The 57,040-nt window shown below is 60.4% G+C and carries 54 protein-coding genes (2 of these 54 only partly in view); 30 read left to right on the forward strand and 24 right to left on the reverse strand.

The window, feature by feature from the left end:
- Nucleotides 1-358, forward strand: the 3' portion of a protein-coding gene (locus V7Q49_RS09865; protein WP_333850719.1) for a 1,2-dihydroxy-3-keto-5-methylthiopentene dioxygenase. It extends 185 nt beyond the left edge of the window; only the last 358 of its 543 coding nucleotides appear in the window; the start codon falls outside the window, past its left edge; the stop codon is at nt 356-358.
- A 149-nt stretch (nt 359-507) separates the two neighbouring features.
- Here the strand turns inward: V7Q49_RS09865 and mtnA are convergent, their stop codons facing one another.
- On the reverse strand, nt 508-1,536 hold the full coding sequence (gene mtnA, locus V7Q49_RS09870; RefSeq protein WP_333850721.1) for an S-methyl-5-thioribose-1-phosphate isomerase: 1,029 nt from the start codon (nt 1,534-1,536) through the stop codon (nt 508-510).
- 105 nt (nt 1,537-1,641) lie between these two features.
- On the opposite strand from mtnA, the gene mtnK reads away from it, so the two are divergent.
- Entirely contained in the window at nt 1,642-2,841 is a 1,200-nt protein-coding gene (mtnK, locus tag V7Q49_RS09875; RefSeq protein ID WP_333850722.1) for an S-methyl-5-thioribose kinase, read from the forward strand.
- Between the two features lie 58 nt (nt 2,842-2,899).
- Here the strand turns inward: mtnK and V7Q49_RS09880 are convergent, their stop codons facing one another.
- From V7Q49_RS09880 to V7Q49_RS09895, 4 genes are all read right to left on the reverse strand, one after another.
- Nucleotides 2,900-4,141: an LVIVD repeat-containing protein gene (locus V7Q49_RS09880; RefSeq protein ID WP_333850723.1), complete on the reverse strand. Its 1,242-nt coding sequence runs from the start codon at nt 4,139-4,141 to the stop codon at nt 2,900-2,902.
- An 85-nt stretch (nt 4,142-4,226) separates the two neighbouring features.
- On the reverse strand, nt 4,227-5,291 hold the full coding sequence (locus tag V7Q49_RS09885; protein WP_333850724.1) for a sugar ABC transporter substrate-binding protein: 1,065 nt from the start codon (nt 5,289-5,291) through the stop codon (nt 4,227-4,229).
- Between the two features lie 20 nt (nt 5,292-5,311).
- A complete protein-coding gene (locus V7Q49_RS09890; RefSeq protein WP_333850726.1) occupies nt 5,312-6,307 on the reverse strand; it encodes an ABC transporter permease in 996 nt (331 codons plus the stop codon).
- Nucleotides 6,304-7,806, reverse strand: coding sequence for a sugar ABC transporter ATP-binding protein (locus tag V7Q49_RS09895; protein WP_333850728.1), 1,503 nt, complete (start codon nt 7,804-7,806; stop codon nt 6,304-6,306). The genes V7Q49_RS09890 and V7Q49_RS09895 overlap by 4 nt, the downstream gene beginning before the upstream one ends.
- Before the next feature lie 161 nt (nt 7,807-7,967).
- Between V7Q49_RS09895 and V7Q49_RS09900 the strand changes: the two genes are divergently transcribed.
- The 4 genes from V7Q49_RS09900 (at nt 7,968) to V7Q49_RS09915 (ending at nt 10,742) form a co-directional block, all read left to right on the forward strand.
- The gene (locus V7Q49_RS09900) at nt 7,968-9,065 is read left to right on the forward strand and encodes an oxidoreductase (protein WP_333850730.1); all 1,098 of its coding nucleotides are present in this window, start codon (nt 7,968-7,970) and stop codon (nt 9,063-9,065) included.
- 61 nt (nt 9,066-9,126) lie between these two features.
- Nucleotides 9,127-9,870, forward strand: a complete 744-nt coding sequence (locus V7Q49_RS09905) for an SDR family NAD(P)-dependent oxidoreductase (protein ID WP_333850732.1) — start codon at nt 9,127-9,129, stop codon at nt 9,868-9,870.
- A 190-nt stretch (nt 9,871-10,060) separates the two neighbouring features.
- A complete protein-coding gene (locus V7Q49_RS09910) occupies nt 10,061-10,363 on the forward strand; it encodes a type II toxin-antitoxin system RelE family toxin (protein WP_333850734.1) in 303 nt (100 codons plus the stop codon).
- The gene (locus tag V7Q49_RS09915) at nt 10,338-10,742 is read left to right on the forward strand and encodes a helix-turn-helix domain-containing protein (RefSeq protein ID WP_333850737.1); all 405 of its coding nucleotides are present in this window, start codon (nt 10,338-10,340) and stop codon (nt 10,740-10,742) included. Before V7Q49_RS09910 ends, V7Q49_RS09915 begins: the two co-directional genes overlap by 26 nt.
- On the opposite strand, the gene V7Q49_RS09920 is transcribed toward V7Q49_RS09915, so the two are convergent.
- From V7Q49_RS09920 to entC, 9 genes are all read right to left on the reverse strand, one after another.
- Entirely contained in the window at nt 10,739-10,936 is a 198-nt protein-coding gene (locus V7Q49_RS09920) for a YbdD/YjiX family protein (RefSeq protein ID WP_014169079.1), read from the reverse strand. The genes V7Q49_RS09915 and V7Q49_RS09920 overlap by 4 nt on opposite strands.
- A gap of 110 nt (nt 10,937-11,046) precedes the next feature.
- Nucleotides 11,047-13,152, reverse strand: a complete 2,106-nt coding sequence (gene cstA / locus V7Q49_RS09925; protein ID WP_333850744.1) for a pyruvate/proton symporter CstA — start codon at nt 13,150-13,152, stop codon at nt 11,047-11,049.
- A 207-nt stretch (nt 13,153-13,359) separates the two neighbouring features.
- Nucleotides 13,360-13,740, reverse strand: a complete 381-nt coding sequence (gene bamE / locus V7Q49_RS09930; RefSeq protein WP_333850746.1) for an outer membrane protein assembly factor BamE domain-containing protein — start codon at nt 13,738-13,740, stop codon at nt 13,360-13,362.
- Nucleotides 13,718-14,272 (reverse strand): hypothetical protein, encoded by a 555-nt coding sequence (locus V7Q49_RS09935; RefSeq protein ID WP_333850748.1) that lies wholly within the window; start codon nt 14,270-14,272, stop codon nt 13,718-13,720. The genes bamE and V7Q49_RS09935 overlap by 23 nt, the downstream gene beginning before the upstream one ends.
- 117 nt (nt 14,273-14,389) lie before the next feature.
- Nucleotides 14,390-14,803 carry a proofreading thioesterase EntH gene (gene entH, locus V7Q49_RS09940; protein WP_333850750.1) on the reverse strand — a complete coding sequence of 138 codons (414 nt, stop codon included), beginning with the start codon at nt 14,801-14,803 and terminating at the stop codon, nt 14,390-14,392.
- Complete coding sequence (entA, locus tag V7Q49_RS09945) at nt 14,804-15,559, reverse strand: 2,3-dihydro-2,3-dihydroxybenzoate dehydrogenase EntA (RefSeq protein ID WP_333850752.1); 756 nt, start codon at nt 15,557-15,559, stop codon at nt 14,804-14,806. It lies immediately after the preceding gene.
- Nucleotides 15,559-16,413, reverse strand: coding sequence for an isochorismatase (locus tag V7Q49_RS09950; RefSeq protein WP_333850754.1), 855 nt, complete (start codon nt 16,411-16,413; stop codon nt 15,559-15,561). The genes entA and V7Q49_RS09950 overlap by 1 nt, the downstream gene beginning before the upstream one ends.
- A 10-nt stretch (nt 16,414-16,423) precedes the next feature.
- Entirely contained in the window at nt 16,424-18,022 is a 1,599-nt protein-coding gene (entE, locus tag V7Q49_RS09955; RefSeq protein WP_333850756.1) for a (2,3-dihydroxybenzoyl)adenylate synthase EntE, read from the reverse strand.
- 9 nt (nt 18,023-18,031) lie between these two features.
- Nucleotides 18,032-19,207 carry an isochorismate synthase EntC gene (entC, locus tag V7Q49_RS09960; protein ID WP_333850758.1) on the reverse strand — a complete coding sequence of 392 codons (1,176 nt, stop codon included), beginning with the start codon at nt 19,205-19,207 and terminating at the stop codon, nt 18,032-18,034.
- A gap of 187 nt (nt 19,208-19,394) precedes the next feature.
- On the opposite strand from entC, the gene fepB reads away from it, so the two are divergent.
- Entirely contained in the window at nt 19,395-20,354 is a 960-nt protein-coding gene (fepB, locus tag V7Q49_RS09965; RefSeq protein ID WP_333850760.1) for a Fe2+-enterobactin ABC transporter substrate-binding protein, read from the forward strand.
- Nucleotides 20,355-20,441: 87 nt separating this feature from the next.
- Here fepB and entS read toward each other — a convergent pair whose 3' ends face one another.
- Nucleotides 20,442-21,689: an enterobactin transporter EntS gene (entS, locus tag V7Q49_RS09970; RefSeq protein WP_333850762.1), complete on the reverse strand. Its 1,248-nt coding sequence runs from the start codon at nt 21,687-21,689 to the stop codon at nt 20,442-20,444.
- Between the two features lie 111 nt (nt 21,690-21,800).
- On the opposite strand from entS, the gene fepD reads away from it, so the two are divergent.
- The 5 genes from fepD (at nt 21,801) to V7Q49_RS09995 (ending at nt 26,154) form a co-directional block, all read left to right on the forward strand.
- Nucleotides 21,801-22,805, forward strand: coding sequence for a Fe(3+)-siderophore ABC transporter permease (gene fepD / locus V7Q49_RS09975; protein WP_333850764.1), 1,005 nt, complete (start codon nt 21,801-21,803; stop codon nt 22,803-22,805).
- Nucleotides 22,805-23,794, forward strand: coding sequence for an iron-enterobactin ABC transporter permease (gene fepG / locus V7Q49_RS09980; protein WP_333850766.1), 990 nt, complete (start codon nt 22,805-22,807; stop codon nt 23,792-23,794). Before fepD ends, fepG begins: the two co-directional genes overlap by 1 nt.
- Nucleotides 23,791-24,585, forward strand: coding sequence for an iron-enterobactin ABC transporter ATP-binding protein (fepC, locus tag V7Q49_RS09985; RefSeq protein WP_333850767.1), 795 nt, complete (start codon nt 23,791-23,793; stop codon nt 24,583-24,585). Before fepG ends, fepC begins: the two co-directional genes overlap by 4 nt.
- A 122-nt stretch (nt 24,586-24,707) precedes the next feature.
- Nucleotides 24,708-25,241, forward strand: coding sequence for a type IV toxin-antitoxin system AbiEi family antitoxin (gene abiEi / locus V7Q49_RS09990; RefSeq protein ID WP_333850768.1), 534 nt, complete (start codon nt 24,708-24,710; stop codon nt 25,239-25,241).
- Entirely contained in the window at nt 25,234-26,154 is a 921-nt protein-coding gene (locus V7Q49_RS09995; RefSeq protein WP_333850771.1) for a nucleotidyl transferase AbiEii/AbiGii toxin family protein, read from the forward strand. The genes abiEi and V7Q49_RS09995 overlap by 8 nt, the downstream gene beginning before the upstream one ends.
- A gap of 55 nt (nt 26,155-26,209) precedes the next feature.
- Here the strand turns inward: V7Q49_RS09995 and entF are convergent, their stop codons facing one another.
- From entF to fes, 3 genes are read right to left on the reverse strand one after another with little or no spacing between them, the layout of a single operon-like run.
- Nucleotides 26,210-30,076: an enterobactin non-ribosomal peptide synthetase EntF gene (gene entF, locus V7Q49_RS10000; protein ID WP_333850773.1), complete on the reverse strand. Its 3,867-nt coding sequence runs from the start codon at nt 30,074-30,076 to the stop codon at nt 26,210-26,212.
- A complete protein-coding gene (locus V7Q49_RS10005) occupies nt 30,073-30,285 on the reverse strand; it encodes an MbtH family protein (RefSeq protein WP_333850775.1) in 213 nt (70 codons plus the stop codon). The genes entF and V7Q49_RS10005 overlap by 4 nt, the downstream gene beginning before the upstream one ends.
- Before the next feature lie 14 nt (nt 30,286-30,299).
- Nucleotides 30,300-31,502: an enterochelin esterase gene (gene fes, locus V7Q49_RS10010; protein ID WP_333850778.1), complete on the reverse strand. Its 1,203-nt coding sequence runs from the start codon at nt 31,500-31,502 to the stop codon at nt 30,300-30,302.
- Nucleotides 31,503-31,755: 253 nt separating this feature from the next.
- Between fes and V7Q49_RS10015 the strand changes: the two genes are divergently transcribed.
- The 6 genes from V7Q49_RS10015 to V7Q49_RS10040 all read left to right on the forward strand — a co-directional run bounded on the left by V7Q49_RS10015 (nt 31,756) and on the right by V7Q49_RS10040 (nt 39,287).
- Nucleotides 31,756-33,996, forward strand: a complete 2,241-nt coding sequence (locus V7Q49_RS10015; protein WP_333850780.1) for a TonB-dependent siderophore receptor — start codon at nt 31,756-31,758, stop codon at nt 33,994-33,996.
- A 333-nt stretch (nt 33,997-34,329) separates the two neighbouring features.
- The gene (entD, locus tag V7Q49_RS10020; protein WP_333850782.1) at nt 34,330-34,974 is read left to right on the forward strand and encodes an enterobactin synthase subunit EntD; all 645 of its coding nucleotides are present in this window, start codon (nt 34,330-34,332) and stop codon (nt 34,972-34,974) included.
- Nucleotides 34,975-35,109: 135 nt separating this feature from the next.
- On the forward strand, nt 35,110-36,051 hold the full coding sequence (locus V7Q49_RS10025; RefSeq protein WP_142488581.1) for a D-ribose ABC transporter substrate-binding protein: 942 nt from the start codon (nt 35,110-35,112) through the stop codon (nt 36,049-36,051).
- Between the two features lie 11 nt (nt 36,052-36,062).
- Nucleotides 36,063-36,671, forward strand: coding sequence for a DUF2291 family protein (locus V7Q49_RS10030; protein WP_333850785.1), 609 nt, complete (start codon nt 36,063-36,065; stop codon nt 36,669-36,671).
- On the forward strand, nt 36,671-38,197 hold the full coding sequence (locus V7Q49_RS10035) for a sugar ABC transporter ATP-binding protein (RefSeq protein WP_333850788.1): 1,527 nt from the start codon (nt 36,671-36,673) through the stop codon (nt 38,195-38,197). The genes V7Q49_RS10030 and V7Q49_RS10035 overlap by 1 nt, the downstream gene beginning before the upstream one ends.
- Before the next feature lies 1 nt (nt 38,198).
- Complete coding sequence (locus V7Q49_RS10040; RefSeq protein ID WP_333850790.1) at nt 38,199-39,287, forward strand: ABC transporter permease; 1,089 nt, start codon at nt 38,199-38,201, stop codon at nt 39,285-39,287.
- A gap of 98 nt (nt 39,288-39,385) precedes the next feature.
- On the opposite strand, the gene V7Q49_RS10045 is transcribed toward V7Q49_RS10040, so the two are convergent.
- Nucleotides 39,386-40,339: a sugar-binding transcriptional regulator gene (locus tag V7Q49_RS10045; RefSeq protein WP_333850793.1), complete on the reverse strand. Its 954-nt coding sequence runs from the start codon at nt 40,337-40,339 to the stop codon at nt 39,386-39,388.
- Between the two features lie 295 nt (nt 40,340-40,634).
- Here V7Q49_RS10045 and V7Q49_RS10050 point away from each other — a divergent pair, with 295 nt between their 5' ends.
- From V7Q49_RS10050 to V7Q49_RS10065, 4 genes are read left to right on the forward strand one after another with little or no spacing between them, the layout of a single operon-like run.
- A complete protein-coding gene (locus V7Q49_RS10050) occupies nt 40,635-41,465 on the forward strand; it encodes a transketolase (protein ID WP_333850795.1) in 831 nt (276 codons plus the stop codon).
- A complete protein-coding gene (locus tag V7Q49_RS10055; protein ID WP_333850797.1) occupies nt 41,458-42,408 on the forward strand; it encodes a transketolase family protein in 951 nt (316 codons plus the stop codon). The genes V7Q49_RS10050 and V7Q49_RS10055 overlap by 8 nt, the downstream gene beginning before the upstream one ends.
- Nucleotides 42,409-42,441: 33 nt before the next feature.
- Nucleotides 42,442-43,860, forward strand: coding sequence for an L-fucose/L-arabinose isomerase family protein (locus V7Q49_RS10060; RefSeq protein WP_333850799.1), 1,419 nt, complete (start codon nt 42,442-42,444; stop codon nt 43,858-43,860).
- A 15-nt stretch (nt 43,861-43,875) separates the two neighbouring features.
- A complete protein-coding gene (locus V7Q49_RS10065; protein ID WP_333850801.1) occupies nt 43,876-45,375 on the forward strand; it encodes an FGGY family carbohydrate kinase in 1,500 nt (499 codons plus the stop codon).
- A gap of 96 nt (nt 45,376-45,471) precedes the next feature.
- Here V7Q49_RS10065 and V7Q49_RS10070 read toward each other — a convergent pair whose 3' ends face one another.
- Both V7Q49_RS10070 and V7Q49_RS10075 read right to left on the reverse strand, forming a co-directional pair.
- Nucleotides 45,472-45,624: a Hok/Gef family protein gene (locus V7Q49_RS10070; RefSeq protein WP_333850803.1), complete on the reverse strand. Its 153-nt coding sequence runs from the start codon at nt 45,622-45,624 to the stop codon at nt 45,472-45,474.
- A 241-nt stretch (nt 45,625-45,865) separates the two neighbouring features.
- Nucleotides 45,866-46,579 carry a GNAT family N-acetyltransferase gene (locus V7Q49_RS10075; RefSeq protein WP_333850804.1) on the reverse strand — a complete coding sequence of 238 codons (714 nt, stop codon included), beginning with the start codon at nt 46,577-46,579 and terminating at the stop codon, nt 45,866-45,868.
- Between the two features lie 209 nt (nt 46,580-46,788).
- Here V7Q49_RS10075 and V7Q49_RS10080 point away from each other — a divergent pair, with 209 nt between their 5' ends.
- The 5 genes from V7Q49_RS10080 to V7Q49_RS10100 all read left to right on the forward strand — a co-directional run bounded on the left by V7Q49_RS10080 (nt 46,789) and on the right by V7Q49_RS10100 (nt 51,855).
- Nucleotides 46,789-48,357 carry an ABC transporter substrate-binding protein gene (locus V7Q49_RS10080; protein ID WP_333850806.1) on the forward strand — a complete coding sequence of 523 codons (1,569 nt, stop codon included), beginning with the start codon at nt 46,789-46,791 and terminating at the stop codon, nt 48,355-48,357.
- 122 nt (nt 48,358-48,479) lie between these two features.
- The gene (locus V7Q49_RS10085; protein WP_333850808.1) at nt 48,480-49,502 is read left to right on the forward strand and encodes an ABC transporter permease; all 1,023 of its coding nucleotides are present in this window, start codon (nt 48,480-48,482) and stop codon (nt 49,500-49,502) included.
- Nucleotides 49,502-50,335, forward strand: coding sequence for an ABC transporter permease (locus tag V7Q49_RS10090; protein ID WP_333850810.1), 834 nt, complete (start codon nt 49,502-49,504; stop codon nt 50,333-50,335). The genes V7Q49_RS10085 and V7Q49_RS10090 overlap by 1 nt, the downstream gene beginning before the upstream one ends.
- A complete protein-coding gene (locus V7Q49_RS10095) occupies nt 50,328-51,164 on the forward strand; it encodes an ABC transporter ATP-binding protein (protein WP_333850811.1) in 837 nt (278 codons plus the stop codon). The genes V7Q49_RS10090 and V7Q49_RS10095 overlap by 8 nt, the downstream gene beginning before the upstream one ends.
- Entirely contained in the window at nt 51,151-51,855 is a 705-nt protein-coding gene (locus V7Q49_RS10100; RefSeq protein ID WP_333850812.1) for an ABC transporter ATP-binding protein, read from the forward strand. Before V7Q49_RS10095 ends, V7Q49_RS10100 begins: the two co-directional genes overlap by 14 nt.
- 107 nt (nt 51,856-51,962) lie before the next feature.
- Here the strand turns inward: V7Q49_RS10100 and V7Q49_RS10105 are convergent, their stop codons facing one another.
- Together V7Q49_RS10105 and V7Q49_RS10110 are read right to left on the reverse strand one after the other, a co-directional pair.
- Nucleotides 51,963-52,439: a cold-shock protein gene (locus tag V7Q49_RS10105; RefSeq protein WP_333850815.1), complete on the reverse strand. Its 477-nt coding sequence runs from the start codon at nt 52,437-52,439 to the stop codon at nt 51,963-51,965.
- A gap of 97 nt (nt 52,440-52,536) precedes the next feature.
- On the reverse strand, nt 52,537-52,782 hold the full coding sequence (locus V7Q49_RS10110; RefSeq protein WP_333850817.1) for a YmjA family protein: 246 nt from the start codon (nt 52,780-52,782) through the stop codon (nt 52,537-52,539).
- A gap of 354 nt (nt 52,783-53,136) precedes the next feature.
- On the opposite strand from V7Q49_RS10110, the gene V7Q49_RS10115 reads away from it, so the two are divergent.
- The 3 genes from V7Q49_RS10115 to V7Q49_RS10125 all read left to right on the forward strand — a co-directional run bounded on the left by V7Q49_RS10115 (nt 53,137) and on the right by V7Q49_RS10125 (nt 55,049).
- The gene (locus tag V7Q49_RS10115; protein ID WP_333850819.1) at nt 53,137-53,448 is read left to right on the forward strand and encodes a type II toxin-antitoxin system HigB family toxin; all 312 of its coding nucleotides are present in this window, start codon (nt 53,137-53,139) and stop codon (nt 53,446-53,448) included.
- Nucleotides 53,445-53,864: a helix-turn-helix domain-containing protein gene (locus V7Q49_RS10120; RefSeq protein WP_333850821.1), complete on the forward strand. Its 420-nt coding sequence runs from the start codon at nt 53,445-53,447 to the stop codon at nt 53,862-53,864. Before V7Q49_RS10115 ends, V7Q49_RS10120 begins: the two co-directional genes overlap by 4 nt.
- A gap of 63 nt (nt 53,865-53,927) precedes the next feature.
- The gene (locus tag V7Q49_RS10125) at nt 53,928-55,049 is read left to right on the forward strand and encodes a YbdK family carboxylate-amine ligase (protein ID WP_333850823.1); all 1,122 of its coding nucleotides are present in this window, start codon (nt 53,928-53,930) and stop codon (nt 55,047-55,049) included.
- Here the strand turns inward: V7Q49_RS10125 and V7Q49_RS10130 are convergent.
- Nucleotides 55,000-57,040, reverse strand: partial view of an efflux RND transporter permease subunit gene (locus V7Q49_RS10130; RefSeq protein WP_333850825.1) — the 3' portion only. Its footprint extends 1,094 nt past the window's final position; 2,041 of the gene's 3,135 nt are visible here — the last part of the coding sequence; its start codon lies beyond the right edge, outside the window — the gene reads right to left on this strand; the stop codon is at nt 55,000-55,002. The genes V7Q49_RS10125 and V7Q49_RS10130 overlap by 50 nt on opposite strands.

The following is a 57,040-nucleotide window of genomic DNA, read 5'->3' on the forward strand; positions in this document are numbered from 1 at the left end:
CGACAGGCTGGTGGCAGAGAAAGGTTATCAGAGCTGGGACGTGATCAGCCTGCGTGCAGATAACCCGCAAAAAGAGGCCCTGCGCGCGAAGTTTCTTAATGAGCACACCCATGGCGAAGACGAAGTGCGTTTCTTTGTCGAAGGTGCCGGACTGTTCTGCCTGCACATTGAGGACCAGGTCTATCAGGTACTGTGTGAAAAAAACGACCTGATTTCCGTGCCCGCCGGCACGCCGCACTGGTTTGATATGGGCTCCGAGCCGAACTTTACCGCGATCCGTATTTTCGATAACCCGGAGGGTTGGGTCGCGCAGTTCACCGGCGACGCGATTGCGGATGCGTATCCAAGATTGCCGTAGGTTTTTCCCCTCACCCCGGCCCTCTCCCCTAGGGGAAAGGGAGAAAAGACCGCACCGTGCCCCTATGAGATTAGGGTGAGGGCGAGGGAGAAAAGAGCGCACCGTACCGTCCCCTCTCCCCTATGGGGAGAGGGTTAGGGTGAGGGGCATCAGACCGCACTTCCCCCAAAAACGCCACGCGCCACATCGTCAGGCAGCACCACCCCGCTATCCAGCACCCATCCGCTAATCAGCGCCGCAGGCGTGACGTCGAACGCCGGGTTATAGACCTGTGCGTCAATCGGTGCCCACTGTACCGCCCCGAAGCTTCCCGCCACGCCGGTCACTTCCCGGGGATCGCGCTGCTCAATCGGGATGGCGTCACCGTTCGGGCATGCTGGATCGAGGGTGGTTTGCGGTGCCGCCACGTAAAACGGGATACCGTGGAACTTCGCCAGCACCGCCAGGGAGTAAGTACCGATTTTGTTCGCCACGTCGCCGTTGGCGGCAATCCTGTCTGCCCCGACCCACACCGCGTCCACCTGCCCTTTGGCCATCAGGCTGGCGGCCATCGAATCGGTGATAAGCTTGTACGGCACGCCCAGCTCGCCCAGCTCCCAGGCGGTTAATCTACCGCCCTGTAACAGCGGACGGGTCTCATCCACCCAGACGTTGCTGACGTTGCCCTGCTGATGCGCGAGGGCAATCACCCCCAGCGCGGTGCCGACCCCCGCCGTCGCCAGCCCGCCGGTATTACAGTGGGTCAGCAGGCGGCTGCCCGGTTTCACCAGCTGGCTTCCCGCCTGCGCGATGGCATCGCAGAGCCGCCTGTCTTCATCAATCAGGCGCAGCGCCTCGGCCACCAGCGCCGGGACAAACTCTTCCTGCCACAGCGCCTGTTTCATACGGTCGAGATTGTTCATCAGATTCACCGCCGTCGGACGCGAGGCGCGCAGGGTCTCCAGCGCTACCGCCAGCTGGTCCCGGCCGTGGCCGTTTTCTGCCAGCAGCGCCAGCAGCAGGCTGGCAGAGAGACCAATCAGCGGCGCGCCCCGCACGCGCAGGGCGTGAATATGCCCCACCAGGGCGTCAACCGTTGACGCATCCAGCCAGCGTTTCTCCTGCGGAAGCGCCTGTTGGTCGAGAATAAATAGCTGATTTTCCGTCACCCGCAGGCTGGTCGTCTGTAATCTCTGCATGTCGTTAATTCTCTGTTGCGTTGTTGTAGCACATTGTGTCAGGATAAAATTCAGATGTATAGACGTCTAAATGTCTTTATTACCGGAACAGATGAGGAACTGGCAATGTCGCAATACCGTACCTTTACCGCTCAGGACGCCGTGGCCTACGCCCAACAGTTTGGCGGCCTCGAAGACCCCTCGTCACTGGTGGAGGCGCAAGAGGTGGGCGACGGCAACCTCAATCTGGTGTTTAAAATTTTCGACAGCGCAGGCATCAGCCGCATCATCGTCAAGCAGGCCCTGCCCTACGTGCGCTGCGTGGGTGAATCATGGCCGCTGACGCTGGACCGCGCCCGTCTCGAAGCGCAAACCCTGGTCGAGCACTATCAGCACAGCCCGCAGCACACGGTGAAAATCCACCACTTCGACCCGGAACTGGCGGTGATGGTGATGGAGGATCTCTCCAGCCATAAGATCTGGCGCGGCGAGCTGATCAATAACGTTTACTACCCGCAGGCGGCACGCCAGCTGGGGGAATACCTGGCCCACGCCCTGTTCCACACCAGCGATTTTTATCTCCATCCGCACGCCAAAAAAGCGCAGGTGGCGCAGTTCATCAACCCGGAGATGTGCGAGATCACCGAAGACCTGTTCTTCAACGACCCGTACCAGATCCACGAGCGTAATAACTACCCCGCGGCGCTGGAAAACGACGTCGCCGCCCTGCGCAATGACGATCAGCTGAAGATTGCCGTTGCCGCCCTGAAACACCGCTTCTTCTCTCAAGCCGAAGCGCTGCTGCACGGCGATATCCACAGCGGATCGATTTTTGTCGCCGAGGGTAGCCTGAAGGCGATTGACGCAGAGTTCGGTTATTTCGGCCCGATTGGGTTTGATATTGGCACGGCGATCGGCAACCTGCTGCTTAACTTCTGCGGCCTGCCGGGGCATCTGGGCATCCGTGATGCCGCCGCCGCACGCGAGCAACGTCTGATCGATATCCAACAGCTGTGGACCACCTTCGCGGAACGTTTCCAGACCCTGGCCGCGGAAAAATCCCGCGATGCGGCGCTCAGCGTGCCGGGCTATGCCAGCGCGTTTCTGAAGAAGGTCTGGCAGGACGCGATTGGCTTCTGTGGCACCGAGCTGATCCGCCGCAGCGTGGGCCTGTCGCACGTGGCGGATATCGACACCATTCGCGATGATGAGATGCGCCACGAATGCCTGCGCCACGCCATCACCCTCGGTAGGGCGTTGATTGTGATTGCCGACCGAATCGACAGCGTGGATGAGCTGGTGGCAAGGGTGCGTCAGTACAGTTAAGAGCGGCCTGTTGCCCTCACCCCAACCCTCTCCCACAGGGAGAGGGAGAAAACCGCACTCACCCCAGATACTCAATCACCGATAACCCGCCGTTGTAATCCGTGCTGTAGATAATCCCCTGCGCATCCACAAACACATCGCAGGACTGGATCACCTGCGGGCGATTAGGCCGGGTATCCATCATGGTTGCCGGTGCCGCAGGCACCAGCGCCCCGGTCTCCACCGGACGATACGGATCCGAAATGTCGTACGCGCGCACACCCGCATTCTGATACGTGGCAAAAATCAGCGTTGAGCTGACAAAGCTCCCCGGGCGGTTCTCATGCAGGTTGTGCGGCCCAAAGTGCGCCCCTTTCGCCACGTAATCCCGCTCGTTCGGCTGCGGGAAAGTGGAGATACTCACCGGGTTCGACGGCTCGCGAATATCAAACAGCCAGATCAGCTTCTCGCCGTCCTCCTGGTTATCAAGCACCGCCTCGTCCAGCACCACCAGCAGATCGCGATCCGGCAGCGGCAGCGCGGTATGGGTACCGCCGCCAAACGGCGGGCTCCAGTTGCGATGGCTAATCAGTTTCGGCTGAGTTCTGTCTTTCACGTCCAACAGCGTCAGGCCGCCGTCACGCCAGCTGCCGTAGGCGGTATCTCCGGCGATGATCGCGTGATGCAGGGCGTAGCGTTTACCCTCAGGCCAATTCGGCTGTTCGCCTGCCGCCTGGTTCATCCCCGGCAGCCACCAGCGCCCCGCCACCTCCGGCTTACGCGGATCGGCCAGGTCGATGGTCAGGAAGATGTAGTCGGTAAAGCCGTCGATCAGCGCCGAGACATAGGCCCAGCGCCCGCCAACGTACCAGATACGGTGGATGCCGATACCACTCAGCGACAGGAAACCGATCTCCCGTGGCTTATCCGGGGTAGAGATATCAAAAACGCGCAGCCCGGCGCTCCAGCCTCTGTCCTGCACGTCGCTGACCGTCTCTCCCACCTGGCGGGTGTAGTAGACCTTTTCGTCAGCAAAGCGGGCATCGGCAAACAGATCCCGGGCGTTGATCACCAGCAGCAGGTCGTCGTGCGCCTGAAGGTGTACGTTCCAGGTGCCCGGCGGCGCAGGCACATAGCCTGCGGCCTTCGGGTTCTTCGGATCGCGCACGTCGACGATCGAGAAGCCCTGCGACACCATATGGCCGATGTAGGCAAAGCCGCGATGCACCATCAGTTGCACGCCGTCCGGGCGTCCGCCCTGGTCGCTGTGGCCGATTAAGCGCATATTGCGGCTGTATTCGGGGGTGGGTAATGCAGTCACGTTAGCTCCTGTTGCCCGGTGGCGCTGCGCTTACCGGGCCTACGGACTGTAGGCCGGGTAAGGCGCAGCCGCCACCCGGCAAATGTTACTTATTCTTAGCTTCCAGCGTTGCGAACCACGGGGCGATAAAGTCTTCGGTCTGGCCCCAGCCCGGGATGATTTTCCCTAATGATGCGACGTTCACCGCGCCCGGCTGGGCCGACAGCAGCGCCTGCGGAATAGCCGCTGCTTTAAAGTCATAGGTCGCAGGCGTCGCTTCCCCGGCAATCTTGTTGGCAACCAGACGCACGTTGGTGGCGCCAATCAGCTTCGGATCCACCGCCACGCTCACCACCCACGGGCTGCCCGCTTCACGCATCAGCTGCAGATCCTGGTTGGAGATGTCGATACTGTAGAGTTTGATCTCGGTGCGGCCGTTCTCTTTCAGCGCTTTGTAAGCGCCCTGGCTGAAGGCATCCCAGGTGCCCCAGATCGCATCGATTTTGCCTTTCGGGTATTTCGCCAGCACCGCCCCCACTTTGTTGGCGGTATCGCCCTGCACGTCGGAGGAGACCGCGCCGATGGACTCCAGCTCTTTGATGCCCGGGTTCTGCTTCAGCAGTTCCTGATAGGCGGTCTGACGACGCTCCATCGGCGGGAAGCCAGCGACCCACAGTTTGATGATATTGGCCTTACCGTTGAAATCTTTCACCAGCTGGCCGAAGGAGAGGTTGGTCAGGGAGGCATCATCCTGCTGGGTCACGGTCACGCCCGGGATCTCCCCGTTCACCGCGGTATCGAACACCGCCACTTTGATCCCGGCATCGACGGCTTTTTTCACCAGCGCGGTGGAGTACGGATCGCGCCCCTGGGAGAGGATAATGCCGTCATATTTCTGGGTGATCGCCTGGTTAACGAAGTCCTGGAATTTGGCGTCGTCGCCGTTGCTTAAAAAGGTGCTGACCTTAAAGCCGAGCTTCTTCCCTTCCTGGATCGCCCCGGCGACAAACTGGGTGGTGTTGTCGTCAGATCCAAGGTTACGGATCACCGCAATGCGGATCTGCCCGTCGTGGTTGGCAATGGCCGCCGGAACCGGCGCAGGCGTCGCCGCATAGCCCGGCAGTGAACTCAGTAATCCCAGCGTCAGCAAAGAGAGTGCAACTTTTTTCATTTTTTTATCCCGTCGTGTTGTTAGCGTTTTTGTACGTAGGTGATGGCCAGCGCAATCGCCAGCACCAGCCCTTTTATAATGTCCATGGCGTAATACGGCACCGAGAGCATTACCAGTCCGTTGGAGAGCACCCCGAGGATCACCGCCCCTACCAGAGTGCCCAGCGCATTGGGTTTGCCGGACCCGGCGAGCGAGAAGCCGATCCACGCCGCCGCCACCGCATCCATCAGATAACCGCCACCCGCATTCACCTGCGAGGAGCCAATGCGCGAGGCCAGCAGAATGCCGCCCAGACCCGCCAGCAGCGAGGCAATCACATACGCCGCCACCTTGTAGCGGGTGGTACGAATGCCGGATAAGCGCGCCGCTTCCGGGTTGCCGCCAATGGCGTACATGCGGCGTCCGTGGGTGGTCAGCGACAGCCCCAGCTGCGCCAGCAGGGTTACCGCCAGCATGATAATCACGATGGTCGGCACCTGCCCCAGCGCGCCAAACGCCGCCGGAATCGTTCCTTCCGCCATATCGCCGCTCGGCAGGACCATGTTTTCGGTAATCGATCCGCCGTAGCTGTAGGTCATCGCCACGCCCTGGATCACAAACAGGCTGGCAAGCGTCGCGAGCATGTCGGGAATGCGCAGAATGACGATCAGGAAGGCGTTAAACAGCCCCACCAGGGTGCAGAGCGCCAGGGTGATCAGAATGGATTCGGTGGTGCCGAAACCGTGCCAGACAAACAGCGAGATCACCAGCGCATTGGCCAGCGAGGCGGTGGATCCGACCGAGAGGTCAAACCCGCCTATGGTCAGCGAGATGGAGACCCCGATGGCAATCACCGTCACGATGGCGATAGAGCGCAGAATGTTGATGATGTTGTTCGGATCGAGGAAGTTCTCTGACGCCAGGCCGAAAATGGCCACCAGCGCGACCACCGTCAGCAACATGCCCCATTTGTAGAGAAAATCGAAAATTTGCTGACGGCCAGACGCTGCCGCCGTCACTGAAAGGGCCTTGCTCACGACGCCGTTCCTCCGGTTGAATAATAAAGTAATGTCTCTTCGCGGGCGGTTGCCCCCTCGAGTTCCGCCACGATGCGCCCGTCCCACAGCACGCAGATGCGGTCGCACAGGCCCACCAGCTCGGCAAATTCGCCCGAGGCATAAATCACCCCTTTGCCTTCCCGCGCCAGGCCGTCAATCAGCTGGAACAGATCGGTTTTGGCCTTCACGTCCACCCCTTTGGTGGGCTCGTCGAAGATCAGCACCTGGGCATTGCCGCGCAGCCATTTGCCAATCGCCACCTTTTGCTGGTTACCCCCCGACAGACGGCGCAGCACCTGCCCCGGCCCGCGGGCGCGCACGCCGACCCGGGCGATCACCTCTTCCGCCCAGCGCCAGGCCTGGCGATGACCAAACAGGCTCCAGCGCGAAAAGCTGTTATCCGCTGACACCGCCAGGTTCATGCTCACCGGCTCATCGATAAAGATGCCCTCTTTGCGCCGCTCTTCCGGCACCAGCGCCATCCCGCGCAGGACCGAGTCCGCCGGGTCGCGCGGCTTCCAGGGTTTTTGATTCAGTTCGCCCTGCGTTACCTGGCTTTTGCTGGCGCCAAACAGCGCCTTGCAGAGTTCGGTTTTCCCGGCGCCCGCCAGCCCGGCAATGCCGAGAATTTCGCCCTTGCGCAGGTGCAGTGAGATATTCTTCAGCAGCCCTTCATCATGTAACCCCTCCACGCGCAGCAGCGTTTCGGTGCTGTGTGGGGGACGTGCAGGCGGGTAGATATCGCTCAGTTCGTGACCGAGCATCTTCTCAACGATCGCTTCCCCGCTGAGATCGGCCATCGGGCCGGACTCAATCAGCTTGCCGTCGCGCAGCACCGTTAAGGTGTCGCAGATCGCCTTCAGCTCATGAATGCGGTGGGAGATAAACACCACGCCAATCCCCTGCTGCTGCAGGCGGCGCACCACGGCGAACAGCCGCTCGCTCTCGTGGGCGTCCAGCGGCGCAGTAGGTTCATCCAGAATTAAAAACCGGCAGTGATGGGACAGCGCCCGGGCCAGCAAAATCTGCTGCTTTTCCGCCAGGGTGCAGCCGTCGATGGAACGGCGCACGTCGAGGGTCACGTCCAGCTGGGCCAGCGCCTGCCGGGCCTGCTCGCGCAGTTTCCCCCAGTGGAAGCGGTGCCCAGGCTGCGCCAGATGATCGAGCATGATGTTTTCGGCGATGCTCAGGCCGGGGATCAGCGCCACGTCCACCTCCTGCTGCACCAGATGGATGCCCAGCTGCTTGGCATCCACCGGCTCGCGGATGGTGACGGGCTGGTTATTGATGCTGATTTCGCCTTCATAGCGCGCGTGCGTGCCGCACAGTACCGCCATCAGGGTGGATTTTCCGGCACCGTTCGCGCCCGTGAGCGCATGTACCGATCCGCCCGTCAGCGTGAAATCGACGCGCGACAGCGCCTGGAAGCCAGAAAAAGCCAGGCTAATGCCGCGCATCTCGAGGCGACTGGTTGACATTCGCTGCGATCCCTTACTATTAATCTTTTGATTTATGGAATTTTTCACAGCCGGGACTGGCTGGCAACGAAGGAAAAAGCATAAGATAAAGCAAAATAGTATTAGCCATCTGGATGTCTAGCCATAACATCGGGTTAGCGCTTCATAAAAAGGACAACATCATGAGCAACACCGATATCCGCGTCGTTCCTGGCCCGGCCAACTACTACTCCCACCGCGGAGCCCTTGCCCGCCTGGACGCCTTTTTCACCCCGGAACAGCTCTCCCGGGCGGTATGGATCTACGGCGAACGCGCTCTGGCCGGGGCTCAACCCTTTCTGCCGCAGAGCTTCCACACAGAGGGAGCCAAACATCTGCTGTTTAAAGGCCACTGCAGCGAGCACGATGTGAATCAGCTTGCGGAGGCCTCCGGGGCAGATCGCAGCGTGGTGATTGGCGTCGGCGGCGGCGCGCTGCTGGATACCGCCAAGGCGGTGGCGCGCCGTCTGGGCCTGCCGGTGGTGGCCATTCCGACCATCGCCGCCACCTGCGCCGCCTGGACTCCGCTGTCGGTGTGGTACAACGATGCCGGGCAGGCGCTGCACTTTGAGATTTTTGACGACGCCAACTACCTGGTGCTGGTCGAGCCGGAGATCCTGCTTAACGCCCCGGCGGAATACCTGCTGGCGGGCATCGGCGATACCCTGGCGAAATGGTATGAAGCGGTGGTGCTGGCACCTGAGCCTGAACAACTGCCGCTGACGGTAAGGCTCGGGATCAACGGAGCGCTGGCGATCCGCGACGTGCTGCTGGAGCACAGCGAGCAGGCGCTGTTGGATCAGACGCGCCGCGAGGTAACCCGCGAGTTTCATGACGTGGTGGACGCCATTATCGCCGGTGGCGGCATGGTCGGCGGGCTGGGAGAACGCTACACCCGCGTGGCGGCAGCGCATGCGGTGCATAACGGCCTGACGGTGCTGCCGCAGACCGCGCAGTTCCTCCACGGCACCAAGGTGGCCTACGGTATTCTGGTGCAGAGCGCCCTGCTCGGCCAGGACGCGGTGCTGCGCGAGCTGGTCGCGGCGTACCAGCGCTTTAACCTGCCCACCACCCTGCGCGCGCTGGAGGTGGACATCCACAACCGCGACGAGCTGGACCGGGTTATCGCCCATACCCTGCGCCCGGTGGAGTCGATCCACGCCCTGCCGATTGCCCTGACGCCAGAGATCCTGCGCGCCGCATTTGAGAAAGTAGAAAACCTCAGCCACCCGGCGCATTGACGCCGGACACGCGCCTTCTATACCTAATGAGGGTTCTCATCACTTTCGCGACGAGGTCATCATGCAGATCGATTTAACGGGTAAGAAGGCGTTGGTTACCGGTGCCAGCCGGGGTTTGGGGCGCGCCATTGCGCTGTCGCTGGCCCGGGCGGGTGCCGATGTGGTTATCACCTATGAGAAATCCGCCGATAAAGCCCAGGCCGTCGCGGATGAAATTGCGGCGCTGGGGCGGCTCAGCGAGGCGATTCAGGCCGACAGCGCCAGCGCAGAGGCCATCCAGGAGGCCGTCACCCATGCGGCACGCACCCTGGGCGGGCTGGATATTCTGGTCAACAACGCCGGGATTGCACGCGGCGGCCCGCTGGAGTCCATGACCCTGGCAGACATCGATGCCCTGATTAACGTCAATATTCGCGGGGTGGTGATTGCCACCCAGGCCGCGCTGGTGCATCTGTCCGACGGCGGACGGATCATCAACATCGGCAGCTGTCTGGCCAACCGCGTCGCCCAGCCGGGTATCGCGGTCTATTCGATGACCAAATCAGCGCTCAACTCGCTGACTCGCGGGCTGGCGCGCGACCTCGGGCCGCGCGGTATTACCGTCAATCTGGTCCACCCAGGCCCGACCAACAGTGATATGAACCCGGAGGATGGCGAGCAGGCCGCATCCCAGCGCCAGCTTATTGCCACCGGGCACTACGGCCAACCGGAAGATATTGCCGCCGCGGTGACGTTCCTCGCCAGCCCTGCCGCCGGACAGATCTCCGGCACCGGGCTGGACGTGGACGGCGGGCTGAACGCCTGACGTTCGCTCGCACATTTTATGTCTGCCTCTGCCGCCTGACAGAGGCGTGTTCGACCCGCCTCGATAATCCACTTTTTGCCGCTTTTTCCGCGCCCGTCGCCGTCCTACAGTACCCCATCAGCAATTCGGAATTTATCTAATAGTCTTATTATTTCCTTATATTTCGTGTGGGCGTACAGTGGAGGTACGGATGAAGATAGTGTGGTCAAATGCGGCAAAAAAAGCGCTTTCCAGAATTGATAGTCGTTATCAAAAACGCATTGAGGCGAAATTAGCTGAGCTGAACGATCGCTCCGCTCCACCGCCTGATATTAAAAAAATGACCTTTCCAGAAGATCACTATCGTTTGCGGGTGGGTGAATACCGAATCATTTTTACTGTCGGTGGGGAAACTCGAAATGACTGTTACGTTTTATCTGTGAAGCGCAGGACAACAACAACTTATCTACATGAGGAACATGTAAATTATGACAGTCCAGTTCATAAAGGATGATGAAGGAAAAACGCAGTTTGTCGTAATCCCCTACGATGAATACTTTCGTATGTGTTTGCAGTTATCGGAAATCGACGACGAAACGGATGACGATCTGGAAGATATCGAGATTGAGCATGATATCTACGATGACGTTAAATTACCCGGTGAGGTGTGCAGCATCATGACCTGGCAGGAGGTAAGCCTGCAGGCCGCCTGGCGCATTCATCGCGGATTATCGCAACAGGAGGTAGCCGACAAACTGGGCATCAGCCAGTCCGCCGTATCACAGCTTGAAGCCGTCGACTCCCGTCCGCAGAAACGCACCCGTGAAAAACTGGCGGCTCTCTACGGCTGTACGCAGGAGCAGATCAGCCTGTACCTGCCGAAAGAGGGTTAACAGCACTTCGCTCCGCCTTTGCCGCCGTAGCGGGCGTCCTGGCGATCGCGGAAGAATGCTTCGTAGGTCATCGGGGTCTGGTCAGGATGGTTGACGCGCATGTGCTCAACGTAGTTGTCGTAGTCCGGCACGCCGATCATCATTTTTGCGGCCTGACCTAAGTACTTACCTGCTTTGGATAGGGTGTCGAACATGATTTGGTTTCTCGTTGTTTCCCCTCACCCTAACCCTCTCCCCATAGGGGAGAGGGGACTCAGAACACCCTCTCCCCTATGGGGAGAGGGTTGGGGTGAGGGGTGTTTGGTTAATGAGCACTTTTCGCCTGGGTCACAATCTCTTCATAGTTCGCTGGCATCGGCTGATACGGCGTCTCTTTCGCCGTTGGCTTGTCCTGCTTCAGGGCAGCCAGCGCGGTCTTCAGAGAATACAGCGCCAGCACCACAACCACCACCATAAAGAAGATGGTCAGCCCGGCATCCAGACGGTTGTTAAACACCAGCTGTGACAGCTGCGACTCGGTGTATTGCGCCGGGATCTTGCCGCTGTCGATCATCGCCTGGAACTTGTTGGCGATAGCGAGGAAGCCCACTTTGTTATCCGGGCTGAAGGCTTTCTGCCATCCCGCGGTCAGAGTACAGATCAGCAGCCAGGCCGTTGGCACCAGGGCCACCCAGGCGTAGCGCTGACGTTTCATCTTGAACAGCACTACCGCACAGAGCATCAGCGCCATACCGGCCAGCATCTGGTTAGCGATACCGAACAGCGGCCACAGGGTGTTGATGCCGCCCAGCGGATCGACCACCCCCTGATGCAGGAAGTACCCCCACGCCAGCACGCAGAGCGCGGTTGCCAGCAGGTTAGCCGGCAGCGATTCGGTGCGTTTCAGCCCCGGGGAGATGACGCCCAGCAGATCCTGCAGCATAAAGCGCGCGGCACGGGTCCCCGCATCCACCGCCGTCAGGATAAACAGGGCTTCGAACAGGATCGCAAAGTGATACCAGAACGACACATCCATCAGGCCGCCCAGCGCCCCGTGCAGAATGTAGGCCATCCCCACCGCCAGGGTCGGTGCCCCGCCCGCACGGGAGATAATCGACTGCTCGCCCACCTCATTGGCAATCTGGGTCAGGGTATCCGGGGTAATGGCAAAGCCCCAGCCGCTAACCACCTGCGCCGCGGAGGCCACCACGTCCACCGTACCGGCTGGTGCCAGTACCGCAATCGGGCTGTTCATCGCAAAGTAGACGCCCGGATCGATAATACAGGCCGAAACCAGCGCCATAATGGCGACGAAGGACTCCATCAGCATGCCGCCATAGCCGATAAAGCAGGCCTGGTTTTCATTGGCCAGCATCTTCGGCGTGGTGCCGGAGGCGATCAGGGCATGGAAGCCAGACACCGCGCCACAGGCGATGGTGATAAACAGGAACGGGAACATGTTGCCGGACCAGACCGGGCCGGTGCCGTCGATAAACTTAGTTACCGCAGGCATGGTCAGGGTCGGGCGCATAATCAGAATGCCAATCGCCAGCCCGACGATGGTGCCGATTTTCAGGAAGGTGGAGAGGTAATCGCGCGGGGCCAGCAGCAGCCATACCGGCAGTACTGCGGCGACAAAGCCGTAACCCACCAGCATCCAGGTCAACTGCACGCCGGTATAGTCAAAGTACGGGGCCCAGGTTGGACTCTCGGCCACCCAGCCGCCGGAGATAATGGCAAACACCAGGAAGAACAGGCCAATCACCGACACCTCGCCAATGCGCCCCGGACGCAGATAGCGAATGTAGATCCCCATGAAGATCGCCAGCGGAATGGTAAAGGCGACGGTGTAAGTTCCCCACGGGCTGTGGGTCAGGGCTTTCACTACGATCATCGCCAGTACCGCGAGGATAATCACCATGATCATAAAGCAGGCCACCAGAGCAATTACCCCGGCAGTTGGGCCCATCTCCTCTTTCACCAGCTCGCCGAGCGAACGCCCGTCGCGGCGGGTGGAGACGAACAGCACCATAAAGTCCTGTACTGCCCCCGCCAGCACCACCCCGGCGAGGATCCAGATCATCCCCGGGAGATAGCCCATCTGCGCGGCAAGCACCGGCCCCACCAGCGGCCCGGCCCCGGCAATCGCCGCAAAGTGGTGACCAAACAGCACCTTTTTGTCGGTCGGCACGTAGTCCAGACCGTCGTTATGCCGCACCGCCGGCGTCATGCGCGTCGGGTCGACGGAGAGCACATTGCGGGCGATAAACAGGCCGTAAAAACGATAGGCAATCAGATAGACACAGACCGCGGCAACGACTATCCACAGCGCATTGATCTGTTCCCCGCGGTTGAGGGCGATATAGCCCAGCGCAAAAGCTCCCACTACGGAGAGCCCCGCCCATAAAAGGTATTTCCCTGAGTTGTTCATAGTGGTTGTCCGTCGTCGTGAAACAGTAGGATGTTACATTTTGTTTCTAGAACAACGCTTAAAGTTTAACAACTTTGAAACGCAATATTGCGTGGTCAAACCAGACATTTACACCACAGTGTTAAGCCGATCACGACCAGGTGCCCCTGGCCCTGACGAAAAATCCCCGCACAGAGGCGGGGATCCAGAGAAAGCAAAGCGGCTTAATTACACCTTTTTATATTCACGGTGAGTAAGTATTTTATTTTCATCAAAGGTCAGCACCAGCGTCACGGATTCATCGTAATTCACCGGAACGATCACATATAGCGCGCGTCCTTTGACATTCGAATTGTATAACCACGTATTCTGGTGGTTGTAATCCTGCGGAATATCTGGTCGCCCCAGCAGAATTAATACATCCTTTTTGGTTGTCTTACCCAGAACCAGTTTTTTATCCAGGTCGGTTTCCTGGAGTTTACTGACGGTTCCCTGCTGAGTACGATCAATATTCCCGATACAACCGCTGAGCATACTCATAGAAAACATCCCCGCCAAAATAAGGCCTGTTGTTTTCATGACGATACTATTTATTGGTGTAACCTTCATATTTTTCGACCTTGTCGTCCAGGTAGATCTGATTTTCACTGTCATACTTCAGATGGGTTGCATACAGCACGCAGTAGCCACTCTTATCTGAAACGGACAGGCGGAACTCATAGGTTTCCCCTTTTTGCGGCACAAAGGTATAGCTCACAAAGTTACAGCCATAGAGAAACTTGAACCCAACCCGGGTCGGCGTTCCGGCATAAACCTTCGCATCGTAATAGGTTTCTTTATAGCGTTCCGGATCGTTGCTGGCTTTCGGGAACCCCAGATCGTGGGTGGGGCGTAACACGACGACGCTGGTAAAATCAACCGCACCATCTTTATTACCGTTCTGACTAATGGTAAAGCCTGGCGGGTTGCCAATCAGGCGTACATTTGCCGTGTTTTGCTCAGAATCCGGCGGCGGCGTATAAGGCACTTTTCCCCAGTAGGTTGCGCATCCTGATAATAATAATGATGCAGCGAGCGCGCCCGTAATATATCCCATATTTTTCATTGTTAGTTCCAGTATATTCATCCCGCTGCGCAGCATAACGAAAATCCGTAACGGCGACCATCCTTGCGGAATTAAAAAAATCTTTAAGACAATACTATTACTGATTTCGTTAAGGTGAAAATAAGTGAGGGCGAGAATAACCTCGCCCCGATATTAACCCAACACCATGGTACTCAACCGGCAGGTACAACACCGCCGTCCCTGCTCGTCATACACCACGATCTCCCAGCTCTGGCTGGTGCGCCCAAGGTGCAGCGGCTGACACACCCCACGCACGTGGCCGTGAGCCACGGCGCGGTGATGGGTGGCATTCAGCTCCGTGCCCACCACGCTCTGTCCGTCGCGGGTCATCAGGAAACCGGCCATCGACCCCAGGGTCTCTGCCAGTGCCGCCGACGCGCCACCGTGCAACAGGCCAAACGGCTGATGAGTTCGCGCATCCACCGGCATCTCGGCTTCGAGGGTATCGTCACCGAGCCGGGTGTAAAGGATCCCCAGATGCGCCACCATCGTGTTCAGGCTGGAGCCGTTCAACTCCTCCAGCGATAAATGTCGTTTCCAGATCATCTAGGCCCCCAGCGTGGAGCCACCGTCCACCACGATATCCTGCAAGGTGATGTGGCTGGCGAGGTCGGAGGCAAGGAACAGCACGGTATGAGCAATCTCCTGCGGACGGGCAATTTTACCCAGTGGAATGCCGAGCTTGAACTGCTCGCCAAAGCCGCGAATACGCTGCTGTTCGGCGTCGTCACTCACCCACAGCGTGCGCTGCATGTCGGTATCGGTGGAACCCGGCGACACCAGATTACAGCGCACCCCGCTGCCCGCCAGCTCCAGCCCGACGGTCAGGGCCAGGTTTTTCAGCGCCGCTTTCGAGGCACCGTAGGCGCTCATGCCGATGCGCGGCGTATGGGCCGCGTCGGAGGCCACGGTGACAATCGCCCCGCCCTGCTGACGACGGAACTGGCCCATCGTCTGCTGGAACAGGTTGAACGCCCCGCCCACGTTGACCGCAAAGGTCTGCTGCCAGTCCTCCTGCGACAGCTGGTCAGTCGCCCCCATCCGCAGGATCCCGGCGGCATTGACCAGCACATCCAGACGATCCATCCCTGCCAGTAAACGCCCGCAGACCTCGCTTACCTGAACCGCGTCCGCCACGTTCAGCATCTCGGTGGCAAAGGGATAGCTCGCCTGCGGGAAGGCCACGTCAAAGCCCGTCACCTGCGCGCCCGCCTCAGCAAACGCCTGCGCGGTGGCGTAACCGATGCCTTTTCCGGCCCCGGTTACCCAGACGGTTTTCCCGGCGAAATCGAACGCAGCCATTATTTCACCTCGCGGGAGAGCAGCGCCCACCAGGCATCCAGGGTCGGGTTTTTCGCCAGCATCACGAAGTCGATATCGCCATGCACTTTGCGCCAGCGCGCCGCCAGGGCCATCATCCGCACCGAATCCAGACCGTAGTCGATCAGGTTTTCGTCATCCATCGGCTCGTCGGACTCATCCAGCAGCGGCAGGATGAGCTCCCGCAACGCCGCTTTCGAGGCAGGAATGGACGGCAGCAGTTCGTCGGTGGTCACCACGCGCCCGGAGCGACCGGCCACGTATTTAAGCGACATCAGGTGCTCATCGCGGGTGAAATCCGCCAGCGCATCGGCGACGAAGAACGGCTGGATGTCGCGCATAAAGGCGTCGGTGGCGGTGGTCATGCAGCCGATGTGGGCATATACGCCGGTGATGATCAGCTGGTCGCGACCGGTCTCTTTCAGCATCTCCTCCAGCGGCGAGCGGTGAAACGCGCTGTAGCGCCACTTCACCAGCACGGTGTCGGCGTCGTCCGGGGCCAGCTCCGCGACAATGCGCTGCTGCTCCGGGGAGCGGGTCAGGCCCGGCCCCCACATGTCGTTCAGCAGGGCGCGGTCTTCATCGCTCTGCTCTTTAGGTTGAGCGGTGTAGTAGACCGGAATATTGTGCTGTTTGCAGTAGTCGCGCAGGCGGGCGATGTTCGCCACCACCTGGGCCATCATCGGACAGTTATCGCCCCAGAAGTTGAGAAAATACTCCTGCATATCGTGGATCAGCAGCGCGGCGCGCGCGGGCTCCAGGGTCCAGCTCACTTTGTTGGTCGGCAGATCTGCCGCGCCTGGCAGCGCGTAACCGGTTAATTTTGGAATTGCCATCTTCTGCTCCTCAGCCCTGCGCCCGTTCGGCCAGCCACAGGCGTAATTGTTTTTTATCGACTTTGCCTACCGGCGTCAGCGGCAGTGCCTCCAGGCACTCCACGCGATCCGGCAGTTTGAATTCAGCGACCCCCTGCTCACGCAGGAAGCGGCGCACCTCGACCGCGCGCAGGGGCTGTTTCACCACCAGATACGCGCAGCTCTTCTCGCCCAGCAGGCTATCCTCCATGCTGACCAGCGCGGCGTGGATCACCGCCTCGTGGCGCAGGAGCAAGTTTTCTACCTCTTCGGCGGCAATTTTTTCCCCGCCGCGGTTGATCTGATCTTTCTCGCGTCCCTGCACGGTGATGTAGCCCTGCTCGTCGATGGCGATCAGATCCCCGGAGCAGTAAAAGCCGTCCGCATCAAAGGCGCTGGCGTTGTGTTCCGGGCTCTTGTAGTAGCCGCGGAAGGTATAAGGGCCGCGGGTCATCAGACGCCCCACTTCACCGCGCGGCAGCGGATTGCCCTGTTCATCGGCCACCCACACTTCGTCATCCGGGCACATCGGGCGGCCCTGGGTATTCATGATCCGCTCCGGGGCATCGTCCAGCGCGGTGTAGTTCACCAGCCCTTCGGCCATGCCAAACACCTGCTGGAGCTGACAGCCGATCTCCGCCGGAATACGGGCGGCCAGAGTGGCGGAGAGTCGCGCTCCGCCCACCTGCAACAGCTGCAGCGACGCCAGCTGGGCATTGCCTGCCCCTTCGGCGATGGCCTGCAGCCACAGGCTGACCGCAGGCGGTACCAGCGAGGTGACGGTGATCTGATGCTGTGCGATCAGCGGGAAGCAGAGCGTGGCGCTCGGATCGTTAGCCAGCACCACGCAGCCGCCGGCCATAAAGATCCCCAGCGAACCCGGAGAACTCATCGCGAAGTTGTGCGCCGCCGGGAGGGCGTTCAGGTAACGGGTATCGGCAGTAATGCCGCAGATCTCGTTGCTGCGACGAATGCTGTAGTCATAGTCGTTGTGGGTGCGCGGGATCAGCTTCGGCGTGCCGGTGCTGCCGCCGGAGAGCTGGAAGAACGCCACCTCATCGGCCGGGGTCGGGCTGGCGATAAAGTTATCCGCCGGACGGGCAATGGCCGTCTCCAGCCCTTCGCCCCGCAGCAACACCACGCGCAGGGAGCGGTGTTGATCCACAAAGGTGTTCAGGAAATCGTCACCGGCAAACAGCCCGTGGGCGCGGTCGGCAATCAGCAGCGCGGGCTCAATCTGGCTGGCGTAGGCGTTTAGCTCGCTGCGCTGGTGGCTGAAAAGGGCATTGACCGGGGCCACGCCCACCTGCAACAGCGCGAAAAAGGTGATGTAAAACTCCGCGACGTTGCCCAGCTGCACCAGGGCGGTTTCGCCCCGCTGGATCCCCTGGGCCTGTAGCGCGGAGGCAAGGTTATTAACGGCCTGATGGAACTGGCGATACGTGAAGCGGCGTTCGCCGTCGATAATCGCCAGCGCATCGCTGTCGGCGTGGCGGGTCAGGATCTCCGTCAGGGGCAGATCCTGCCAGTAACCTTTTTCACGATAGCGGCGGGCGAATGCGTCGGGCCAGCGGGTAAAGGGAAGAGTCATGTTTAATCCTTAATGCAGGCCAAAAACGTTCAGCATGGTGGTCAGTTTGACGCCGGTTTCGCGCCACTCGGCCACCGGGGAGGAGGCAGGCACAATCCCGGCACCGGCAAACAGGCGCACGCTGTTGGCCTGAAGGCGGGCGCAGCGGATGGTCACCACCCACTCGCCGTTGCCTTCGCTGTCGCACCAGCCGACGATGCCGCCGAACAGCTGGCGGTCGAACGGCTCCAGCTCGGCAATCAACTCTTTCGCCGCCAGGTGCGGGAAGCCGCTCAGGGCCGGGGTTGGATGCAGCAGGCAGGCCAGGGTCAGGGCGTTTTCATTTTCACGCGCTTCGCCTTCCACCGGGGTAGCGAGGTGCCACAGGGTCGGGGTGGTCACCAGCTGCGGTGAGTCGGGCATGGTCAGCTGATGGCTGCGCGGAGCCAGCACCGCCTTCATCGCCTGGGTGACCAGCTCGTGTTCGTGGCGATCTTTGGCCGAGGCCAGCAGCTTGTTGCCCGCCTCGCGATCGAGCATGTCGTCCGGCTGGCGACGGGCAGAGCCGGCCAGCGGCAGGGAGCTGAAGTGGGCTCCCTCTTTGCGCAGCAGCAGCTCCGGGCTGGCGCCGAGCAGTACCCCGCCATCCTCCAGCGGAACGTGGAAGTTAAAGCTGGCCGGGTTCTGGGCAATCAGTTTTTCCAGCAGCGCGCCGCTGTCGAGGTTCTCTGCGGTGGCAATGTCGATCAGGCGCGACAGCACCACTTTGTTAACCCGCGGGGTGGCGGTCAGCGCGGCGGCGCGAGCGACCATCTCTTCGAAGGCTAGCTGGGCCGGGATCTCGGTGCGGGAGGTGACCGTCAGCGGTGCGGTCCGGGTGGCATAGCGGGCAGACTGCTGGCGCGCCGGGCGGGCAAAACTCTTCCACTGTTGCGGAATGAACAGCGACGACGGCTGGCGGGTATCAAAAGGGATCGCCCCCACCATCACCGGGTTAGCGATCCCGGCGGCTTTTGCGTCGGTAAAGGCCTGGGCCAGCTGCTGCTGAAAGGCGCTGGCGGGATCGTCGCCGCCGACGGCTGGGGTGGAGAAACGGGCAAAGCAGCCGGTAGTGGTAAAGCTGCGATAAGGCGACATAAAAAAGAAGCTGTCTTTTTGCAGCCGGGTCGCGGTGTGCTGAACATCCTCAGCCAGTGACGTATCCATATCATCCTCCTGAAATGATAAAGGCAGTAAGAATTATTATCATTTATATTTTCGCTGGCTAACCTAATCCCAGAGCGCGACGGTGTCAACCGCCGAGCGCGCATCTTATGCGACTATCGCTTGCATCCCTGCGGCGCATTCATGAAAATGAGAAGCATTAACTTCAACAAAAACAGGATGCCCCTTAGTGAAATTGCCCGCTGTTCGTCGCAACACCCTGCTTTTAATAGGACTTTTACTTTCAGGATTAACCTCAGCCCTCGCCGCCGACTGGCCGCGTCAGGTCACGGACAGCCACGGAACCCACACGCTGGAGAGCAAACCGATGCGGATTGTCTCTACCAGCGTGACCCTCACCGGCTCGCTGCTGGCGATTGACGCCCCGGTGATCGCCAGCGGTGCTACCACCCCGAATAACCGGGTGGCGGACGATCAGGGCTTTTTGCGTCAGTGGGGCGAAATAGCTAAACAGCGTAAGCTCGCGCGGCTGTACATCGGCGAGCCGAGCGCCGAAGCCGTTGCCGCCCAGATGCCGGACCTGATCCTGGTCAGCGCCACCGGCGGGGATTCTGCCGTGGCGCTGTACGATCAGCTGTCGGCCATCGCCCCGACGCTGGTGATCAACTACGACGACAAAAGCTGGCAGGCGCTGCTGACCCAACTGGGCACCCTCACCGGCCAGGAGAAGCAGGCCGCCGCGCGGATTGCCGAATTTGATACCCAGCTCACCCGGGTGAAACAGCAGCTGAAGCTGCCGCCGCAGCCGGTGAATGCCCTCGTGTACACCGCCGCGGCCCACAGCGCCAACCTGTGGACCACCGAGTCAGCGCAGGGCAAGCTGCTGCAACAGCTGGGCTTCTCGCTCGCCACCCTGCCCGCCGGGCTTAACCCGTCGCAAAGCCAGGGCAAGCGCCATGACATTGTGCAGCTGGGGGGGGAAAACCTGGCGACCGGACTGAACGGCGAAGGTCTGTTCCTGTTTGCCGGGGATCGGAAGGATGTGGATGCGATCTACGCCAACCCGCTGCTGGCCCATCTCCCGGCGGTGCAAAACAAGCGCGTCTGGGCGCTGGGCACCGAGACCTTCCGTCTGGATTATTTCAGCGCGATGCGGGTGCTGGAGCGTTTAGAGGAATTATTTAAATAATTGTGCGGCCGGATGCCCGGTGGCGCTGCGCTTACCGGGCCTACGATTTTCTCCCTCTCCCTTCGGGAGAGGGCCGGGGTGAGGGGATCAGGCCGCACTGTCGTTTAAAACGATTTCCTGCCGGAACCGGCGCAACTCCGCCAGGGCCACCAGCAGTATTGCCCCCACCATCGCCAGCACAAAGCCGCTGCTGCTGGCTGAGGCCACCGGGGTCATTATCACTCCCAGCCCGCCGAGAAGGGCGGCCCCAATGGCATCACCCGTCACGTTCTGCGCCGTCCACAGGCCATTGATGCGCCCGAGCATCGCTTCCGGGGTCTGGGTCTGGATCAGGGTGTATTGCAGCAGGGAACTGACCGCGCTCAGCCAGCCGAACAGCGCCAGGCAAATCACGCCCAGCGCCCAGACCGGCATCAGGCTGAAGAAACCAATCGCAATAAACGAGGCCAGGGTCGCCAGCAGCATAATCAGCCCCGGGCGGGCGCTCTGCGCCAGATTGCCGCTGGTGAGTGCGCCAAAAGCCGCACCCAGCGGGATGGCGGCATATAGCAGGCCAATCTGCGACACGCTCATCTGCCACTCCATCGCCAGCGCCGGATAGAGCACCCGCACCGCGCTGGCCATCGTTAGTAAACCACCCAGCAGGGCGATACCGCCTATCAGCGGGTTGCTGAACAGAAAGCGGATCGCCGCCATCAGGGATCTCAGCGGATGTTCACGCGGCTGCGGCGGAGGCGGCAACAGCGGCAGACGCAGCAGGGTTAAGGTGGTAATAAAGGTGCCCGCCGCCGCCAGGCCGTAGTTCCAGGCGACATTCCCGGTGCCGAGCAGCAGGCCGCCGACCATCGGCGAGATCACCGACCCCAGACGCACGGTCAGCATGGTGATCGCCCCCGCCTGCATCAGATTTTCGCGCCCCACCAGCGCTGGCGTGGCGGCCAGCAGCGCCGTCACCCCGAGCGAGGCAAAAAATCCGTCCCACAGGCCGAGGGCATAGATGGCGATTAACGACGGCTCCGGCAGCAGCGCATTCAGGCATAACCCGACAAAGCCCACCCCGCAGGTACCGCGCGCCAGCAAAATCAGCTTTTTACGCTCGTAGCGATCCGCCAGTACCCCGCCGACCATCAGGCCGATAAACATCGCCCCGCCGGTCAGGGTGACGGAGAGCCCTACCAGCCAGCTGGAGTGGGTCATCGCCTGGATTTGGACCGGTACGGCCACGCCGAGCAGGCCAAGGGATAAAATGGAGATAAAACGGGCAATAAAAACAGCACGAAACGCAGGATGCGTCTTCAGCAGGCTCAGATTGAGCAGCCAGGATTGTCGGGTCATTACAAAGCCTTAATGGTTTCTTTTGTACCAATTCCATGGCCGCACATGCTAACATAGCTAAATAAGATAGATAACGATAATTACTATCATTATCAAGTAATGGACGTTGCTATGTCGTACTCCTCTTCCGCGTCACGCGCCCTTGCCGTGCCCGGTTTACTGTTACTGCTCACGTTTGCTATCGCCCTCAGCCTGTCGGTGGGTGCGAAGCCGCTGCCGTTTTCCGTGGTGGTCGATGCCCTCACCGCCACCTGTCAAAGCGCCGACTGCACCATCGTGCGGGATGCCCGCCTTCCGCGCACCCTCGCCGGACTGCTGGCCGGTGCCGCCCTCGGCCTTGCCGGGGCGCTGATGCAAACCCTGACCCGCAATCCGCTGGCCGACCCGGGCATCCTTGGCGTAAACGCCGGGGCCAGCTTCGCCATCGTGCTGGGCGCGGCGCTGTTTGGCTTCTCCTCCCCCGGCGAACAGCTGGTGATGGCCCTGTGCGGCGCTTTCGCCGCCTCGCTGCTGGTGGCTTTTACCGGCAGCCAGGGCGGGGGCCAGCTCAGCCCGGTGCGCCTGACGCTTGCGGGCGTGGCGCTGGGCGCGGTGCTGGATGGCCTCTCCAACGGCATCGCCCTGCTCAACCCGGACGTTTACGACCAGCTGCGCTTCTGGCAGGCGGGCTCGCTGGATATCCGCACCCTGCAAACCTTGCAGGTGGTGAGCGTGCCGGTGCTGATCGCCGCTGCCGTGGCGCTGCTGTTAAGCCGGGCGCTCAACAGCCTGAGCCTCGGCAGCGACACCGCTACCGCCCTCGGTAGCCGGGTGGCGCGCACCCAACTGACCGGATTACTGACCATCACCGTCCTGTGCGGCAGCGCCACGGCGGTGGTGGGCCCCATCGCCTTTATCGGCCTGATGATGCCGCACATGGCGCGCTGGCTGGTGGGGGCCGATCACCGCTGGTCCCTGCCGGTGACGCTGCTTGCCACCCCTGCCCTGCTGCTGTTTGCCGATATCCTCGGGCGTCTGCTGGTGCCCGGCGAGCTGCGGGTGTCGGTGGTCAGCGCCTTTATTGGCGCGCCGGTGCTGATTTTCCTGGTGCGCCGCAGACGCGGAGGTGCCCTGTGATGGCTCCCTCCCGTCGTTTAATTATCAGCTGCCTGGTGCTGATGCTGGTCAGCCTCGGCGTGGCCCTGTTTAGCCTGCGCAGCGGAGCGGTGACGCTGGATTTTGCTCAGGTCTTTAATGCCCTGACCGGCAGCGCGCCGCGCAATATCACCCTGGTGGTCACCGAATGGCGTTTACCGCGCGTGATGATGGCCCTGCTGGTTGGCGCGGCGCTCGGGATCAGCGGCGCGATTTTCCAGTCGCTGATGCGCAACCCCCTCGGCAGCCCGGACGTAATGGGCTTTAACACCGGGGCCTGGAGTGGCGTGCTGGTGGCGATGGTGCTGTTTGGTCAGCACCTGACGGCTATTACCCTGGCGGCCATGGCGGGCGGGATCCTCACCTCGCTGATCGTCTGGGCGCTGGCCTGGCGTGACGGCATTGAAACTTTCCGCCTGATCATCATTGGCATCGGCATGCGCGCCATGCTGATGGCCTTTAATACCTGGCTGCTGCTGCAGGCCTCGCTGGAGACCTCGCTCTCTGCCGGGCTGTGGTTCGCCGGGTCGCTCAACGGCCTGACGTGGGCCAAAACCCTGCCCGCCGCCCCGCTGATCCTGCTGATGTTTGTCTGCGCGTTGCTGCTGGTAAAACGGATGCGTCTGCTGGAGATGGGTGACGACAGCGCCTGCGCGCTGGGCGTCAGCGTCGAGCGTTCACGGCTGATGCTGATGCTGGTGGCGGTGGTGTTAACCGCCGCGGCGACCGCCATTGCCGGGCCGATCTCCTTTATTGCGCTGGTGGCGCCGCACATCGCCCGCCGTCTGAGCGGCACCGCCCGCTGGGGGTTAACCCAGTCGGCGCTGTGCGGATCGCTGCTGCTGCTGGCCGCGGATCTCTGCGCCCAGCAGCTGTTTATGCCATATCAACTTCCGGTGGGCGTCGTGACCGTCAGTCTTGGCGGTATCTACCTCATCGTCTTGCTTGTTCAGGAGTCCCGCAAGAAATGAGTGCCAATCTAACCCGCTTGCGCGGCGAAAATCTGACCCTCGGCTACGGCAAAAAAACCGTGGCCGAGGATCTGCATGTGGCGATCCCCGACGGCCACTTCACCGCCATTATCGGCCCTAACGGCTGCGGGAAATCGACCCTGCTGCGCACCCTGAGCCGCCTGATGACGCCGCTGCACGGCAACGTTTTCCTCGACGGCGAGCAGATCCAGCGCTATGCCAGTAAAGAGGTGGCGCGCCGGATTGGACTGCTGGCGCAAAACGCCACTACGCCGGGGGATATCACGGTGCAGGAGCTGGTGGCGCGCGGGCGCTATCCGCACCAGCCGCTGTTTACCCGCTGGCGTAAAGAGGATGAAGTGGCGGTCACCAAAGCGATGCAAGCTACCGGTATTACCGACCTGGCGGCGCAGAGCGTGGATACCCTCTCCGGCGGGCAGCGCCAGCGGGCATGGATTGCGATGGTGCTGGCCCAGGAGACGTCGATCATGCTGCTGGACGAGCCGACCACCTGGCTGGATATCAGCCATCAGATCGACCTGCTGGAGCTGTTAAGCGATCTGAACCGCACCCAGGGCTTTACCCTGGCGGCGGTGCTGCACGACCTCAATCAGGCCTGCCGCTATGCCACCCATTTGATTGCCCTGCGCGACGGTAAGATTGTGGCCGAGGGTGCGCCGAAGGAGATTGTCACCCCGGAGCTGATCGAACGGATCTACGGGATGCGCTGCATGATTATTGACGATCCGGTGGCGGGTACCCCGCTGGTGGTGCCGCTGGGACGACGATAAGACAAACTTTATCTCTACAGAAAAGACACTTGACGGTGTCTTTTCTGTCTATATAGCTATGCTAAACTCGTTATCTGTACACGATAAACACGTTAAGATAGCTTTTTTGTAGAGACAGGACTGTGGATAAACTGACTGCCATTAATACCCTGGATCGCTTCAGCCAGCACGGACGATATGTTTTTCATTTAAACGATCTGAAATACCTGTTTTCTGAGGAGTCAGAGCGCACCCTGAAAGCCTCCCTTAAACGTCTTGTCTCAGCAAACATCCTGACCCGCGCGGCCCAGGGGATCTATGTTTACAACCGTGCGTCAAAGGACAGTTTTATCCTGGAACATATCACCCGAACCTTGCGCCGGGGCGAATACAACTATGTCAGCCTGGAATCGGCACTCTCGCAGTATGGCGTAATTTCTCAAATCCCGATGGACAGGCTGACGGTAATGACTACTGGAAGAGCGGGAGAATTTAAAACGCCCTGGGGCGTTATCGAGTTAACGCACACTAACCGCTCGATCAGCGATATTCTGAACAGTACGGTAGAGACGACAGCCCCGCTTAAATTCGCCAAAAAAGAGACTGCGTTGCGCGATCTGCGTCGGGTTGGACGCAATACACATTTAATTGATACACAGGAGGTGGATCATGTCTAAACGGGTAGAGTTTAAGGTACTGGTTGAGGAGGCCCTTCGACAGACAGAGCTGGCAAATTTACGACCGGTTGTCGAAAAGGAGCTGCTGCATTATGACGTGCTTTTTTGTCTTTCCGAGGCAGGTCTACTCAAATCATTAACCTTTCAGGGCGGTACATCTTTACGCCTCTGCTATGACGCTAACCGGTTCAGTGAAGATCTCGATTTTGCGGGTGGCGCTGATTTTTGCGCCACTGATCTAGCTCAAATGAAAAACTGCATTGAAAAGTATCTTGGGGAACGATACGGGCTGGAAGTTAGCGTCAAAGAACCCGATGAATTGCGTGCCGAACCGGAATACGCAGAAATTAAAGTCGATAAATGGCAAATTTCAGTGACAACCGCGCCGGAGCGCAAAGACCTTCCCAGACAGCGTATTAAAATTGAAATCGCGAATATCCCTGCTTATACCCATTCTTACCGACAGCTCGTGCGCAATTATACCGTGTTACCAGACGGCTATAGCGATACCCTGATCAGAGTTCAGTCACTCGACGAGATCATGGCGGATAAACTGGTCTCGCTACCTGCAACCACCCGTCGGATCCGATATCGTGATATGTGGGATTTGCTCTGGTTAAAACAACAAGGTGCAAAAATGAACGTCGGACTGGTGAGTCAAAAACTCAAGGATTATAGGATCGAGAACTTTGCGCAATTGATTCAGGCCAGAATTGAATCACTGCCTGCGATCGTTGCCGAAGGCCAGTTTAATAATGAAATGAAGCGCTTTATTCCATCGGCTGTTTATGAAACCAGTCTGGGGAGAGAAGGCTTTTCATTGTTTTTACTGGATAGCCTTAGCGATTTATTAAATCAGCTTCGGACAGAACTCTATACAAAGAAAGATAACGCAGCGTTATTCAAATTATAAACAGACCCGCGTAATCCCGTAGGCCCGGCAAGCGTAGCGCCGCCGGGCGTTTTTACTACCCCAATATCCCCTTCAACATCGGTCCTATCGTCTCAAACGTCTGCGGGGAGATGATGTCCACGTGGGCGCAGTCCTGCGAATAGACCTCCAGCTCCCCTACCCAGCTTGCCCAGGCCTGGTGCGGATCCATCGTTCGCGTGCGCTCGGCGACAAAAAGCGTTGCTTTGCCATCAAATTTCGCACTGTGCGCGGTGGTCAGCAGACGCACCGCATCGGCGTAGTTGCCCTCGATGGCGCTGAACAGCTCCCCGGATGCCTGCCCCTGCTGAGCGGCGAGGAACGCCTGACGCTCGCGCGCGATCTCGGCTAACACCTCAGGGTCGAGGCCGTTAGCCTCTTTTTCACGCCAGTTTTGCGTCTCCGGCGGCCAGGTATCCAGCAGGCCGAGGAAGGCGACCTCTTCGCCCTGCGCCCGCAGGCGGGCGGCGATGCCCTGCGCCAGCGTGCCGCCCAGCGAATAGCCGAACAGATGATAAGGCCCGTGCGGTTGCTGAGCTAAGAGCGTCGCCAGATGCTGGTCGATGACCTCATCCAGGGTTGCACAGTGCTGCATCGGCCCCGGTCGCGGCGACTGGATGCCCACGATTGACCAGTGCGGATTGAGGTAGCGCGCCAGCACGCTGAACTGCCAGGCAAAACCGGAGGCCGGATGGAAGCAGAACAGCGTCGGGCCGTGGCTTTCGCGCAGGGGCAATATCGTCTCGTAGCCCAGACGCCGGGCCTGATCGTCGCTGATGTCGGATGCCAGCAGGGCGCTCAGCTTGCCCACCGTCGAGGCCACCATTACCTGGCCAGGCGTAACCTGGCGGGCAAAGTGGCGGCTCAGGCTGGCGGCAAGGCGCATCGCCAGCAGCGAGTGGCCGCCGAGGGCGAAGAAATCCGCCTCAATGTCGTTGATCTCGCAGCCCAGAAGCGCAGAAAACGCCGCGGCAATCGCCTGTTCTGCGTCGCTTTCCGGGGCGCGGCCCTGGGTTTTGACCGTTAATTCTGGCAGCGGCAGCGCCTTACGATCCAGCTTGCCGTTGGCGCTGAGCGGCAGGGCGCTGAGTTGCAGTAACACCACCGGCACCATATGCGGCGGCAGCTGGGTTTTCAGGGCATTTAAAAGCGCATCGCGATCCAGCGGCAGGCCGGACTCCGATACCACGTAGCCCACCAGCTGACGGGCATCGCCGCCGGTGTCTGCCGCCTGGTTGATAACGCAGGCATGGGTCACCGCCTGAGCCACGTCCGGCAGGGCCAGCATCGCCCGGTCGATCTCCCCCAGCTCAATGCGTTGACCGCGAATTTTCAGCTGATCGTCGCTGCGGCCTAAATACTCCACCGCGCCGTTATCCAGCCAGCGGGCCACGTCTCCGGTGCGGTACATGCGTTCGCCCGGCGCGAACGGGTCGGCGATAAAGCGGCTGGCGGTCAGGTCCGGGCGGCCCAGGTAGCCCTGTGCCAGCTGAATGCCGGTAAGATAGAGATCCCCCGCCACGCCGAACGGCACCGGGCGCATCATCGCATCCAGAATGCGCAGGCCGGTATTCCACACCGGGAAGCCGATCGGCACGCTGTTGCCTGTAACCAACGCCAGCTCCGGGCCATACGCCGGATACCAGCTGACGTCCACTGCCGCTTCGGTCGGGCCATACAGGTTATGCAGGGGCGCATGGGTGAGCTGCTCCCACTCCCGGCACAGGGCGGTCGGCAGGGCTTCGCCGCTGCAGAACACCTGTTTCAGGCTGGCGCAGCAGGTAGCGTTTTCCGGGGTCAGCGAGGCGACAAAGGCCGCCAGCATCGACGGCACAAAGTGGGTGGTAGTAACGCCGTACTGCGCAAAGAAATCCTGCATCGCCAGCGGGTCGCGGTGCGCCTCCGGCTCGGCCATCACCAGCTTTGCCCCGGCGATAAACGGCCACCAGAACTCCCATACCGAGACGTCAAAGCTGCACGGCGTTTTTTGCGCGACCACGTCCGCAGCGGTAAGCGGATAGTGGTCTTGCATCCACAGCAGACGGTTGACGATGGCGGTCTGGCCGACCATCACCCCTTTTGGCCGTCCTGTCGAGCCGGAGGTAAAGATGATATAGGCGGTCTGTTGCGGGGCACTCAGGTTGAGCGGTTCACCGCCCTCGGCGCACAATAGTGTGTTGTAACTAAACATCGCCACCGGCAGGTGGCTGAAGCGCGGGCGCTGTTCGTCGGTGGTAATGAGCAGCGACGGCCTGGCGTCCTCAATCATCATCTGCAGGCGATCGTCGGGATAGCCGGTGTCCAGCGGCAGCCACGCGGCACCCGCTTCGACAATGGCATGTAGGGCCAGCGTCAGGAATACCGAACGCGGTAGCGCCACCGCCACGCTGTCGCCGGGCTTCACGCCCCGGGCGCGAAGCTGGTTCGCCAGGGCCACTACCTGCTCGCGCATCTGGCGGTAGGTCAGATCGTATTGCGCATCGGCCAGCGCCGGGGCATCCGGGGTTTTCGCCGCCTGCTCCGCCACCAGCGCGCTCAGGGTGGTGAGCGGCAGAGGAACCGCTGTCTGGTTAATCTTTTCCAGCTGCTGATATTCAGCGTCAGATACCGTTTCGGCCTCGCCGCAGCGCAGGTCGATATTGGCGGCAAACTGCGCCAGCAGCGCATGCAGGCGCTCGACGTGGCGCAGCAACGTGGCTTCGTCATAACGCTGCTTGTTGGCGAGGATCTCAATGCTCAGGCCGCCCTGCTCGTCGGGGAACAGCGCCATCTCGAGATCGTTGACCGGGCCGGTCGCCAGGGTATGAGTCACGGCCTGAACGCCTTCGATATCCAGCTGGTAATCAAAGACCTTAACGTTAAACACCGGGCCAAACAGCGCTTCGTCGCTGGCGGCGCGCCCGCTGTCGCGGACGATCTGCTCGGCGTCGTAGCGCTGATGGCGGCGCATCTTCTTCATCTGTCCGGCCAGGCGCTGGGCCAGCTCCGGCAGCGTCTCCTGCGCCTTAATGTTCACCGCCAGCGGCAGCACGTTGAGCACCGGGCCGGTGGCGGTCAGCGCCGCGGAGCCCATCCGACGCATAAAGATAAACCCGGCGGCATAGCTCATGCGTCCGGTCAGGCGGGCGAGCCACAGGGCCACCAGCGCCAGCGCGAGGTCGGTACGCTGGCTCTGGCTGGCCGTGGTTAAACGGCTAAACGCCTGACGATCGGCCGTCAGCTTCAGGCGCAAAATGTCGGTGGTCGCGGCGCGACCCGGCAGCGGCGCGCTGGAGAGCGATACCGGCGGCGGGAGCTGCTTGCGCTGTTCGGCCCAGAAAGCGCCGTCACGGGTCCAGGCCTCGCTGTCGCGGTAGCGCTGATACTCCTCCACCACCTCGGCAAAGGGGGTAAATGGCGATTCCGGCACGGCATCGCCGTTGGACCAGGCGCGATAGATGGCGGCGATCTGGCGGGTAATGGCCGGGAAGCTGAAGCCATCCACCACTAAATGGTGATAGCGCTGATACCAGTACCAGCGGTTGTCCGCCACCTGGAGCAGCAGGTGGAAGGCCAGCGGCTGACCGCTGTCGACGCGCAGGTTCTGGTTAAGATCGGTCTGCATCTGCGCTAGCGCAGCAGCATGCGGATCCGCGTGGGCGCGCAGGTCCAGGATCTGCGGCTCCGGCAGCGTCATGGCGTCATCCACCCACTGCAAGATCTCGCCGTTGTCCTCGGTAAACCGGGTGCGCAGGGTGTCGGCCTGCATCATGCCCGCCACCACCGCTTTCGCCAGAAGCGGGGCATCAACCGGGCCGGTCAGCTCGACGTAATGGGCCACGCTCCAGGCATTGGGCAAGTCGGAAAGCTGTTCCGCCATCCAGATCCCCGGCTGGGCGGCCACGAGAGGACGTTGTGCGCTCATGGGTTCACCTGTGCAAAATGGGCCGGGATCAGGGTTTGCCAGCGGTTGCTAAGCCACTGCTGACAGGCTTCCTGCGACTGCGGCTCGCACACCACGCGCCAGCCGTCGGGCAAGGCGCACTGCTGCGGCCACAGGCTGTACTGCTGTTGCGCGTTTTGCACAATGGCGAACAGACCCTGCGGATCGTCGAAAGGGTTACTGAATTCCATACCAGACTCCATTATCAAATAAGCGGCTGCCAGAGAGTCATCAGCCCCTGCGTCAGCCCTCCCCGCCAGCAAAGTGCATCATGTCCGCCGTCAACCGGACGCCAGATAACCGGCTGCTGCGTGTGCTGTAGCTCGGCGTACAGCGCCTGACAGGCGCGGTAAATCAGCGGTTCCCGTCGCCCCGCCTCAAGGACAATGCGCAGTCCCTGGGCCGACAGCTGTTGGTTTTTAAGTTGTTCGATAATCACGCCGTCCTGCTTGCCGCCGCGATGCGGCCACCAGAAGGATCCCGACTGGCTGAGCACGCAGCCAAAACGCTGCGGCCAGTGCAGCCCGGCATACAGGGCAGAGAGCCCGCCAAAGCTCTGCCCGGCGACCACCGTGCGATCGGCGCGGTCGCTGAACGGGGCCAGCGCATGCACCTGCGGCAGAAGCTCCTCCTGCACCGCCAGCCAGAAGTCGGGGTTGCAGGGCAGCTCGCGGCTGCGGTGGGCGGTATCAATCACGTCGATCAGCACATAGACAGCGGGCGGCAGCTGGCGCTGATCGGTAAGCGCGGTCAGCGCGGGCCAGACCGGCATGCTCTCGGCCCAGAACTGGCCGTCGAGCAGCACCGCCAGCGGGCGTTCGTGAGGCGTTTCCTCACCGGTAGTGAAGATCCAGACCCGGCGGGTGTTGCCGAGCCTGGCGCTCTGCCAAGAAATAAACTGCGGGGAAACATAAAGGGTGTTGGGGTGATCCCAGCCCGGCTGAACCGGGGCCTCGGGCATCTCCAGCGCTGAGACCGGATGGCCGCGCCCGCCGCGCCAGTGCTGCGGGTTAAGCGGATCGGCGATCGCCCGCGGCAGCAGCGTGCGCCAGCCTTCTCGCAGGGCCATGCGGTCTGGCGGATCGGTGGCAAACACCGCCTCGCTGAAATCGTCTTCTTGAGCAGAGGGGATAAAACAGTAGCTGCCGCGCCAGTTTGGGCTGAACTCGCCCTGCCACTGCCAGACGTCGGTTCCGGCAATGCGCTCCAGCGTCTGCGGGCGGGCATTGTGGTGATGATCGGTCACGCCGGTGATATAAAGCCACACCCGTTTCAGCGGCGAGGTGCGCTCTGTTCCATCCGGATCGCGCCACCAGAAGGTGACCCGATAGTGGTCCCCTTCCCGCACCCATTCGGGCCCCTGTTTCGACTGCCACCAGCCGTCACTTCCCGTTTCCCGCGTCGTCACCACTCTAACCCCATGACCTGTTCGGTTTTTTTGATAAAAGATAAACAATATCGATAATATTATTGATAACTATTTGCATTTGCAATAGCGTATGGGCGCGCTGTGGGAAGCGCGCACATTAAACAACCATGCCATGCGCTGCGTACTGACTCAGGACTGAGGGGTTTTCGCAGACTGCGGGCGATATCTTTGGCCGCCTCACCCGTTCGGGATGGAGCCATGAGGCAGGCGACATCGAAAAGCAGGACAGACAATGAATAACAAGCTTCACTCACTGGCCTTACTGGTCAATCTGGGGATTTACGGTGTGGCACTGCCTGCGATGGCAGCGGATACCGCGGGCCACGAAGACACCATGGTGATCACCGCCGCCGAGCAGAACCTGCAGGCACCGGGCGTCTCTACCATCACCGCGGATGAGATCCGTAAAAACCCGGCGGCACGCGATGTGTCAGAGATCATCCGCACCATGCCGGGCGTCAACCTCACCGGTAACTCCACCAGCGGCCAGCGCGGCAACAACCGCCAGATCGATATCCGCGGCATGGGCCCGGAAAACACCCTGATCCTGATCGACGGTAAGCCGGTGACCAGCCGTAACTCTATCCGTCTGGGCTGGCGCGGCGAGCGTGACACCCGCGGAGATACCGGCTGGGTGCCGCCAGAGATGATCGAGCGCATCGAGGTGATCCGTGGCCCGGCAGCGGCGCGTTACGGTAACGGCGCGGCGGGCGGCGTGGTGAACATCATCACCAAAAAAGTCAGCAACGAGTGGCATGGCTCCTGGAACACCTATCTGAATGCCCCTGAGCACAACGAAGAAGGTTCCACCAAACGCACCAACTTTAGCCTTAATGGCCCGCTGGGCGGGGATTTCAGCTTCCGCCTGTACGGCAACCTGGACAAAACTCAGGCCGATGCCTGGGACATCAACCAGGGTCATCAGTCTGAACGTACCGGCGCCTACGCCGATACCCTGCCGGCCGGGCGCGAAGGGGTCGAGAATAAAGACGTTAACGGCGTGCTGCGCTGGGACTTCGCGCCGATGCAGGCCCTGCAGTTCGAAGCCGGGTATAGCCGCCAGAACAACCTCTACGCGGGTGACACCCAGAACACAAACAACGACAACAGCAGCAACGGGCTGGTGAAGAAGAACTACGGCAAAGAGACCAACCGTCTCTATCGCCAGAACTTCGCCCTGACCTGGACCGGCGGCTGGGATAACGGCATCACCACCAACAACTGGGCGCAGTACGAGCACACCCGTAACTCCCGTCTGGGCGAAGGGCTGGCGGGCGGCCTTGAAGGGCTGTTCAACAGCAATAAGTTCACCGACACCGACCTGTCCGACGTGATGCTGCACAGCGAAATCAGCCTGCCGATCGACTTTATCGTCAACCAGAACCTGACCCTGGGCACCGAGTGGGATCAGCAGCGGATGAAGGATATGTCCTCCAACGGACAGGCCCTGCAGGGCGGCACCATTCCGGGCGTGAGCGACAGCCGCAGCCCGTACTCCGATGCCGAAATCTTCTCCCTGTTCGCGGAGAACAACATGGAGCTGACCGACAGCACCATGCTGACCCCGGCGCTGCGTTTCGATCATCACTCCATCGTGGGCAACAACTGGAGCCCGTCCCTGAACCTGTCCCAGGGTCTGGGGGATGACTTCACCCTGAAGATGGGGATTGCCCGGGCCTATAAAGCCCCGAGTCTGTACCAGACCAACCCGAACTACCTGCTCTACAGCAAGGGCCAGGGTTGCTACGCGAGTGCGGACGGCGTCGGCTGCTATATGCTGGGTAACGAGGATCTGAAAGCGGAAACCAGCATCAACAAAGAGATCGGCCTGGAGTGGAAACGCGACGGCTGGCTGGCGGGTGTGACCTGGTTCCGCAACGATTATCGCGACAAGATTGAAGCGGGCTATGCCCCGGTGGGTCAGACCTCACTCGGCAAGACCAAAACCGATATCTACCAGTGGGAAAACGTGCCGAAAGCGGTAGTGGAAGGGCTGGAAGGCACCCTGAACGTGCCGGTCAGCGATACCATCAACTGGACCAACAACATCACCTACATGCTGCAAAGTAAGAACAAGGAGACCGGCGACCGTCTGTCGATCATCCCGGAGTACACGCTGAACTCAACCCTGAGCTGGCAGGTACAGCAGGATGTCTCCCTGCAGTCGACCTTCACCTGGTACGGCAAGCAGCAGCCGAAGAAGTACAACTACAAAGGCCAGCCGGCGACCGGATCTGAGCTGGACGAAGTCAGCCCTTACAGCATCGTTGGTCTGAGCGCGACCTGGGACGTGACCAAATACGTCAGCCTGACCGGCGGCGTGGATAACGTCTTCGATAAACGCCAGTGGCGTGCGGGTAATGCCCAGACTACCGGGAATACCGCTACCGGGGCCTATATGTATGGCGCAGGGGCGTATACCTATAACGAACCGGGCCGCACCTGGTATATGAGTGTGAATACGCAGTTCTGATGTCTCCCCCTCACCCTAACCCTCTCCCTCAAGGGAGAGGGAACCGTCCGGTGCGTGTGCACCCATGGTCTGTTTTTTTCAGTCTGGTAGGCCGGGTAAGGCGTAGCCGCCACCCGGCAATGTTGCGCCAGTGCGGCCTGCCTCCCCTCACCCTAACCCTCTCCCTCAAGGGAGAGGGAACCGTCTGGTGCGGGTGCACCCATGGTTTGTCTTTTGTCAGTCTGGTAGGCCGGGTAAGGCGTAGCCGCCCCCCGGCAATGTTGCGCCAAGGGAGAGGGAACAGTCGGAACGCGTGTGCTACCATGGAGTCCCTTTTTTAGCGGTGAGAAACAGATGTACACCACTTACTCCACGTTTCTTCTGGCCGGGCATACCGTTCACCGCATCACCTTCGATCCCGCGACCTTTACCGATGCGGATCTCCTGTGGCTTCCACATCATCAGCAGTTAAGCCAGGCCGGGCGCAAGCGCAAAGCCGATCACCTCGCCGGACGTATCGCCGCGTTTCATGCCCTGAACCGCAAAACCATCCCCGGTATCGGCAGCAGCGGCGAACCACAGTGGCCGGCAGGCATTGCAGGTAGCATCTCCCACAGCGGCACGCAGGCGGTGGCGATATGCAGCAAAAATGGGATTGTGGGTATCGATTGTGAAGCGATTATCGATGAACATGAAGCCCGTGAAATTCAGGATGGCGTGATTGATATGCGCGAAGCTCAGCTACTGGCTGAGTGCGGCTTCCCTTTCGATCTCGCCTTCACCCTTGCCTTCAGCGCTAAAGAGAGCCTGTTCAAAGCCCTCTTTCCCCGGGTGCAGGCATGGATGGGCTTCGACAGCGCGCGCGTCACGTCGCTTGCGGCCCACACTCTGACCTTAACCCTCACCTGCCCTCTCCCGCCCTTCGCACAAAATCAGGCATTTACCCTTCACTGGTGCCATATCGACACCCAGGTCCTCACCCTGATCTGTGATGCCTGACGGCTCAGGATCGTGATCCTTTTCTCCTTTTAAACAAATTAGCTGCCTAAACCGTAGACAGTTTTATCAGGCAGACTTATCGTTACATTGAATAATAAATCATTATTGAATAAATATTCAATGTGGAGAAAAAGAATGAACACGACCTTTGTAAAATCCGCTTTACTGGCCTCAATGATCGCCGCTTCCGGCTCCCTGTTTGCCGCCGATAACGGACTCATTGCGATTATTACCCCCTCACACGACAACCCGTTCTTCAAGGCTGAAGCCGACGGCGCGGCGGCGAAGGCAAAAGAGCTGGGTTACACCACCCTTGTCGCCTCGCATGACGATGACGTGAACAAACAAAACCAGCTGATTGAGACCGCTATCGCCCGTAAAGCGAAAGCGATCATTCTGGATAACGCCGGGGCAGATGCCACCGTCGGTCCGCTGGAGAAGGCCAAAGCGGCAGGCGTCCCTGCTTTCCTGATCGATCGTGAAATCAACAAAACCGGCGTGGCGGTGGCGCAGATTGTCTCGAACAACTATCAGGGGGCGCAGCTCGGCGCGGAGAAGTTCGCGAAGCTGCTGGACGGCAAAGGCAAATACGTTGAGCTGCTGGGCCGTCCATCGGACACCAACGCCCACGTGCGTTCCCAGGGCTACCACGACGTGCTGGATGATTACCCGGACATGAAAATGGTGGCGCAGCAGACCGCCAACTGGAGCCAGACCGAAGCCTTCACCCGTATGGAAGCCATCCTGCAGACCAACCCGGATATCGTCGGCGTGATCTCCGGCAACGACACCATGGCGCTGGGTGCCGAAGCGGCGCTGAAGGCCGCCGGGAAAAACAACGTGATTGTGGTCGGCTTTGACGGCAGCGACTACACCCGCGACTCGATCCTGAAAAAGGGCAACATCAAAGCCACGGTCCTGCAGCCGGGCTGGGAGCAGGCGCAGATGGCCGTTGAGCAGGCGGATTACTACCTGAAAAACGGCAAAGCGCAAAAAGACGAGAAACAGCTGATGGACTGCGTGCTGATCGACGAGTCCAACGCCAGCAAGCTGAATGTGTTCAACCTCAGCAAATAAGCGGAGGCAGTATGCGGTTAAAACAATGGGGCGCCGCGCTGACAGGCGCTGCCGCCCTGTTGCTGACGGCCTGCACCGTGGTGGATCTGGATGAGAACGGCAAGCCCATCATGCCTGCCGATCCCAACGCCAAAGCGAGCTTTGACAACCAGACCCCACAGCAGATCGCGCAACAAACCTGGCAGCCACGGATCCTCGATGCCGCCAAAAGCCATGCGCTGGACGCCAGCGCGCTTTCCACCCAGCTGAAAACGCCCTCTGATAAAGCACAGAGCGTCTTCGTGCGCCTCAGCGGCAAAGTGGAGCGCGTGGAGGCCAGCAATGCCAACGAGCAGAAACTGGTGATGACGGTAAACGGCCAGCCGCTGGCGATCCAGACCGGGCCGGTGATGCGCGGCAACGCCATCCGCGACGCGGCGGGTTTCCGCTTCGATGAATTTACCAACCAGGTCCAGTATGCGCAGCTCTCCCGGGCGTTAAACCGCGAGGCGGTGAAGCATCTGCCGAAGGTCGATGACAGCTGGAGCGGCAAAAATGCCACCGTGCTGTTCGCCACCACCCTGACGGGCGGCAAAGCGAATGAGGCGGCAGCGCTGGAACTGAAACAGGAGACGCCGTGATGAGCGATAACCCGGTAGAGGACATAATCCTCAGCACCCACGGCATCTCGATGCTGTTCCCCGGTACCGTGGCGCTGGATAAAATCGATTACCGCGTCTGGCGCGGCAAAGTGAACGTCATTATCGGTGAGAACGGCGCCGGGAAGTCGACGCTGATGAAAATCCTTGCCGGGGTGCAGCAGCCCAGCCTCGGCGAGATGTGGCTCAACGGCAAGCAGGTGGCGTTCGCTAATACCCGCGATGCCGCCGCCCACGGCATCGGTATGGTGCACCAGGAGCTGAACCTGTTTGAAAACCTCAATGTGGCGGAGAACGTCTTTCTTGGCCGCGAGCTGCAAAAAGGGGTGACGCCGATTAACGAGGCGGAGCAGGAGTCGCGCACCGCGGCGCTGCTGAAACGCCTCGATCAGCCCATCTCCCCACGGGAGCTGGTCGGCAACCTGAAGGTCGGGCAGCAGCAGCTGATTGAGATCGCCAAGGCGCTGGCCGAGGACGCCGACATCCTGATCCTCGACGAGCCCACCTCGGCGCTGAGTAAAACCGAGGTGGAGATCCTGTTTCGGGTGATCCGCGACCTGACCCGTCAGGGAGTTACCATCATCTATATCTCCCACCGGCTGGAAGAGCTGATGGCGATAGGCGATGTGATCACCATCCTGCGCGACGGCAAATTCCAGGCCGAGGCGAAGGTGCAGGATATCGACGTGCCCTGGATCGTGCGCGAGATGCTCGGCAGCGATCCGGTGAGCAACTTCCTCGAGCCGGGCCGCACCTTCGGCGCGCCGGTGCTGGAGGCGGAACATATCACCTGCGTCAACAGTGCCGGGAATACGGTGGTTAACGACGTCAGCTTCCAGGTGAACGCCGGGGAGATCGTCGGCATCTACGGCCTGATGGGTGCCGGGCGCACCGAGCTGTTCGAGTGCATGCTCGGCACCGAGCGCAACTATCTGGGCAAGCTGTGGCTCGACAGCAAACCGGTGCCGCAGCGGCTCACCACCGCCGAGCGCATCCGCATGGGAATGAGCCTGGTCCCGGAAGACCGCAAACGCGCCGGGATTTTCCCCGGGTCGTCGGTGGCCAGCAACCTGACCATCGCCAGCCTGTGGCGCCGTTTGCAGCGCGGTTTCACCATCGCGCAGAAAGCGGAGCAGGCGGTGGTGGCCAGCACCATCGGCAATCTGTCGATCAAGGTCTCCACCCCGGAGGTGGAGATCCAGGCGCTCAGCGGCGGCAATCAGCAAAAGGTGGTGATTGGCCGCTCGCTGCTGACCAACCCGAAGGTGCTGTTCCTCGATGAGCCGACGCGCGGCATTGACGTGGGGGCCAAAGCGGACGTGTTCCGCATGATGGTGCAGCTGTCGCAGGAGGGCATCGCGGTGGTGTTTTCCACCTCGGATTTGAAAGAGATTATGGCGGTATCGGACCGCATTCTGGTGATGTCCGGCGGCAAACTGACCGCCGATATTGTTCGCGATCGGGCCGACGAATCGGCCCTGGTCACCGCAAGTGCTCAGGGGTTCTAAGATGAAAACGACACAGTCTGTCGCGCTGACGCCGCAAAAAGGGGCCGCGCCTTCCCGGGAAAAATTACTTCTGCTGCTGCTGAAGATGCGCACCTTTATTGCGCTGTTTCTGATTGTCGGCTTTTTCACTATGACCGTGCCGGGCTTTCTCTCCGCCGGTAGTCTGGTGATCATGATTAAGCATATCGCCATCAACGCGTTTCTGGCGCTGGGGATCACCTTTGTGATCATCACGGCCGGGATCGACCTGTCAATCGGCGCCACGCTGGGGCTGTGCGGGATGATCGCCGGGTGGATGATCACCAAAGGGATTGTGCTGCCGATGTTTGGCATCGCCATCTTCCCGAGCGTGTGGGTGATTGTGCCCATCGTGCTGCTGATTGGCGCACTCATAGGCGCGATGAATGGCTGGATCATCACCCGCTATAACGTCGCGCCCTTTATCTGCACCCTCGGCACCATGTACGTGCTGCGCGGCGCGGCGATGCTCACCTCCGACGGCCAGACCTTCCCGGGGCTGTCCGGCAATCCGCAGCTGGGGAATACCGGCTTCGATGAGATCGGCGCGGGGACGCTGCTCGGCATTCCGTGGGCCATCTGGATGATGATCGTGCTGGCGCTGGTGATCGCCTACATCGCCCGCCGCCTGCCGTTTGGCCGCCACGTCTACGCCATCGGCGATAACGAACGCGCGGCAGAACTCTCCGGGGTGCAGGTCAAGCAGGTAAAAGTGCTGGTCTATACCCTGTCGGGGTTCTGCGCCGCCATCGCCGGGATTGTGGTCTCCGCGCAGCTGCTGGCGAGCCATCCGGCCAACGGCACCGCGTTTGAGATGAACGCCATCGCCGCGGTGGTCCTGGGCGGCACCTCGCTGGCCGGGGGCCGCGGCACCATTCTCGGCACCCTGATTGGCGCCTTCGTGATCGGCTTCCTCGCCGACGGCCTGGTGATGATGGGGGTCAGCGAGTTCTGGCAGATGGTGATCAAAGGGATCGTGATTATCGTGGCGGTGATCATCGACCAGATGCAAAACCGAATGCAGCAGAAAGCGGCGGTGGTGGCGCAAAAGGCGGTGATGGAAGGGAAATAATGCGATTGTGCGGTCTTTGTGCCGGGTGGCGGCTTCGCCTTACCCGGCCTACAAAACCTTGTAGGCCCGTGCAAGCGCAGCGCCGCCGGGCATTTTCCTTAGGATACTTTCAACAAACTGCGCGCCGTCGGGTAATCGGTGATCAACACGTCGATATACTTGCCTTCCAGCGCTCCGCGAATGGCGTTGCGCTTTTCTTCCCCACCGGCCAGGGCAATCACCTGCGGACAGGCGCGGATCTGCGCCAGCTCCATCCCAATCACCGGATCCTCTTCCGGGCTGAGCACCGGCTCGCCGTTGGCATCGTAGTAGTGCAGACAGATATCCCCTACCGCCCCGCGTTCGGCCAGCAGTTTGAGCATATCTTCGTTGTAGTAGTTCCCGGAGTTCTTCAGCAGCTGCGACGGCTCCAGCTCGCCAATGCCGACAATCGCCACGTCCACTTCGGCGAATTTGCCCACTACCGCCGCCACGTCCGGGCTGCTGACCAGCCGGGCGCGCTCCTCCACCGAGTGCTCAATGCTCTGGGACGGCAACAGCCCTGCCGGACAGCCGAGGTGCGCCGCCAGCTGCTGGGTAAGGATGGTCGCCTGCACGTTGCCGTTGGGGCCGACGCCACCTAACAGCTGGATCACCCCGGCGGCGCGGATATTCTGCGGGTGCATCTCATCCACCATGCAGCGGATGGTGCTGCTCCAGGAGGAGATCCCCACCAGGTCTTCCGGGCGCAGACGGGTTTCGACATAGTGGGCCGCCGCGCTGCCGATGGCATGCTTAATCTGGGCGTTGGACGGATTCTCCCCCACGTCCACCACGATGGCCTGGCGGATGCCGTACTGCTCTTCCAGCGCCTTTTCCAGCGAGACAAAAATGTTGGTCGGCTGGACGACGGTAATTTTTACCAGCCCCTCTTTCTGGCAGCGCGTCAGCGCCCGCGACACAAAAGATTGCGAGAGATGCAGCAGCGAGGCAATCTCGGACTGCTTTTTATTCTCGCTGTAGTAAAGTGTCGCGATCTTGACCAGCAGTCGCTGTTCATCCTGCTTCGACATAACGTTCCCCTTAATCGGCTGTCGTTATTTTTATTCATCACTGAATATTTAACAAGCCAGCGCCGGCACGATCCGCCAGGCAAATGTGATCCTTTTCTCCTTTCTTCGAAATATGCCCGCGCAAACCGTAGACAAACCCCCGGGCAAGGCATATCTTACATTACATGAATAATAAATCATCATTGAATATATATTCAAAGCGGTCATAAATCCCTGCTCTGACAGAGAGAACAGGGAAAAACGTACCCGGCTGGAATAATTATTCACAATAGATTATAAATTCAGGAGGTATGTTATGAATCCGTTTTCGCTCTCCATTGCGGAGCTCGAAACCCGGGCGCGCTCGATTCGTCGTCGGATTATCGTGCTGAATGCCGAAAGTCCGGCGGGCGGCCATACCGGGGCCGATCTTTCGCAGGTCGAACTGCTGACCGCCCTCTACTTTCGCATTCTGAACTGCTCCCCGCAGTTGAAGGAGAGCGATGAGCGCGACATCTACATCCAGTCGAAAGGCCATGCGGTGGGCGGCTATTACTGCGTGCTGGCCGAAGCCGGGTTTATCCCCGTCGAGTGGCTCTCTACCTATCAGCATGCCGACTCTCACCTGCCGGGCCATCCGGTGAAACACAAAACCCCGGGGATTGAGCTGAATACCGGCGCGCTGGGGCATGGCCTGCCGGTGGCGGTGGGGATCGCCCTCGCCGCTAAGCGCAACAACAGCAAGCGTCGGGTGTTTGTGGTGACCGGCGACGGTGAGCTGGCGGAAGGCAGCAACTGGGAAGCCGCGCTGGTCGCCGCCCACTATCAGCTGGATAACCTGTTTATTATCAACGACAAAAACAACCTTCAGCTGGCGGGATCCACCCAAGAGATCCTCAATACCGACCCGCTGGATGCGAAATGGAAAGCCTTCGGTCTGGAAGTGACCGGCTGCAACGGCAACGACATGGCGGATGTGGTCGCCACGCTGGAAGGGTTAAAGCCCAACGGCAAGCCGCACGTGGTGATCGCCCACACCACCAAGGGCGCGGGAATTTCGTTTATTCAGGGGCGACCTGAATGGCACCACCGGGTGCCGAAAGGAGAAGAAATTGAACTGGCGCTGGAGGAACTGAAAGATGAGTAATAGCGAACATCTCGCCACGGTAATGGTTAATGCCTTTATTGATGCCGTCGATCGCGGCGTGGATCTGGTTCCGGTGGTGGCAGACTCCACCTCCACGGCGAAAATCGCCCCCTTTATGCAGCGTTTTCCGGGTCGGCTGGTCAACGTCGGCATCGCCGAGCAGACGCTGGTGGGTGCCGCTGCCGGGCTGGCGATTGGCGGCAAGATCGCCGTCACCTGTAACGCCGCGCCGTTTTTGATTTCACGCGCTAACGAGCAGATCAAAGTCGACATCTGCTACAACAACACCAACGTGAAGCTGTTCGGTCTGAACGCCGGTGCCAGCTACGGCCCGCTCGCCAGCACCCACCACAGCATCGACGATATCGCCATCATGCGCGGCTTTGGCAACATCGAAATTTACGCCCCGTCGAGCCCGAACGAGTGCCGCCAGATCATCGATTACGCCCTCGACCACGTGGGCCCGGTCTATATCCGTCTCGACGGCAAAAACCTGCCGGAACTGCATGACGAAAGCTACCGTTTTGCCCCGGGCAAGATTGACGTCCTGCGCGAAGGCCATGACGTGGCACTGGTGGCGATGGGGTCGACGGTACATGAAATAGTGGAAGCCGCCGCACAACTCGCGGAAGAAGGTATTGACGCCACTGTTATCAGCGTTCCATCTATTCGTCCCTGTGATACCCAACAGCTACTGGCGGCCATCGCCCCGTGCAAGGCGGTCGTGAGCGTTGAGGAGCATAACGTCAACGGCGGCGTCGGCAGCCTGGTGGCGGAAGTGCTGGCCGAGGCCGGATGCGCCGTGCCGCTGAAACGACTGGGGATCCCGGATGGACAATACGCGATTGCCGCCGACAGAGCGTCAACGCGGGCACGTCATGAGATTGATGTCGCTGGGGTGGTGAAACACGCCCGTGAAATGCTGACGCGACAAATTTGCTAACAATAACAACAACATCTTACTGGAGAAAAAGCAATGTCCCGAATTCCTCAACAGCTTACGATGGGCGTGATCATCGGCAACCGTGGGTTTTTCCCGAGCTATCTGGTGGCGGAAGCGCGCGAGCAGGCGAGCGCCCTGTTTGGCCGCCTGGGTATTAACACTATCATGCTCGATCCGAGCCAGACCGAACTCGGCGGCGTCGAAACCCGTCAGGATGCCAAAGTCTGCGCCGAGCTGTTTCGCGCCCATCGGGATCGCATTCATGGCGTGGTGGTGCTGCTGCCTAACTTTGGCGATGAGAAAGCGGTGGCGGAAACCCTGCGTCTCTCCGGCCTGAACGTGCCGGTGCTGGTCCAGGCCGAGGAAGACAACCTCGATAAAATGGGGCTGGCGACCCGCCGCGACAGCTTCTGCGGCAAGATCTCCCTGTGCAACAACCTGCGGCAGTATGGCATTCCCTTTACCTTGACCACCCAGCACGTCTGCGCCCTGACCGGCGAGGTGTTTGAGCAGGATCTGCGGCGCTTCGAGCAGGTGTGCCGCGTGGTGAGCAGCATGCGCGGCGTGCGCGTGGGGGCCATCGGCGCCCGTCCGGCGGGCTTTAACACCGTGCGCTACAGCGAGAAGCTGCTGGAAAGACTGGGCATTGCCGTAGAAACCCTCGACCTGTCCGAAGTCTTTACCCGCATTAAAACCCTGCGCGATGACGACATCCGCGTGGATGAAAAACGCCGGATCCTGATCGACAACGCCGACGCCAGCCGCATTCCAGCCGACAAGCTGGTGACCATGGCCAAGCTGTTTGTCGTCATCAGTGAGTGGGTGGTCGCCAACGACATCGACACTACCGCCATCCAGTGCTGGACCTCCCTGCAGGAGAACCTCGGGATTAACGTCTGCTCGATCATGAGCGTGATGTCCGGCCAGCTTATGCCGAGCGCCTGTGAAGTGGACGTGATGGGGGCGCTCTCGATGTTCGCCCTGGCGAGCAGCAATATGAATCCCGCCTCGATTGCCGACTGGAACAACAACTTCGGCGACGATCGCGACAAATGCGTCCTGTTCCACTGCGGGAACTTCGCCGCCTCCAGCCTTGAATCCCCGCACATGGGCACCGCCGACATCATCGGTACCACGGTCGGGAAAGAGAACACCTGCGGCGCGGTTCACGGGCGTCTGAAAAGCGGGCCGCTGACCTACTTCCGCCTGAGCACCGACGATCTGACCGGGGAAATCAAAGCCTACGTGGGCCAGGGCCAGTCGGTGGACGATCCGCTGGATACGGTGGGCTGCCGGGCGGTGATCCAGGTCCCGCATCTGGAGAACCTGCTGAACTGGATCTGCCGCAACGGCTTTGAGCATCACGTGGCGATGAACCATTCTGCCAGCGCGGAGATCCTGCATGAAGCCTTCACCCGCTACCTCGGCGTCTCAACCTATCTTCATCGTTAAGGGCAGGAGGCCGCTATGTCGGTGAGCAAGGACATCATTATTGCCCTCGATGAGGGCACCACCAACGCCAAAGCGGTGGCGCTGGACGTGAACGGGCATGTGGTGACGAGTTTCTCCCGGGCGCTGGCGATCCAGACCCCGCACGAAGGTTGGGTGGAGCAATCCCCTGAACTGCTGGCGGCGGCCTCCCTCGACGTGGTGGCCCGCGCCATTGCCAGCGTCGGAGCAGACAGGGTTGCCGCGCTGGCGGTCAGTAATCAGCGTGAAACCGTGGTGGGCTGGGATCGGGCGACAGGCAAGCCCATTGCCCCGGCGCTCAGCTGGCAGTGTTCCCGCACCGCGGCTTTTTGCCACCAGCTGCGGGAAAACGGCTACGGGCCGCAGATCAAGGCGGCAACGGGCCTGCCCATTGCGCCGCTGTTTTCAGCCTCCAAGATGCGCTGGCTGCTGGATAACACTCCCGACGGTACGCAGCGTGCCGCCCGGGGGGAGATCTGCCTCGGCACCGTTGACAGCTGGCTGCTGTGGCAGCTGACGCAGGGCCACGCCTTCAGCTGCGACTACGCCAACGCCGCCCGCACCCAGCTGATGAACCTGCATACCGCCGACTGGGACCCGGAGATGCTGGCGCTGTTTGGCATCCCCCGCGCGGCGCTCCCGGAGATCAAACCCTCCAGCGGCCTGTTTGGTTACACCCGCGGCTGCCCGTCGATCCCTGACGGACTGCCGGTGATGGCGATGATCGGTGATTCCCACGCCGCGCTCTTTGCCCACGGCCTGGGTGCTGAAGGCTGCGTGAAAGCCACCTACGGCACCGGTTCGTCGGTGATGGCCCCGGTCTCCTCCGCCCGCTGCGACGTTAGCGCGCTGGCCACCACCGTGGCGTGGCATGACGGCGACGCTCTGGTCTACGGACTGGAGGGCAATATTCCCCACACCGGCGATGCGGTGGCATGGATGGCGGACAGCACCGGCTTAAGCGAGCTGTCGCAGGCTGAGCTGGCCCATGAGCTAAACACCCTGCCCCGCTCGGTGGATTCGACCCTCGGCGTCTACTTTGTGCCAGCGCTGACCGGCCTCGGTGCGCCCTGGTGGGATGAAAACGCACGCGGCATGATCCACGGCCTGAGCCGGGGCGTGAAGCGAGCGCACCTGATCCGCGCGGCGCTGGAGTCGATCGCCTATCAGATTGCCGACGTGGTGCAGGCGATGCGCGCCCATCCGGGCTTTACCCTCAACGCGCTGATGGTTGACGGCGGGCCAACGAAAAACGACTGGCTGATGCAGTATCAGGCGGATCTGCTCGGCTGCCCGGTGATGCGCAGCGACGTGCCGGAACTCTCCGCGATGGGCGCCGCTCTGCTGGCGCGTAAGGCGCTGTTTAACCTGACCACCGCGCAGCTGCGCCAGTATCTGCCGGAACATGTGACGTTTACACCGGACATGGCGCGTCACGCCCGGCTGCAAAGCCGCTGGCAAGCCTGGCAGGAGACGGTTGCGCGGGTAAGGACGTAAAAATGCCCCGTCTGGCTCATCACCAGACGGGGCCAAAAAACGGGTGCCTGTACCAAACCGACAACCGGATAAGCGGGGATTACTCCCCGCGTACCGCTACTTCTTCGTTTCGTAAGCGAGAACAGCTTTCACTTCCATATCATGTTCCTTAAAGCTCACTTCGCATAACTGCTCATGAACCAGAAACGTGACTCCCAGCACCGTTAAACTCAGGACCAGGATCGCCGCAAAGGCGTACTTGTTAAGCATGTCATTGCCTCCTTGCTAAGAAGAGGCTACCATCCAAATTGTTCAGGTTTGGAGTGGTAGCCCCGGTTGATGGAAACATCTCCGGGGCTTTTGCTTTCTGACTCACCACACCTGCCTGAGCTCAGAAAGCATCAGGCACCCGCCGCAATATTACGCCCGCACCGGCTAAAAAACCCCCATCCACCTGTATATTTAACCAGTTAAAGCTATCTTTCAGAATACGTTTAGATTGCCGGGAGAATCAGGCCGTTTCCGGACGAACATGAAACGCTTCCAGGCGCCTGATTTGCTGTCCCTCAGCATCAAAATTATCCGCGGCCAGCCAGCCGCGAATGGCCGCGTCCCGTTCCGGCCATTCACCGTCGATCATCGACAGCATATCGCTGTCGCGGTTGCGGCCTTTGCGCACCAGTTTCTGCCGCAGCCGCCCTTCCCAGATAAAGCCCAGCCGCTCGGCGGCACGACGCGAGGCGATGTTCATCGAATCACACTTCCACTCCAGCCGACGGTAGCCCCGTTCAAAGCCGTACTTCAGCAGCAGCCAGACCGCTTCGGTGCCCAGCGGGCTGTTTTTCATTTTCCGCGACCAGGTGACATGACCGATCTCCACCGAGCCCAGCTGCTGTTCAATCGCCATATAGCAGACCAGCCCGACGGCGCGCTCGCTGCGGCGATCGATCACCGCAAAGGGCACCAGCTCTTGATCCTGCACTTTGCCCTGCAACCAGTCGACGGTCTCCTCAACGCTGGCGGGCTGATTGCTGGCAAGCCAGGTCCAGTCGCTGTCGTCGCCCAGCGCGTAGGCTTCGAACAGGTCTACCGCATGCTCTACCGCATCAAGCGGCTCGAGGCGGCAAAAACGCCCTTCCAGTACTCCACGCTCTAATACGCTGGCCCCCTGCCAGTCGGGAACAGGATCGTTAACGGTCTGCCCCCAGATATTGATCTCCGGCACGCTCTACCCCTTTTGTTTGTTAATAGATTGTTATTTAACAATACAGGATTGCCTGCACAACGGCACCGCTGACCCCGCTAATAACTATAAATAATTCGTTATGCGCTGCGGTAATAAGCTAAGCAGAATTAAGACTTTCCTAATTTCTGTCCGCCATCCTAACGTAACGGTCTATAAAACAATCAAAAACAATATGTTCAGGGATCACTATGACCAAAAAACTACTGCCGTTACTGGTGCTGGCGGCGCTGTCAGCCACCGCTCATGCTGCTACGCCGCCTGATACGCTGGTTGTCGCTCAGGGTCTGGATGACATCGTGAGCCTCGATCCGGCCGAAGCTAACGAGCTTTCCAGTATTCAAACCGTGCCCAGCCTGTATCAGCGTCTGGTACAGCCGGACCGCGATAACCCGGAAAAAATCACCCCGATTCTGGCCGAAAGCTGGGAAGCCGATGCGGCAGCAAAAACCCTGACCATCAAGCTGAAACCGGATGCAAAATTTGCTTCCGGCAACCCGCTGCGCCCGGAAGATGTCATTTTCTCGTATACCCGCGCCATCACCCTGAACAAATCTCCGGCCTTTATTCTTAACGTGCTGGGCTGGGAGCCGGGCAACATCGCCAGCCAGCTGAAGAAGGTGGATGACCATACTCTGCAACTGCACTGGACGGCGGACGTGAGTCCGGCGGTGGCGCTGAATATCCTCTCCACGCCGATTGCCTCGATTGTGGATGAGAAGCTGGTCACCGCGAATGTGAAAGGCGATGACTTTGGCAACGCGTGGCTGAAGATGCACTCTGCGGGCAGCGGCGCGTATAAAATGCGCGTCTACCAGCCGCACCAGGCCATCGTGCTGGAAGCCAACGCCAGCGCGCCGGGCGGCGCACCGAAGCTGAAAAACATTATTATCAAAAACGTGCCGGATCCGGCTTCCCGCCGTCTGCTGATCGAGCAGGGTGATGCCGATGTCGCCCGCGATCTCGGGGCCGATCAGGTGGGTGCCCTCAACGGTAAGCCGGGTGTTACCGTGCTGAGTATCCCCTCTGCGGAGCAGAACTACCTGGTGTTTAACGCGGGCAACAGCGCCAACCCGCTGCTGAATAACCCGGCCTTCTGGGAAGCGTCACGCTGGCTGGTGGATTATGAAGGCATTACCAAAGATCTGCTGAAAGGCCAGTATTTTGTCCACCAGAGCTTCCTGCCGGTCGGCCTGCCAGGGGCGCTGGAGAACAATCCGTTCAAATTTGATCCGGCCAAAGCCAAAGAGATTCTGGCGAAAGCGGGTATCAAAGACGCTCACTTCACGCTGGACGTGGAGAACAAACCGCCGTTTATCACCATCGCCCAGTCGATGCAGGCGAGCTTTGCCCAGGGGGGCGTGAAGATCGATCTACTGCCTGCGGCCGGTAGCCAGGTCTACGCCCGCGTGCGTGCTAAACAGCACCAGGCCGCTATCCGCCTGTGGATCCCGGACTACTTCGACGCACACTCCAACGCCAGCGCCTTCGCCTGGAACGACGGTAAATCCAGCACCGTGGCCGGGCTTAACGGCTGGCAGATCCCGGAGCTGAACAAAGCCACGCTGGCCGCGGTAGCCGAGCCGGATCCGGCCAAACGCCTCGACCTGTATAAGCAGATGCAGGAGCAGCTGCAGCAGACATCGCCGTACGTGTTTGTCGACCAGGGCAAAACCCAGATTGTGGTGCGCGATAACGTGAAGGGTTATCAGCAGGGGCTGAATGCGGATATGGTCTGGTACGACCGCGTAACCAAGTAAGTTTCGCCGTAATTGCCCGGTGGCGCTACGCTTACCGGGCCTACGTGATCGTATTTTGTAGGCCGGATAAGGCGAAGCCGCCACCCGGCAATATGCTCAGAATCAGGAATTAAGATCTTCCTATGCCCCCTCTATCCACCCACGTGGCGCGCGTTTTACAGGGCCTGCTGACCCTGTTCCTCACGCTGCTCGGGCTTTTGCTCGTAACCTTTGCGCTCTCTGCGCTCTCACCGGTCGATCGCGTTTTGCAGATCGTTGGCGATCACGCCAGCCAGTCCACCTACGATCAGGTTCGCCACCAGCTCGGGCTGGATCGGCCGCTGCCGGTGCAGTTCTGGCACTATCTGGTTAATCTTGTGCAGGGCGATCTCGGCACCGCCAGCGCCACCGGGCAGCCGGTGCTGCAGGATCTGCTGCACGCCTTTCCGGCCACCCTTGAGCTGGCGACCCTGGCGCTCATCCTCGGCTCTGTGCTGGGGGTGATGGCCGGGGTGCTGTGCGCCCGGTATGCCGGTTCGCCGCTCGACATGGCGATCCGCACCCTCACCCTGCTCGGCAACTCGGTGCCCATTTTCTGGCTCGGGCTGCTGATGCTGGCGCTGTTCTACGCAAAGCTGCAGTGGAGCGCCGGGCCCGGTCGGCTGGACGATATCTGGCAGTACACCGTCGAGCCGCGCAGCGGGTTTGCCCTGATCGACACCTGGCTTTCCGGCGACATGGCGGCCTTTAAAAACGCCGTCAGCCATCTGGTTTTGCCGGTGCTGCTGCTGGCCTACTATTCGCTGGCGAGCATCACCCGCCTGACCCGCTCGGCGTGCCTGAGCGAGATGAATAAAGAGTACATCCTGCTGGCGCGGGCCAAAGGAGCGGGCGAGATGGCCATCCTGCTGCGCCACGTGCTGCCCAATATTCGCAGCACCCTGCTCACCGTCATTGCGCTGGCCTACACCAGCATGCTGGAAGGGGCGGTGCTCACCGAGACCGTGTTCTCCTGGCCGGGGATTGGTCGCTACCTCACCACCGCCCTGTTCGCCGGAGATACCACCGCCATCATGGGCGGGACGCTGCTTATCGGTGTCTGTTTCGTGCTGATCAATAACCTGACCGACCTGCTGGTGCGGTTCACTGACCCAAGGGTGCGTTGATGCCGTTTTATCTGTTTTTACGTCGTCTGCGCCGCTCGCCGGCGGCATTTTGCGGGCTGGTCATCATTACCCTGCTGCTGCTGGTGGCGCTGTTTGCCCCGTGGCTGGCGCCGCTGGATCCGAACTGGCAGGACGCCGCCGCCCGCCTGCAGCCTCCGAATGCCCAACACTGGCTTGGCACCGACAGCTACGGGCGCGATCTGCTCTCAAGGTTGATCTACGGCAGCCGTCCGGCGCTGGGGCTGGTGGCCTTAGTGACGGTCATTACCTTGCCTGCGGGTCTGCTGGTAGGGATTTTATCCGGTTACTACGGCGGCTGGCTGGAGCGGGTATTAATGCGCTTTACCGACGTGGTGATGTCGATGCCGCGCCTGATCCTCGCCTTTGCCTTTGTCGCCATGCTTGGGCCGGGGCTGGTCAACGGCGCGCTGGCGCTGGCCTTAACCACCTGGCCGGCCTACGCTCGTCAGGCCCGCAGTGAGATCCAGCGTCTGCGCCACAGCGACTATCTCGCTGCCGCCGAGATGATGGGCATCCGCGGTTTTCGCCTGCTGCTGGGGCATATTCTGCCGCTGTGTCTGCCGTCCGCTATTGTGCGTCTGGCACTCGATCTGGCCGGCATTATCCTCGCGGCAGCCGGGCTCGGCTTCCTCGGCCTCGGCGCGCGTCCGCCGATGGCGGAATGGGGGGCGATGATCGCTGACGGGATGCAGGTCATTTTCGACCAGTGGTGGATTGCCGCCATTCCGGGCGGGGCGATCCTGATTGCCAGCCTGGCCTTTAATCTGCTGGGCGATGGCCTGCGCGACGTGCTGGAGCCACACCATGACTGAATCCCGCATTATTGTTGATTCCCTGACGATTGATTATCCCGCGGCGCGGGTGGTCAATAACGTCAGCTTTACCCTGGGCAATGAACGGCTGGCGCTGGTCGGCGAGTCCGGCTCGGGCAAGTCGATGACCGCCCGGGCGCTGATGGGGCTGGTGCGCAAGCCAGGCCGGGTCAGCGCACAGAGGCTCAACGTGCTGGGACAGGATCTCACCACCCTGTCGCCGCGCGGCTGGCGGCAGTTACGCGGCAACGAGATTGCGATGGTGCTTCAGGATCCGCGCTACGCTCTCAACCCGGTGAAAAACGTGCAGGCGCAGCTGGACGAAGCATTAACCCTGCACCAGTCGCTGCCGCGCCGGGAGCGGCTGGACCGCATCCGGGAGATGATCCACGCCGTGGGTCTGACCGACGCGGTGCTGGGCCGCTATCCGGGGGAACTCTCCGGCGGCATGGGCCAGCGGGTGATGATCGCCATTGCGCTTATTAACAACCCGCGGGTGCTGATTGCCGACGAACCCACCTCGGCCCTCGACGCCCGCCTGCGCAATCAAATCCTTGAGCTGCTGGTGGAGCAGTGCGCGCAACGCCAGATGGCGATGCTGCTAATCAGCCACGATCTGCCCCTGGTGGCGGAACATTGCGATCGCGTGCTGGTGATGTATCAGGGCGAAAAAGTCGATGAGATGGCGGCGAGCCAGCTTTCTCAGGCCACCCATCCCTACACGCAGACGCTGTGGACCTGCCGCCCGGATGCCAGTACTTACGGGCAGATGCTGCCGACGCTCGACCGCTCTCAGCCCTGGAAGGAGGTCCCTCATGGCACTCGTTAATGTTGATCAACTGCAGGTGACTTTCGGGGAGAAAAAGGCGGTCTCTGCCGCCAGCTTTGCCATTGAGCCAGGCGAAACCTTCAGCCTGATTGGTGAATCGGGCTGCGGGAAATCGACCATTCTGCGGGTGCTGGCCGGACTGCAGCGCCAGTGGCACGGCAACATTCAGGTGCTGGGCAATAAGCTCCAGCCCGGCGCGCGCTTTACCGGCTCCCTGCGCCGCAACGTGCAGATGGTGTTTCAGGATCCCTGGGCGTCGCTGCATCCCAACCACACCCTTTCGCGCACCCTGGCGGAGCCGTTACAGATCCACGGCGAAACCCAGATCGCGGAAAAGGTGGCGGAAGCGCTGCAGCAGGTAGGGCTGGCGGCCGACGCGGGCAAGCGCTATCCCCACCAGCTCTCCGGCGGGCAGCGCCAGCGCGTGGCGATTGCCCGGGCGCTGCTGTTACGTCCGCAGCTTCTGCTGCTGGATGAGCCCACTTCGGCGCTGGATATGTCGGTACAGGCGGAGATCCTTAATTTACTCAATCGCCTGAAACAGCAGCACGGGATGACCTATCTGCTGGTGAGCCATGATGCGGATGTGATTGCCCATATGTCAGACCGGGCGGCGTTTATGGCGCACGGAGAAATCCAGCACGTGTTTGATCGGGAGGCCATGCTCAGGGGTGAGCACCGGATGGAATAGTGTCGTGCGGCTGTGCCCGGCGGCGCTGCGCTTGCACGGGCCTACAGTTCGTGTCGCTTTGGTTTTGGTAGGCCGGGTAAGGCGTAGCCGCCACCCGGCAGTGCCGATTACATCAGGTTCTTAAGCTGTTTCACCGTGGCATCGATATCGATTTCATTTTCGGAGAAAATAAAGGTTTTCCCCTGAAAAGTGGTGATCGCCAGTTTTTTCACCGTGCGCAGCTCGTCTGTTTTCGCCGTTGATTTCGGGGCGATATTGCCCATCAGGCTCTTCACCGACAGCACCTCTTTATCCAGTTTGACGTCAGCAGACTCTTCTTCGCTGTACACCAGGTAAGACTTGATAGAGGTGATTTTATGACGCTCGCCATCAATAAAGATGTATTTGCTTTCCGGGATGACTTTTACCGCAAACGCGGACAAACCCTTGTTGTTGGTGGTGGGTTCAAACGTCACTGCGGCATCTTTCTTAATCAGATCGGGATTGGAGACCTTAATCACGTGAAAATAGCGGTTATCGCCGTTTTCATCTTTGATAAATCCAAAACCCTTATCTGCAAACCACGTTGTGATTGTTCCGTTCATCGCCTTTACCGCCTGATTAATCGTTTACCAACTCAATTTTTTGCCGCGCGCAGTGTAAAGCACAAAGCCTGCGTAGACTACGTCTTTCACGCAGGCGCTACTCATTACCCCACTGATTGAGGAAATTGGCGATATCGTCGATGCGCTGCGCGTTGATGCCCGCTTCCACCGCCATCTCGGTCTGCGCCTCTTCGCTGATCTCTTCGTTATTCATTAAACGGGTGATCAGCAGCTGGAAATAGAGCGCCAGCGGATCGCGTTCTGCTTCGCTCACCGGGGTTGCGGCTTCCGTCGTGTACTCATCCACGATGTCATAGTATTTAAGCGGTACGTCGTTACTCATTCGTTATCCTCAGGGTGTCAGTTGCTGCCTGGATAATAGCATCCTCAGGACTTTTTTTCCGGCATCCATGGCGAATAACGGCCTGGCGGTGCTGGCTCACTTTGCAGGCCGGGTAAGCCGTAGCCGCTACCCGTCTTTGCCTTTCTGGAATGCGCCACGCAAATCAAAAAAGTCATCCGTTCAACGTCGTCCCAGCCCTTTAATTCTTTATTACAGCCTCATAAAGTGCACATGGATTAAGGATGAGTTCTCCTGGGGAGACCAGCTATTACCGCATCAACACGCTTGGTTTCCATATTGTCAACTCAACATCAACTTTCTATAATGTTTCCAGACTGGAAATAAGGGGCAAGGATGCACGTAGTATCGAGAGCACTTTTCGATACGGCTACCAGACAATTTCCCAATCAGGCGGTAGCCCTTGACGATCTTTACCGGGTACTTAAGAAGGAAAACTACCCGTCACCAGACCAGATGAGAAAGCGATTCCCCAGTCTGGACCGAATGAAATACCGGGAAAAATGGTGGGTCATTGATGTTGGTGGCGGGCATTTGAGAGTGATGTTTTTTGCTGATTTTGAGCGGGGAAAGATCTTCATCAAGCATATCAGCACGCATGCAGAATATGACAAGCTGACGGACATCTACCGGAGAACCAAAGAATGAATTATGCAGATGCCATCAAAGCGGCAAACGAACTGACAACCGTGTTGCCTTTCCTCGGCGCAAGCCCGTCGCGTAAAGACTATGAAGAGGCATTATCGCTGGTGGAGTATCTGATAGAACACCAACCTGATAGCCCGCTGGTTGATATGCTGACCGCTAAAATCGACAAGTACGAGAACGATTCGCCGGAATTTGCGGAGTTTAACGCCCGTGTTGCCACTATTCCCACCGGCGTTGCGTTACTGAGAACGCTGATGGATCAGTATCACCTGACCCAAAGCGACCTGGAAAATGAGATTGGCAAGAAGTCGCTGGTGAGCCGGATCCTGAACGGGCAGCGCACCTTAACGCTGGAGCATATGCGGGCGCTGGCGAAGCGTTTTGGATTGCCTGTAAGCGCGTTTGTGGGGAGTTGACCGGGAGAAGGCGATTATCCCCCGTTGTCTATACTCAACTCATCACAGACAACGGAGTGCGCTATGCCTTTACCCGACTTTCAATCCTCTGAACCCTACACCCTCGGCATCGAACTGGAACTGCAGGTGGTTAACCCACCGGGCTACGACCTGAGCCAGGACTCCTCCGCCCTGATCGACGCCGTCAAACACGACATCAAAGCCGGTGAAGTGAAGCACGACATCACCGAAAGCATGCTCGAGATTGCCACCGGCGTGTGCCACAACATCGATCAGGCGGCGGCGCAATTCTCCGCCATGCAGCAGAGCATCCTGCGCGCGGCGGCGGAGCACCATATCCAGATCTGCGGCGGCGGCACGCATCCGTTTCAGAAATGGCAGCGTCAGGAGGTGTGCGAAGACGAGCGATATAACGCCACGCTGGAGCGTTTTGGCTATCTGATTTTGCAGGCCACGGTGTTCGGCCAGCACGTCCACGTGGGATGCCGCACCGGGGATGACGCCATTTACCTGCTGCACGGTTTGTCACGGTTCGTGCCGCACTTTATCGCCCTGGCGGCATCCTCTCCCTATATGCAGGGCACCGACACCCGGTTTTCGTCATCGCGGCTCAATATTTTCTCCGGGTTCCCGGATAACGGCCTGATGCCGTGGGTCAACAGCTGGCAGCAGTTCGAGGGGCTGTTCCGTCGCCTGAGCCACACCAGCATGATCGACAGCATTAAAGATCTGCACTGGGACATTCGCCCCAGCCCGCATTTTGGTACCGTCGAGGTGCGGGTGATGGATACGCCACTCACCCTCGCCCATGCCATCAATATCGCCGGGCTGATCCAGGCCACCTCACACTGGCTACTGACCACGCGGCCTTACAAACATCAGGAGCAGGATTTTCTGCTGTACCGCTTTAACCGTTTTCAGGCCTGTCGCTATGGGCTGGAAGGGATCCTGACGGACGTGCATAGCGGGGAGCAGAAAACCATCGCGGACGATCTCGCCTGGCTGCTGGAGCAGGTTGCGCCATCGGCCGAGAAGCTCGGCGCGACAAGCGCAATCAATGAAATTGCCCTGCAGTTAAAGCAGGGCAAGAGCGAGGCGCAGCGCATGCGCGATTTTATTGCCGACGGCGGCTCGCTTATTTCTCTGGTTCAGAAGCACTGCGAGCTGTGGGCGACGAGTCCGTAAGGCAGTGCCCCCACTCGCGCAGGCGCTGGAACAGCACGAACAGCGCCGGGATAAATACAATCCCCACCACGGTGGCCACCAGCATACCGCTGAACACCGTGGTGCCAATGATGCGGCGGCTCTGGGCACCCGCCCCGCTCGCCAGCATCATCGGCAATACGCCGATAATGAACGACACGGCGGTCATCATCACCGCCCGGAAGCGGCGGGATGCCCCTTCGCGTGCGGCATCGACAATCGCCATCCCCTCCATGCGCCGCGCGCGGGCAAACTCCACTATAAGGATCGCGTTCTTGGCGGCAAGGGCGATTAACAACACCAGGCCAATCTGCACGTACACGTCGTTGGCATATCCGGCGGCCCACAGCCAGACCAGCGCCCCGCCGATAGCGAACAGCACCGAGAGCATCACGCTCGCCGGCAGCGTCCAGCTCTCGTACTGGGCGACGAGGAATAGCCACGCCATCACCACCGCCGCCAGCACAATCCAGATCGCCTGATTGCCGGTCTGCTGCTCCTGATATGACATCCCGCTCCAGGCGTAGTCGTACCCGGCAGGCAGGTTCTGCGCCAGCAGCTCGCCCATGACCGCCATCGCCGTGCTGCTGCTCACCCCTTCCGCTGCCGAGCCGCTGACCGATACCGACGGGAACTGGTTGTACTGTTGCAGGAACGGCGCGCCGACGGTCGGGGTGATAGTGACGAGGTTGCTCAGGCGCACCCGCTCGCCGTTGTTGCTGCGCACGAACAGCTCGCTGATTTGCTCCGCGCGCTCGCGCCACTGCATCTCGTTTTGCATCACCACGTGGTAGACGCGGTTGTTGACGCTGAAATCCCCAGCGCGCGTGCCGCCAAAGGCGGTTTGCAGGCTGCTGAAGATGCGCGATACCGGCACGTCGAGACGGGCGGCGCGCTCGCGGTCAACGGTCAACGTCAACTGCGGCACGTTGCTGCTCCAGGTGGTGAACACGCGGCTCAGCTGCGGGTGCTGGTTGGCTTTCGCCAGCACCTCACGCGTCACGCGCTCCAGCTCCGCCGGGGTCTGCCCCGCCTGCGCCTGAATGCGCAGGTCGAAGCCGGAGGCATTGCCCAGCCCCGGCAGCGTTGGCGGCGCGAAGGTCATAATGGTCGCTTCCGGCAGGGCCAGCAGCTGGCGCTGCAGGGTGCCCATCACCTCATCCAGCGGCGGCCGCTCGCCCCAGTCCTTCAGCATGATGGAGATAAACCCGCCGTTGGAGGCGCTGGTGCCGTTGAGAATGTTAAACCCGGAGACCTGAATCACATCCTCCACCGCCGGGTTTTTCGCAATCAGTTCCCGTGCCGTGGTCATGACGGCTTCGGTGCGCTCCAGCGATGCCGACTCCGGCAGCTGAACGCTGGCAAAGAAGTAGCCCTGATCTTCCTGCGGCAGGAAGCCTTTTGGCATCGACATAAAGCTGAATACCACCACGGCCGCCGCACCTGCGGTGGCCAGCAGCGCCAGCCACGGGCGAAAATTAAATACACTCACGATGCGGGAATAGAGGTTGCGCGTCGCATCCAGGCCGCGGTTAAAGCCCCGGTAAATCGCCGCCGGGCGCGCCGGACGCGGGCGCAGCAGCAACGCGCAGAGCGCGGGGGTCAGGGTTAACGCCACCAGGCTTGAGAGCGTGACGGCGGTGGAGAGCGTTACCGCAAACTGACGGTACAGCTCGCCGACAATCCCCGGCAGCAGCGCCACCGGCACAAACACTGCCAGCAGCACCAGCGTCGTCGCAATCACCGGCCCGGCAATCTGGCGCAGCGCCAGCGCGGTGGCCGCCGTGCGGCTCTGCCCTTCCGCCATCAGGGTTTCGACGCTCTCCACCACCACGATGGTATCATCCACCACCATGGTCAGGGCCAGAATGATGGCGAACAGGCTCAGGGTGTTAGCGGAGTAGCCGAGCGTATAAAGCACCGCAAAGGTACCCACCAGCGACACCGGAATGGCCAGGGCGACAATCAGCGTC

Source organism: Leclercia sp. (genome assembly GCF_036780805.1).
Classification (GTDB): Bacteria; Pseudomonadota; Gammaproteobacteria; order Enterobacterales; family Enterobacteriaceae; genus Enterobacter.

Coding starts and splice junctions, on each gene's coding strand:
- cstA (WP_333850744.1), bottom strand. CDS start 13,152: ATGAACAACTCAGGGAAATACCTTTTATGGGCGGGGCTCTCCGTAGTG.
- V7Q49_RS10050 (WP_333850795.1), top strand. CDS start 40,635: ATGAATCCGTTTTCGCTCTCCATTGCGGAGCTCGAAACCCGGGCGCGC.
- V7Q49_RS10085 (WP_333850808.1), top strand. CDS start 48,480: ATGCCCCCTCTATCCACCCACGTGGCGCGCGTTTTACAGGGCCTGCTG.
- V7Q49_RS09935 (WP_333850748.1), bottom strand. CDS start 14,272: ATGCTGCGCAGCGGGATGAATATACTGGAACTAACAATGAAAAATATG.
- V7Q49_RS09910 (WP_333850734.1), top strand. CDS start 10,061: ATGAAGATAGTGTGGTCAAATGCGGCAAAAAAAGCGCTTTCCAGAATT.
- V7Q49_RS10035 (WP_333850788.1), top strand. CDS start 36,671: ATGAGCGATAACCCGGTAGAGGACATAATCCTCAGCACCCACGGCATC.
- entS (WP_333850762.1), bottom strand. CDS start 21,689: ATGACCCGACAATCCTGGCTGCTCAATCTGAGCCTGCTGAAGACGCAT.
- bamE (WP_333850746.1), bottom strand. CDS start 13,740: ATGAAGGTTACACCAATAAATAGTATCGTCATGAAAACAACAGGCCTT.
- V7Q49_RS10105 (WP_333850815.1), bottom strand. CDS start 52,439: ATGAACGGAACAATCACAACGTGGTTTGCAGATAAGGGTTTTGGATTT.
- entF (WP_333850773.1), bottom strand. CDS start 30,076: ATGAGCGCACAACGTCCTCTCGTGGCCGCCCAGCCGGGGATCTGGATG.
- entE (WP_333850756.1), bottom strand. CDS start 18,022: ATGACTCTTCCCTTTACCCGCTGGCCCGACGCATTCGCCCGCCGCTAT.
- fepG (WP_333850766.1), top strand. CDS start 22,805: ATGGCTCCCTCCCGTCGTTTAATTATCAGCTGCCTGGTGCTGATGCTG.
- V7Q49_RS10125 (WP_333850823.1), top strand. CDS start 53,928: ATGCCTTTACCCGACTTTCAATCCTCTGAACCCTACACCCTCGGCATC.
- mtnA (WP_333850721.1), bottom strand. CDS start 1,536: ATGCAGAGATTACAGACGACCAGCCTGCGGGTGACGGAAAATCAGCTA.
- fepC (WP_333850767.1), top strand. CDS start 23,791: ATGAGTGCCAATCTAACCCGCTTGCGCGGCGAAAATCTGACCCTCGGC.
- V7Q49_RS09915 (WP_333850737.1), top strand. CDS start 10,338: ATGACAGTCCAGTTCATAAAGGATGATGAAGGAAAAACGCAGTTTGTC.
- V7Q49_RS09905 (WP_333850732.1), top strand. CDS start 9,127: ATGCAGATCGATTTAACGGGTAAGAAGGCGTTGGTTACCGGTGCCAGC.
- entA (WP_333850752.1), bottom strand. CDS start 15,559: ATGGCTGCGTTCGATTTCGCCGGGAAAACCGTCTGGGTAACCGGGGCC.
- fepD (WP_333850764.1), top strand. CDS start 21,801: ATGTCGTACTCCTCTTCCGCGTCACGCGCCCTTGCCGTGCCCGGTTTA.
- V7Q49_RS09900 (WP_333850730.1), top strand. CDS start 7,968: ATGAGCAACACCGATATCCGCGTCGTTCCTGGCCCGGCCAACTACTAC.
- entC (WP_333850758.1), bottom strand. CDS start 19,207: ATGGATACGTCACTGGCTGAGGATGTTCAGCACACCGCGACCCGGCTG.
- V7Q49_RS10095 (WP_333850811.1), top strand. CDS start 50,328: ATGACTGAATCCCGCATTATTGTTGATTCCCTGACGATTGATTATCCC.
- V7Q49_RS10065 (WP_333850801.1), top strand. CDS start 43,876: ATGTCGGTGAGCAAGGACATCATTATTGCCCTCGATGAGGGCACCACC.
- V7Q49_RS10070 (WP_333850803.1), bottom strand. CDS start 45,624: ATGCTTAACAAGTACGCCTTTGCGGCGATCCTGGTCCTGAGTTTAACG.
- V7Q49_RS10080 (WP_333850806.1), top strand. CDS start 46,789: ATGACCAAAAAACTACTGCCGTTACTGGTGCTGGCGGCGCTGTCAGCC.
- mtnK (WP_333850722.1), top strand. CDS start 1,642: ATGTCGCAATACCGTACCTTTACCGCTCAGGACGCCGTGGCCTACGCC.
- V7Q49_RS09920 (WP_014169079.1), bottom strand. CDS start 10,936: ATGTTCGACACCCTATCCAAAGCAGGTAAGTACTTAGGTCAGGCCGCA.
- V7Q49_RS10040 (WP_333850790.1), top strand. CDS start 38,199: ATGAAAACGACACAGTCTGTCGCGCTGACGCCGCAAAAAGGGGCCGCG.
- V7Q49_RS09885 (WP_333850724.1), bottom strand. CDS start 5,291: ATGAAAAAAGTTGCACTCTCTTTGCTGACGCTGGGATTACTGAGTTCA.
- entD (WP_333850782.1), top strand. CDS start 34,330: ATGTACACCACTTACTCCACGTTTCTTCTGGCCGGGCATACCGTTCAC.
- V7Q49_RS10060 (WP_333850799.1), top strand. CDS start 42,442: ATGTCCCGAATTCCTCAACAGCTTACGATGGGCGTGATCATCGGCAAC.
- V7Q49_RS10090 (WP_333850810.1), top strand. CDS start 49,502: ATGCCGTTTTATCTGTTTTTACGTCGTCTGCGCCGCTCGCCGGCGGCA.
- V7Q49_RS10030 (WP_333850785.1), top strand. CDS start 36,063: ATGCGGTTAAAACAATGGGGCGCCGCGCTGACAGGCGCTGCCGCCCTG.
- V7Q49_RS09950 (WP_333850754.1), bottom strand. CDS start 16,413: ATGGCAATTCCAAAATTAACCGGTTACGCGCTGCCAGGCGCGGCAGAT.
- V7Q49_RS10045 (WP_333850793.1), bottom strand. CDS start 40,339: ATGTCGAAGCAGGATGAACAGCGACTGCTGGTCAAGATCGCGACACTT.
- V7Q49_RS10025 (WP_142488581.1), top strand. CDS start 35,110: ATGAACACGACCTTTGTAAAATCCGCTTTACTGGCCTCAATGATCGCC.
- V7Q49_RS10005 (WP_333850775.1), bottom strand. CDS start 30,285: ATGGAATTCAGTAACCCTTTCGACGATCCGCAGGGTCTGTTCGCCATT.
- entH (WP_333850750.1), bottom strand. CDS start 14,803: ATGATCTGGAAACGACATTTATCGCTGGAGGAGTTGAACGGCTCCAGC.
- V7Q49_RS10120 (WP_333850821.1), top strand. CDS start 53,445: ATGAATTATGCAGATGCCATCAAAGCGGCAAACGAACTGACAACCGTG.
- V7Q49_RS10100 (WP_333850812.1), top strand. CDS start 51,151: ATGGCACTCGTTAATGTTGATCAACTGCAGGTGACTTTCGGGGAGAAA.
- V7Q49_RS10015 (WP_333850780.1), top strand. CDS start 31,756: ATGAATAACAAGCTTCACTCACTGGCCTTACTGGTCAATCTGGGGATT.
- V7Q49_RS10110 (WP_333850817.1), bottom strand. CDS start 52,782: ATGAGTAACGACGTACCGCTTAAATACTATGACATCGTGGATGAGTAC.
- V7Q49_RS09995 (WP_333850771.1), top strand. CDS start 25,234: ATGTCTAAACGGGTAGAGTTTAAGGTACTGGTTGAGGAGGCCCTTCGA.
- V7Q49_RS10115 (WP_333850819.1), top strand. CDS start 53,137: ATGCACGTAGTATCGAGAGCACTTTTCGATACGGCTACCAGACAATTT.
- V7Q49_RS10055 (WP_333850797.1), top strand. CDS start 41,458: ATGAGTAATAGCGAACATCTCGCCACGGTAATGGTTAATGCCTTTATT.
- V7Q49_RS09895 (WP_333850728.1), bottom strand. CDS start 7,806: ATGTCAACCAGTCGCCTCGAGATGCGCGGCATTAGCCTGGCTTTTTCT.